The organism is Actinoplanes sp. NPDC051388 (genome assembly GCF_055586225.1).
On sequence record NZ_JBVJIP010000017.1, the window covers coordinates 1 to 56,746 of the forward strand.

General features: G+C 70.9%; 50 protein-coding genes and 3 pseudogenes (1 of these 53 cut by a window edge). 21 read left to right on the plus strand and 32 right to left on the minus strand.

Going from position 1 to position 56,746, the window contains the following annotated elements:
• The 4 genes from ACZ6TI_RS34905 to ACZ6TI_RS34920 all read right to left on the minus strand — a co-directional run.
• A partial coding sequence (locus tag ACZ6TI_RS34905; protein ID WP_465349489.1) for a glycoside hydrolase family 3 protein occupies positions 1 to 1,778 on the minus strand: 1,778 nt, incomplete at its 3' end.
• 32 nt (positions 1,779 to 1,810) lie between these two features.
• Positions 1,811 to 2,668 (minus strand): carbohydrate ABC transporter permease, encoded by an 858-nt coding sequence (locus ACZ6TI_RS34910; protein ID WP_465349490.1) that lies wholly within the window; start codon positions 2,666 to 2,668, stop codon positions 1,811 to 1,813.
• Positions 2,669 to 2,673: 5 nt separating this feature from the next.
• Entirely contained in the window at positions 2,674 to 3,618 is a 945-nt protein-coding gene (locus ACZ6TI_RS34915) for a carbohydrate ABC transporter permease (RefSeq protein ID WP_465349491.1), read from the minus strand.
• A gap of 2 nt (positions 3,619 to 3,620) precedes the next feature.
• On the minus strand, positions 3,621 to 4,901 hold the full coding sequence (locus ACZ6TI_RS34920) for a sugar ABC transporter substrate-binding protein (RefSeq protein WP_465349492.1): 1,281 nt from the start codon (positions 4,899 to 4,901) through the stop codon (positions 3,621 to 3,623).
• 459 nt (positions 4,902 to 5,360) lie between these two features.
• Here ACZ6TI_RS34920 and ACZ6TI_RS34925 point away from each other — a divergent pair, with 459 nt between their 5' ends.
• Together ACZ6TI_RS34925 and ACZ6TI_RS34930 are read left to right on the plus strand one after the other, a co-directional pair.
• The gene (locus ACZ6TI_RS34925) at positions 5,361 to 6,359 is read left to right on the plus strand and encodes an AraC family transcriptional regulator (protein ID WP_465349493.1); all 999 of its coding nucleotides are present in this window, start codon (positions 5,361 to 5,363) and stop codon (positions 6,357 to 6,359) included.
• Between the two features lie 128 nt (positions 6,360 to 6,487).
• Positions 6,488 to 8,083, plus strand: a complete 1,596-nt coding sequence (locus tag ACZ6TI_RS34930) for an FAD-binding oxidoreductase (protein ID WP_465349494.1) — start codon at positions 6,488 to 6,490, stop codon at positions 8,081 to 8,083.
• Between the two features lie 240 nt (positions 8,084 to 8,323).
• Here the strand turns inward: ACZ6TI_RS34930 and ACZ6TI_RS34935 are convergent, their stop codons facing one another.
• The 3 genes and pseudogenes from ACZ6TI_RS34935 to ACZ6TI_RS34945 form a co-directional block, all read right to left on the minus strand.
• On the minus strand, positions 8,324 to 8,827 hold the full coding sequence (locus ACZ6TI_RS34935; protein WP_465349495.1) for an oxidoreductase C-terminal domain-containing protein: 504 nt from the start codon (positions 8,825 to 8,827) through the stop codon (positions 8,324 to 8,326).
• Positions 8,828 to 8,837: 10 nt separating this feature from the next.
• Positions 8,838 to 9,188 (minus strand): annotated as a pseudogene (locus tag ACZ6TI_RS34940) (electron transfer flavoprotein subunit beta/FixA family protein); the annotation flags it as partial.
• Positions 9,189 to 9,226: 38 nt separating this feature from the next.
• Entirely contained in the window at positions 9,227 to 9,892 is a 666-nt protein-coding gene (locus ACZ6TI_RS34945) for a TetR family transcriptional regulator (RefSeq protein WP_465349496.1), read from the minus strand.
• A 43-nt stretch (positions 9,893 to 9,935) separates the two neighbouring features.
• On the opposite strand from ACZ6TI_RS34945, the pseudogene ACZ6TI_RS34950 reads away from it, so the two are divergent.
• The 6 genes and pseudogenes from ACZ6TI_RS34950 to dmpG all read left to right on the plus strand — a co-directional run bounded on the left by ACZ6TI_RS34950 (position 9,936) and on the right by dmpG (position 18,160).
• Positions 9,936 to 11,527, plus strand: a pseudogene (locus ACZ6TI_RS34950) (acyl-CoA mutase large subunit family protein).
• 65 nt (positions 11,528 to 11,592) lie between these two features.
• Positions 11,593 to 13,104 carry an acyl-CoA carboxylase subunit beta gene (locus ACZ6TI_RS34955; protein ID WP_465349733.1) on the plus strand — a complete coding sequence of 504 codons (1,512 nt, stop codon included), beginning with the start codon at positions 11,593 to 11,595 and terminating at the stop codon, positions 13,102 to 13,104.
• A gap of 208 nt (positions 13,105 to 13,312) precedes the next feature.
• Entirely contained in the window at positions 13,313 to 15,064 is a 1,752-nt protein-coding gene (locus ACZ6TI_RS34960) for an acetyl/propionyl/methylcrotonyl-CoA carboxylase subunit alpha (RefSeq protein ID WP_465349734.1), read from the plus strand.
• A gap of 257 nt (positions 15,065 to 15,321) precedes the next feature.
• Positions 15,322 to 16,143: a 2-keto-4-pentenoate hydratase gene (locus ACZ6TI_RS34965; protein ID WP_465349497.1), complete on the plus strand. Its 822-nt coding sequence runs from the start codon at positions 15,322 to 15,324 to the stop codon at positions 16,141 to 16,143.
• A 68-nt stretch (positions 16,144 to 16,211) separates the two neighbouring features.
• Positions 16,212 to 17,102, plus strand: coding sequence for an acetaldehyde dehydrogenase (acetylating) (locus ACZ6TI_RS34970; RefSeq protein WP_465349735.1), 891 nt, complete (start codon positions 16,212 to 16,214; stop codon positions 17,100 to 17,102).
• Complete coding sequence (gene dmpG / locus ACZ6TI_RS34975; protein ID WP_465349498.1) at positions 17,099 to 18,160, plus strand: 4-hydroxy-2-oxovalerate aldolase; 1,062 nt, start codon at positions 17,099 to 17,101, stop codon at positions 18,158 to 18,160. The genes ACZ6TI_RS34970 and dmpG overlap by 4 nt, the downstream gene beginning before the upstream one ends.
• 14 nt (positions 18,161 to 18,174) lie before the next feature.
• Here the strand turns inward: dmpG and ACZ6TI_RS34980 are convergent, their stop codons facing one another.
• The gene (locus tag ACZ6TI_RS34980; RefSeq protein WP_465349499.1) at positions 18,175 to 18,945 is read right to left on the minus strand and encodes an SDR family NAD(P)-dependent oxidoreductase; all 771 of its coding nucleotides are present in this window, start codon (positions 18,943 to 18,945) and stop codon (positions 18,175 to 18,177) included.
• Positions 18,946 to 19,108: 163 nt separating this feature from the next.
• Between ACZ6TI_RS34980 and ACZ6TI_RS34985 the strand changes: the two genes are divergently transcribed.
• The 7 genes from ACZ6TI_RS34985 to ACZ6TI_RS35015 all read left to right on the plus strand — a co-directional run bounded on the left by ACZ6TI_RS34985 (position 19,109) and on the right by ACZ6TI_RS35015 (position 24,509).
• Entirely contained in the window at positions 19,109 to 19,801 is a 693-nt protein-coding gene (locus ACZ6TI_RS34985; RefSeq protein WP_465349500.1) for a nitroreductase, read from the plus strand.
• On the plus strand, positions 19,792 to 20,577 hold the full coding sequence (locus ACZ6TI_RS34990) for an enoyl-CoA hydratase-related protein (RefSeq protein WP_465349501.1): 786 nt from the start codon (positions 19,792 to 19,794) through the stop codon (positions 20,575 to 20,577). Before ACZ6TI_RS34985 ends, ACZ6TI_RS34990 begins: the two co-directional genes overlap by 10 nt.
• A gap of 3 nt (positions 20,578 to 20,580) precedes the next feature.
• On the plus strand, positions 20,581 to 21,792 hold the full coding sequence (locus ACZ6TI_RS34995; RefSeq protein ID WP_465349502.1) for a CoA transferase: 1,212 nt from the start codon (positions 20,581 to 20,583) through the stop codon (positions 21,790 to 21,792).
• Between the two features lie 65 nt (positions 21,793 to 21,857).
• Entirely contained in the window at positions 21,858 to 22,340 is a 483-nt protein-coding gene (locus ACZ6TI_RS35000) for a nuclear transport factor 2 family protein (RefSeq protein ID WP_465349503.1), read from the plus strand.
• Positions 22,340 to 23,179 (plus strand): SDR family NAD(P)-dependent oxidoreductase, encoded by an 840-nt coding sequence (locus tag ACZ6TI_RS35005; RefSeq protein ID WP_465349504.1) that lies wholly within the window; start codon positions 22,340 to 22,342, stop codon positions 23,177 to 23,179. Before ACZ6TI_RS35000 ends, ACZ6TI_RS35005 begins: the two co-directional genes overlap by 1 nt.
• A complete protein-coding gene (locus tag ACZ6TI_RS35010; RefSeq protein WP_465349505.1) occupies positions 23,176 to 24,039 on the plus strand; it encodes a TIGR03619 family F420-dependent LLM class oxidoreductase in 864 nt (287 codons plus the stop codon). Before ACZ6TI_RS35005 ends, ACZ6TI_RS35010 begins: the two co-directional genes overlap by 4 nt.
• A 14-nt stretch (positions 24,040 to 24,053) precedes the next feature.
• Positions 24,054 to 24,509: a nuclear transport factor 2 family protein gene (locus ACZ6TI_RS35015; RefSeq protein WP_465349506.1), complete on the plus strand. Its 456-nt coding sequence runs from the start codon at positions 24,054 to 24,056 to the stop codon at positions 24,507 to 24,509.
• Positions 24,510 to 24,571: 62 nt separating this feature from the next.
• On the opposite strand, the gene ACZ6TI_RS35020 is transcribed toward ACZ6TI_RS35015, so the two are convergent.
• The 6 genes from ACZ6TI_RS35020 to ACZ6TI_RS35045 form a co-directional block, all read right to left on the minus strand.
• A complete protein-coding gene (locus tag ACZ6TI_RS35020; RefSeq protein WP_465349507.1) occupies positions 24,572 to 25,690 on the minus strand; it encodes a Rieske 2Fe-2S domain-containing protein in 1,119 nt (372 codons plus the stop codon).
• 23 nt (positions 25,691 to 25,713) lie between these two features.
• On the minus strand, positions 25,714 to 26,601 hold the full coding sequence (locus ACZ6TI_RS35025) for a VOC family protein (protein WP_465349508.1): 888 nt from the start codon (positions 26,599 to 26,601) through the stop codon (positions 25,714 to 25,716).
• An 18-nt stretch (positions 26,602 to 26,619) separates the two neighbouring features.
• Positions 26,620 to 27,801 (minus strand): acyl-CoA dehydrogenase family protein, encoded by a 1,182-nt coding sequence (locus ACZ6TI_RS35030; RefSeq protein WP_465349509.1) that lies wholly within the window; start codon positions 27,799 to 27,801, stop codon positions 26,620 to 26,622.
• 109 nt (positions 27,802 to 27,910) lie between these two features.
• A complete protein-coding gene (locus tag ACZ6TI_RS35035) occupies positions 27,911 to 28,177 on the minus strand; it encodes a hypothetical protein (protein ID WP_465349510.1) in 267 nt (88 codons plus the stop codon).
• Positions 28,178 to 28,211: 34 nt separating this feature from the next.
• Positions 28,212 to 29,237 carry a 2Fe-2S iron-sulfur cluster-binding protein gene (locus tag ACZ6TI_RS35040; RefSeq protein ID WP_465349511.1) on the minus strand — a complete coding sequence of 342 codons (1,026 nt, stop codon included), beginning with the start codon at positions 29,235 to 29,237 and terminating at the stop codon, positions 28,212 to 28,214.
• A complete protein-coding gene (locus tag ACZ6TI_RS35045; protein WP_465349512.1) occupies positions 29,237 to 30,103 on the minus strand; it encodes an alpha/beta fold hydrolase in 867 nt (288 codons plus the stop codon). Before ACZ6TI_RS35045 ends, ACZ6TI_RS35040 begins: the two co-directional genes overlap by 1 nt.
• A 98-nt stretch (positions 30,104 to 30,201) precedes the next feature.
• Between ACZ6TI_RS35045 and ACZ6TI_RS35050 the strand changes: the two genes are divergently transcribed.
• A complete protein-coding gene (locus tag ACZ6TI_RS35050) occupies positions 30,202 to 30,738 on the plus strand; it encodes a flavin reductase family protein (RefSeq protein WP_465349513.1) in 537 nt (178 codons plus the stop codon).
• Between the two features lie 73 nt (positions 30,739 to 30,811).
• Here ACZ6TI_RS35050 and ACZ6TI_RS35055 read toward each other — a convergent pair whose 3' ends face one another.
• The 3 genes from ACZ6TI_RS35055 to ACZ6TI_RS35065 all read right to left on the minus strand — a co-directional run bounded on the left by ACZ6TI_RS35055 (position 30,812) and on the right by ACZ6TI_RS35065 (position 34,567).
• On the minus strand, positions 30,812 to 31,594 hold the full coding sequence (locus tag ACZ6TI_RS35055; RefSeq protein WP_465349514.1) for an IclR family transcriptional regulator: 783 nt from the start codon (positions 31,592 to 31,594) through the stop codon (positions 30,812 to 30,814).
• Between the two features lie 106 nt (positions 31,595 to 31,700).
• A complete protein-coding gene (locus ACZ6TI_RS35060) occupies positions 31,701 to 32,894 on the minus strand; it encodes an NADH:flavin oxidoreductase (protein WP_465349515.1) in 1,194 nt (397 codons plus the stop codon).
• Complete coding sequence (locus ACZ6TI_RS35065) at positions 32,891 to 34,567, minus strand: FAD-binding protein (RefSeq protein WP_465349516.1); 1,677 nt, start codon at positions 34,565 to 34,567, stop codon at positions 32,891 to 32,893. Before ACZ6TI_RS35065 ends, ACZ6TI_RS35060 begins: the two co-directional genes overlap by 4 nt.
• Before the next feature lie 89 nt (positions 34,568 to 34,656).
• Here ACZ6TI_RS35065 and ACZ6TI_RS35070 point away from each other — a divergent pair, with 89 nt between their 5' ends.
• Positions 34,657 to 35,667, plus strand: coding sequence for a MarR family transcriptional regulator (locus tag ACZ6TI_RS35070; RefSeq protein ID WP_465349517.1), 1,011 nt, complete (start codon positions 34,657 to 34,659; stop codon positions 35,665 to 35,667).
• Here the strand turns inward: ACZ6TI_RS35070 and ACZ6TI_RS35075 are convergent.
• The 12 genes and pseudogenes from ACZ6TI_RS35075 to ACZ6TI_RS35130 all read right to left on the minus strand — a co-directional run bounded on the left by ACZ6TI_RS35075 (position 35,654) and on the right by ACZ6TI_RS35130 (position 49,443).
• Positions 35,654 to 36,925, minus strand: a complete 1,272-nt coding sequence (locus tag ACZ6TI_RS35075; RefSeq protein ID WP_465349518.1) for an NAD(P)/FAD-dependent oxidoreductase — start codon at positions 36,923 to 36,925, stop codon at positions 35,654 to 35,656. The two genes, ACZ6TI_RS35070 and ACZ6TI_RS35075, sit on opposite strands and share 14 nt — an antisense overlap.
• A complete protein-coding gene (locus ACZ6TI_RS35080) occupies positions 36,922 to 37,239 on the minus strand; it encodes a 2Fe-2S iron-sulfur cluster-binding protein (protein WP_465349519.1) in 318 nt (105 codons plus the stop codon). Before ACZ6TI_RS35080 ends, ACZ6TI_RS35075 begins: the two co-directional genes overlap by 4 nt.
• A 4-nt stretch (positions 37,240 to 37,243) precedes the next feature.
• Positions 37,244 to 38,470: a cytochrome P450 gene (locus tag ACZ6TI_RS35085; protein ID WP_465349520.1), complete on the minus strand. Its 1,227-nt coding sequence runs from the start codon at positions 38,468 to 38,470 to the stop codon at positions 37,244 to 37,246.
• Positions 38,471 to 38,480: 10 nt separating this feature from the next.
• On the minus strand, positions 38,481 to 39,386 hold the full coding sequence (locus tag ACZ6TI_RS35090) for an SDR family NAD(P)-dependent oxidoreductase (protein ID WP_465349521.1): 906 nt from the start codon (positions 39,384 to 39,386) through the stop codon (positions 38,481 to 38,483).
• A 29-nt stretch (positions 39,387 to 39,415) separates the two neighbouring features.
• The gene (locus ACZ6TI_RS35095; protein WP_465349522.1) at positions 39,416 to 40,381 is read right to left on the minus strand and encodes an SMP-30/gluconolactonase/LRE family protein; all 966 of its coding nucleotides are present in this window, start codon (positions 40,379 to 40,381) and stop codon (positions 39,416 to 39,418) included.
• A 211-nt stretch (positions 40,382 to 40,592) separates the two neighbouring features.
• On the minus strand, positions 40,593 to 42,098 hold the full coding sequence (locus ACZ6TI_RS35100) for a class I adenylate-forming enzyme family protein (RefSeq protein WP_465349523.1): 1,506 nt from the start codon (positions 42,096 to 42,098) through the stop codon (positions 40,593 to 40,595).
• Between the two features lie 16 nt (positions 42,099 to 42,114).
• Positions 42,115 to 42,405 carry a hypothetical protein gene (locus ACZ6TI_RS35105; protein WP_465349524.1) on the minus strand — a complete coding sequence of 97 codons (291 nt, stop codon included), beginning with the start codon at positions 42,403 to 42,405 and terminating at the stop codon, positions 42,115 to 42,117.
• A gap of 38 nt (positions 42,406 to 42,443) precedes the next feature.
• Positions 42,444 to 43,574, minus strand: a complete 1,131-nt coding sequence (locus ACZ6TI_RS35110) for a MaoC family dehydratase (protein ID WP_465349736.1) — start codon at positions 43,572 to 43,574, stop codon at positions 42,444 to 42,446.
• Between the two features lie 111 nt (positions 43,575 to 43,685).
• A pseudogene (locus ACZ6TI_RS35115) lies at positions 43,686 to 44,858 on the minus strand (CaiB/BaiF CoA transferase family protein); the annotation flags it as partial.
• Entirely contained in the window at positions 44,821 to 47,097 is a 2,277-nt protein-coding gene (locus tag ACZ6TI_RS35120; RefSeq protein ID WP_465349525.1) for a CaiB/BaiF CoA-transferase family protein, read from the minus strand. The pseudogene ACZ6TI_RS35115 and the gene ACZ6TI_RS35120, both read right to left, overlap by 38 nt.
• Before the next feature lie 2 nt (positions 47,098 to 47,099).
• The gene (locus ACZ6TI_RS35125; protein WP_465349526.1) at positions 47,100 to 48,215 is read right to left on the minus strand and encodes an acyl-CoA dehydrogenase family protein; all 1,116 of its coding nucleotides are present in this window, start codon (positions 48,213 to 48,215) and stop codon (positions 47,100 to 47,102) included.
• Between the two features lie 43 nt (positions 48,216 to 48,258).
• Positions 48,259 to 49,443, minus strand: coding sequence for an acyl-CoA dehydrogenase family protein (locus ACZ6TI_RS35130; protein ID WP_465349527.1), 1,185 nt, complete (start codon positions 49,441 to 49,443; stop codon positions 48,259 to 48,261).
• A 129-nt stretch (positions 49,444 to 49,572) separates the two neighbouring features.
• Here ACZ6TI_RS35130 and ACZ6TI_RS35135 point away from each other — a divergent pair, with 129 nt between their 5' ends.
• A complete protein-coding gene (locus tag ACZ6TI_RS35135) occupies positions 49,573 to 50,568 on the plus strand; it encodes an enoyl-CoA hydratase/isomerase family protein (protein ID WP_465349528.1) in 996 nt (331 codons plus the stop codon).
• Positions 50,555 to 51,994 carry an amidohydrolase family protein gene (locus ACZ6TI_RS35140; protein WP_465349529.1) on the plus strand — a complete coding sequence of 480 codons (1,440 nt, stop codon included), beginning with the start codon at positions 50,555 to 50,557 and terminating at the stop codon, positions 51,992 to 51,994. Before ACZ6TI_RS35135 ends, ACZ6TI_RS35140 begins: the two co-directional genes overlap by 14 nt.
• A gap of 6 nt (positions 51,995 to 52,000) precedes the next feature.
• On the opposite strand, the gene ACZ6TI_RS35145 is transcribed toward ACZ6TI_RS35140, so the two are convergent.
• Positions 52,001 to 52,795 (minus strand): MaoC/PaaZ C-terminal domain-containing protein, encoded by a 795-nt coding sequence (locus tag ACZ6TI_RS35145; RefSeq protein ID WP_465349530.1) that lies wholly within the window; start codon positions 52,793 to 52,795, stop codon positions 52,001 to 52,003.
• Positions 52,792 to 53,700 (minus strand): SDR family oxidoreductase, encoded by a 909-nt coding sequence (locus ACZ6TI_RS35150; protein ID WP_465349531.1) that lies wholly within the window; start codon positions 53,698 to 53,700, stop codon positions 52,792 to 52,794. The genes ACZ6TI_RS35145 and ACZ6TI_RS35150 overlap by 4 nt, the downstream gene beginning before the upstream one ends.
• 161 nt (positions 53,701 to 53,861) lie before the next feature.
• Between ACZ6TI_RS35150 and ACZ6TI_RS35155 the strand changes: the two genes are divergently transcribed.
• Entirely contained in the window at positions 53,862 to 54,632 is a 771-nt protein-coding gene (locus tag ACZ6TI_RS35155; protein WP_465349532.1) for an enoyl-CoA hydratase family protein, read from the plus strand.
• 3 nt (positions 54,633 to 54,635) lie between these two features.
• A complete protein-coding gene (locus ACZ6TI_RS35160) occupies positions 54,636 to 55,712 on the plus strand; it encodes an NAD(P)H-dependent flavin oxidoreductase (protein ID WP_465349533.1) in 1,077 nt (358 codons plus the stop codon).
• Between the two features lie 82 nt (positions 55,713 to 55,794).
• Here the strand turns inward: ACZ6TI_RS35160 and ACZ6TI_RS35165 are convergent, their stop codons facing one another.
• Positions 55,795 to 56,746: the 3' portion of an acetyl-CoA C-acetyltransferase gene (locus ACZ6TI_RS35165; RefSeq protein ID WP_465349534.1), read on the minus strand. The gene runs 200 nt beyond the window's last position; only the last 952 of its 1,152 coding nucleotides appear in the window; its start codon lies beyond the right edge, outside the window — the gene reads right to left on this strand; its stop codon occupies positions 55,795 to 55,797.

Sequence of the window (56,746 nt, forward strand, 5' to 3'; positions counted from 1 at the left end):
TCTGGGGGGTGGGGAGGGGGAGGAGGGTGGGGGCCAAACCCTTTGCCTTCGCCCGGGGTGGTGGCGCCGACCGGGAGTACCGCGCCCTCGCCCACCGAGGCCGCGGCGACGGCAGCGGCAATCCGGGCGTCGTCGCGCTCCGCCGATGCCACGGTGCCCAACGCCACCGATGCCGCATCGGCGACATGCCCCCGGCTGGCGAGGTCGTTGGTGATGGTGAGGGAGACTTGGCGCCCCTCCATCACCGCGATCGATTCGCTCAGCCGCGGAGGCGCGAGCAGCCCGGTGCCCATCACATCGTCGGCCGAGGCGAGCCTCCCGCCGACCAGCACCTCACCATCGACCCTGACTTCCACCCGGCCGATCGTCTCGACACCCAGTTCGACGTGGCCAGTGACCGCGGGGGTCCAGATCGTGCTGATCTCGAGCACCGACGCGTTCGCGGGCACGCCACCGGTCCAGACCAGGTGGGCGGCCACGCGGTGCTCGACCAGCGACTCGCGACCTTCGGCGTCGAGGAACCGGACTAGCACGCCGGGCTTCTCGGTGACCGGATCGATCAGGTCGTGAACTGTGAACGGCACCAGCCCACGGGTGACCGCGACTCCCGGGCTGTGGGTGACCCGGCTGTCCGGCAGCGCCTGGACGAGACCGTCGTAGGGATTGACGACCCGGTCGGGCACGACGAAAGCACTGCCGCCGCCCTGCGTCCGCGGGAGGACGGCTGCCTCACCGATCACCGCGACGGTAGCCGGCGGCGGGGACCACGGCAGCTCCCGCTCGTTGCGCAGCAGGACCATCGCGTCGCCGGCCGCCCTCCGCGCGAAGGCCCGGCCACCGCTGGAGGATGCCGGCCGACGCACGCCCGGTGGTAGATCTTTGAGCGCGCCCACCCGCCACGCCAGCCGCAGCAGCCGCAGCACCTTGTCGTCGATGGCTTCCTCGGACACTTCACCATCGCGGACGGCTCGCACGAGTGCGGGGCCCCAGGGACCGCGCGGGCCGGGCATGGCGAGATCCTGCCGGGCGCGGGCGGCGGCGACGGTGCTGCGCACCGCCGTCCAGTCGGAGACGACCACCCCGTCGAACTGCCACTCACCGCTCAGCGGCTCGGCGAGCAGTGGGCTTTCCGACATCGTCGTGCCGTTTACCGAGTTGTAGGCGGACATGACGCCCCACGCGCCGCCGAGCTTGACCGCGAGCTCGAACGGGACCAGATACAGCTCGCGCAGGGTGGTCTCGTCGACCACGACGTTGACGTGGAAGCGTTCGTCCTCGGAGTCGTTGCCGACGTAGTGCTTGGGCACCGCGGCGACCCCGCAGGCCTGTAGGCCCTGGATGTACGCGGCGGCCATCATGCCGGACAGGACGGGGTCCTCGGAGAATGCCTCGAAATGCCGTCCGCCCCGCGGTGAGCGGTGCATGTTGACGGTGGGGCCCAGCACGACGTCCACCCCCTTGCGCCGGGCCTCACCTGCGAGGATCACACCGTATTCCCGAGCGATCACCGGGTCCCAGGTCGCGGCCAGGGCCGTGCCGCTGGGAAGGTTCAGCGACGGGTCGCGTTCGTCCCAGGCGGCCCCGCGGACACCAGCCGGGCCGTCCGAGAGCACCATGCCGCGTAGCCCGATGGCGGGGATCGGTATCGTGCTCCAGAAGTCCGCACCGGTCAGCAGCGCGACCTTCTGATCGAGGTCGAGGCGGGCGAGCTTCGCGCGCAGATCCTCTTCGACATCCGGTTCGGTCCGGCCCGGGGTTACGGCGGCGGCGGGCTTCACGGCGATCCTCCAGGCTGGGGGCGGGACAGGGTTCACTTGATGCCGACCGAGGCGACGCTCTGCAGGAAGAACCGTTGCAGGGCGAGGAAGAAGACGACGACCGGGATGATCGCCAGCACCGACCCGGCCAGGAGGATTCCGTAGTTGGTCGCGTTCTCCCCGTGCGAGTACAGGGCGAGGGCAACCGGCAGCGTGTACTTCTCTTTCGTTTGCGCGGCCACTAGCGGCCACAAGAAGTTGTTCCAGGACATGAGGAACGTGAGGATGCTCAGCGTGGCCAGCGGCGGGCCGCACAGCGGCATGACGACCCGGGCGAAGATCCGGAACTCGCTCGCCCCGTCGATCCGGGCGGCCTCGATGAGGGACGTGGGAATCTCCGCCATGAACTGCCGCATCAGGAATACGCCGATCGGAATGGTCAGGAACGGCAGCACCAACGCGGAGTAGGTATTGATCATGCCGGCTTTGCTCACCAGGACGAACAATGGAACGAACGTCACGACATGGGGCACCATCAGCGTCAGCATGACCAGCAGGTAGAGCACCGACTTGCCCCGGAAATCGATCTTCGCGAGCGCATAGCCGATCATCGAGCAGAAGATGACGTTGCCGGCGACGGTGAACAACGCGACGACCACGCTGTTGACGAAGAACTGGCTGATGCCGTACTGGCTGAACCAGGCGGTGTAGTTCTCCAGCGTCGGCGCGTCGGGGAGAAGCCCGGTCGGGTTACGAAGCAGCTCGCCCTGCGTCTTGAACGAACCCAGCAGCATGTAGACGAACGGAACGAGGGTGAGGACGAATGCGATGGTCACGGCCAGGTAGGCGGCGGAACGACCCGGCCGCCATCGGCGCGGTCGCGGGGTCGAGGAGAGGGAAAGCTCGGTCACGGGAGTCAGGCCTTCCGTCGGAGCGCCCGGAACTGCAGCAAACTGAGTAGGGCGATGGCGACGAACAACACGTAGCTCGCCGCGGAGGCGTAGCCGTACTTGCCAAAGCCGAACTGGTTGTAGGTGAAGTAGGTGATCGACAGGGTGGAGCCGAGCGGGCCGCCCTGGGTCATCACGAACGGCTCGTCGAACAGTTGCAGATACCCGACCGAGAGCAGCACCGCCCCGACGAGAGCAGTGGGGCGAAGGATCGGAAGGGTGATGCGGGTGAATCGCTGCCATGGCCCCGCACCGTCGACCATGCCGGCCTCGAGGACCTCCTCCGGCACACTCTGCAGACCGGCCAGAAAGATGATCATCAGATTTCCGGCGTTGCGCCAGACGGCGAGCAGAATCAGGGACGGCATCGACCAGGTCGTGCTGTTCAGCCAGTCCGGTCCCTCGATGCCGACCAGCCCGAGGGCGGCGTTCAGGAGTCCGTCGTTCTGCAGGATGAACCGCCACACCACGGCCACGGCCACGATGCTCGTCACGACGGGAACGTAGAAGCCGACCCGGAAGACAGTCCGGAATCTCTTGATGGCGTTGTTGAGGGCGACGGCGAGTGCGAGACCGACGGCCATGGTGAGCGGGATGCCGATGACGACGAAGTACGCCGTGTTCCTCATCGACTGCAGGAACTGCGGGTCGTGGAAGAGCGCGGTGTACTGCTTGAGCCCGACGAACTCCACGGCGAACGGAGTGTCGGTGTCCGAACTGCTGAAGTCGGTGAACGACATGACGAACGACGCCACGATGGGCAGCATCACGAAGCAGACGAAGGCGATCACGAACGGTAGTGCCAGCACCCAGCCGGTGAGGTTCTCGCTGCGCCGCCGGCTCCCGGGCCGGCCCGCCGGCCTGGCGTCGCGACGGGCGCCCGGCCGGACGGGAGTGGTCGCGGCCGTCATGATCAGCTCGCCGTGCCGATGCCGGCGGCCTGGCTCTGCAGGGCCTTGGCCGCCTCCGGCGGTCTCGCCACGCCCTTGACAACCCGCTCCAGCTGGGTGTCTCCGGCGGCGCCGACCTGCGTCCAGGTCTTGAGCGCGGGTGGCGACTTCGTGTCCGTCAGCTGCACCTTGAACACGGCAAGCTTACTGTCGTCGGCCAGCTTCGGGCCGCTCCAGGCGCTCTGCACCGCGGGCAGATTGCCGGTCAGCTCGTAGAAGGCGGTTTGGGTTTCCGGCTGCGAGAGCCACTTCTGCAGCTTGCGGGCGGCATCCGGGTTCTTCGCCTTCTTGAACACGACCAGGTCGGAACCGCCAACGAAGGACGTCGAGCTGGACTGCGAGGGGATCCGCATGACGGCGTATTTGTCGGCGAAGCCGTCGCCGCCCGCCTTGTTCAGCAGACCGATCTCCTGCGGCGGCCCGATCAGCATCGGGGTGTCGCCGCTGACGAAGGCCGCCTCGGCGGCCCCGACCGCCGTCGACGCGTTCTTGTCCGCGATGCCCTCGGTGAAGAAGCTCTGGTAGTAGGTGAGCGCGTCGACCATCTGCGGCGAGTCGAGGGTCCAGGCCGATTGCTGCGCGTCCGTCAGGTTCGCGCCGGCCGACCAGGCAAAGGGCAGGAACGCCTGGAAGGAGTCGGTGCCGCCGGTCGGCAGGCGGACTCCCCACTTGGCGCCGGCCTTGTCCTGCATGGCCTTGGCCATGGCCTTGAACTGATCGCGGTTCGTCGGCGGCGTGCTGTATCCGGCGCGCTTGGCCAGATCGGTACGGTAGAAGATGACTCGCGTATCGACATACCACGGGACACCCGCGGCCCTGCCGTCCACAGTGGCCGCCTCCTTGGCCCCGGCGAACATGTCACTGGTGTCGATATCGCTCGCGGGCGTCTCGAACGCGTTCGCGAAGTCGGCCATGTAGGTGGTGCCCATCTGCGCGATGTCGGGCGTGACCCCGCCCGCGATCGCGGTCTGGTACTTCTGGTGAGCTGCGTCCCAGGGGATGCCGGTGACGTTGACCTTGACGCCCGGGTTCTCCGCCTCGAATGCCTTGACCAGCGTCGGCAGCGCGTCACCGGAAGCGCCCTGGGCCCACATCGTGATGGTGCCGCTCGCCTTGCCGGCGCCGACGGTCGCGGCGGCCGAGGAGGAGGTCTGTTCGGAATCCCGGCCGCACCCGCTCAGCAGAAGCGCGGTGACGGCCACGACCGTGGAGACGGCGGATAAGCGTGCATGAAGACGGCGCATGGGTGTCCTCCGGAAAGGGGTCGAATCCGGCGCTGACCTGGAACGAGAGCCGTCAGCGGCGACGAATGTTACGCGCATAGATTACGTGTTGCGCAGAATCTACGCGCGTAACATTGGCGGCGTCAAGCGATGAGTCACGTCGTGTTTCATCCCAGCCGGATCGGGCGCACGCAACGTCGTCCGCATCCCGAGATCCGCACAGTCGCGTACTGAGCCGCTTTGACATTCGGCGTCGTGCCCGCATGGGCCGGAGGCGGACAAGGAGAAACCTGCCACAGTCCCGGCCAGACCGCAGAACTACTGCAATCCGGGCTACAACAGGTCACCGCGGGGATAGCCCGACCAACACTGCCAGCACCGGATGGGCCGCCCGGCCGCCGGTCAGGCACGTTTCGGCGATCGGGGTCACTGGCAACAGGAGCTTGTGCATCCTCGCGGCCGGGGTCATCATCGTGAATCATGAGCACCGTCGCTCGTCAGGGCCTCCCGACGCCGACGCCGGCTCCGGTCGGGATGCGCATCCCCAACATCGACGAGGCCCGAGCCCTGGGCGCGGATCTGTATCACGCCCACGACCTCGATGTGCACGGAGATCGCGCTCGCTTTGCCCTGCGGATCGAAGCGGTACGCACCGGCGCCCTCACGGTGGGCTGGCTGTCGTACGACACCGCGGTCCGGCTCAAAGCGGCCGCCCCCGAGTCGGCGTACCAGGTCAATGTGCCCATCGAGGGCATCCTGCTGGTCAACTCCGGCGATAAGCGGATCGTGGCCTCCCCCCGGCATGCGGCGGTACACCGCGCAGACCAGGGTCACACCCTGCAAGGATGGGACACCCCCTGCCGAAACTTCGCACTCAGGATCGACCGGCGGTACCTGGACCAACACCTGGGGAACCTGCTGGGGCACCCGGTGCGGGCCCCCATCGCCTTCGACCTGCCGCTCGACCTAAGCGCCGGCGCCGGCCGCCATTGGTGGGCCCTCGTCCAGGCCCTCGCAGGCCATCTGCACGACCCCGCCTGCGCGCCACCCCCTGCGCTCCTGACGGCGTCGCTGGAGCAGAGCGTCGTCACGGGTCTGCTCTTCGCGGCCGGGCACGAATACCGTGCCGAGTTGGAGGCGCCGGTGCGACAAGCTCGGCCCGGAGCAGTGCGCAGGGCGGTGGACTTCATCGAGAGCCGGCCAGAACTACCCCTCACCGTCGGTGACATCGCCGGCACCGCCGGGGTGGGCATTCGCGCCCTGCAGGAAGGCTTCCGGCAAGCCATGGGCACCACGCCCATGCACTACCTACGCGACGTCCGGCTCGCCCGGACACGGCAGGAACTACTGGAAGCAGACGGGAAAACGGAGAGCGTCACCGAGATCGCCTACCACTGGGGCTTCGCCCACCTGGGGCGGTTTGCGGCACATTACCGTCAGACGTACGGAGAATCGCCCTCCGACACCCTGCACCGCTGATCGACAGACTCGTTCCCCTCATTTCCGCCACGCTTTCTGCTGCGTGTTGCGGATTGCCGCGTTCCCGCCGCCGGGCCGACGATCACCGCACAGTCACAACGACGTCCGGTCGGTGAGGAGCCCCAGCCATGACCAGCGCATCCATCCCCCGTACCCTTCCGCTCAGTCTCGACGAGAAGCAGTTCGACGAAGCCCTCTCCCGATTCCGGAAAGCGGTGGGCGAGGCACACGTTCTCACTGAAGCCACCGCCCTGGAAGCCTTCCGCGACCCGTACCCGGTCGGCGCGGAACCCACGGACGCGGCCTCCGCGGTCGTCTGTCCCGGTGACACCGCACAGGTGCAGGACATCGTCCGCATCGCCAACGAGTACGGAATCCCGCTGTCGCCCGTATCCACCGGCAAGAACAACGGCTACGGCGGTGCCTCTCCAAGGCTGCCCGGCTCCGTCGTGGTCAACACCGGCGCCCGGATGAACCGCATCTTGGAGGTCAACGAGCGGTTCGGCTGCGCGTTGCTGGAGCCCGGCGTGACCTACTTCGATCTGGCCAAGTATCTCGAGGACACCAACAGCACGCTCATGCTCGACTGTCCGGACCTCGGCTGGGGCAGCGTCGTCGGCAACACCCTGGACCGCGGTGTCGGCTACACGCCCTACGGCGACCACTTCATGTGGCAAAGTGGACTCGAGGTCGTACTGCCCCTGGGCGAGGTCATGCGCACCGGCATGGGCGCCGTGCCCGGCAGCAACACCTGGCAGTTGTTCCCGTACGGCTTCGGCCCGTTCCCGGACGGCATGTTCACCCAATCCAACTTGGGCATCGTCACCAAGATGGGCATCGCACTCATGCAACGTCCACCGGCATCACTCACCTACCTGATCACATTCGAGAACGAAAACGATCTCGAACAGATCGTCGACATCATGCTGCCACTACGCATCAACATGGCGCCGATCCAGAACGTCCCCGTGCTGCGCAACATCATCATGGACGCGGCGGCAGTCTCCAAGCGCACGGACTGGTACGACGGCGACGGACCGCTGCCCGCCGAGGCCATCCAGCGGATGAAGGCCGAACTCAATCTCGGGCACTGGAACTTCTACGGCACCCTGTACGGTCCTCCACCGGTCATCGACGCCTACTACGGAATGATCAAGGTAGCCTTTGGTCAGATCCCCGGAGCGAGGTTCTACACCAACGAAGACCGCAACGATCGCGGCGGCCACGTCCTGCAGGACCGCCACAAAATCAACAACGGCGTGCCCAGTCTCGACGAACTGGCACTGCTCGACTTCATCCCCAACGGCGGACACATCTGCTTCTCCCCCGTCTCGGCCCCCGACGGCAGAGACGCCCTGCGCCAGGCCCAGATGGTCAAGCAGCGCGCCGACGAATACAACAAGGACTACGCCGCCCAGTTCATCGTCGGTCTGCGGGAGATGCATCACATCTGCCTGTTCCCATACAACACCGCCGACCCGACAGCGCGCCAGGAAACCCTGGACATGACGAAGGTTCTCGTCCGAGAAGCCGCCGCCGAAGGATACGGCGAATACCGCACCCACAACGCCCTGATGGACGACGTCATGGCCACCTATAACTGGGGAGACGGCGCGCTGCTGAAATTTCACCAAACCATCAAGGACGCCCTCGACCCCAACGGCATCATCGCCCCCGGAAAGTCAGGTGTATGGCCGGCCAAATACCGCGGCCAAGGCCTGTAGGCCCTTCTTTCGGATGAACCGGGCCACAACATCCGGCTCACGCACGCTTGGCCTTCCCACTTCCGCTGCGGTGCGCCGGTGCGATGGATCGCGGGTTTCCCTAGGCCATACCGGCCGTCCAATCCAGACCGGCGGCGTCGAGGCGCTCGTGTCCTCCAGGTCCATCAAGCCCGGCAGTGATCGGCGAGCCCGATGAAACGGGCTCGTCGGCTTACGTCTGGGCCACAAGCCCTTTCAGCGCTACATCGGTAGCTGCGGCCCTGTCCCGCGGCAGGGTCGCGCCGTCGGCGAGTGCTTCCGGAGGGTCAGGAAGTCCGCGGAGGCGTTGAGGCACTCGGCTGCGACGAGGCGCTCACCGCGGTAGCGCAATGCTATGTGCTGCGCTGGGCGCTTGCCGGGCCGCACCAACACGTCGTCGCCGGCTCGGGCCAGGCCGGCGATCTGCAATTTCAGCGCGCCCTGATGGGACCAGAACCACGGCACGCTGCGGTAGGAGCGGGGCTTGCCGACGAGGGTCGTCGCGGCGGCTTTGGCCTGCTCGACGGCGTTGTCGACGCTTTCGAGGCGAAGCCGCGTGCCGGAGGAGTTCGGAGAGGGGTCGGGCAGGTTGGCGCAGTCGCCGATCGCGACGGTGTGCCCGTCGGAGGCGACCGAGCATTGGTCCACCAGTACTCCGGTGTGGCATTGCAGGCCGGCGGCGCGGGCGAGGTCGTCGCGTGGGCGGGCGCCGATGCCGATCAGCACGAGGTCGGCCGGCGCCGCACAGGATCAGATCGGCGTTCAGGGTGCCCAGGGCGGCGGCGAGAACCTTGGAGGTGGCGACCGCGCAGGAGCCGTGCAACGCCTCGTCGGTGATGTGCACGGCCTTGTCCGGACCCATCGACAATGCCTTACGGATCGACTCGGCGGCACGCTCGGGGCCCATCGTCAGGACGGTCACCTCACCACCGTGCGCCTCCTTGATCTTCAGCGCCTCCTCGATGGCGTACTCGTCCATCTCATTGATCACGTTGCTCGCTGACGCGCGGTCCACCACGGAATCAGATGTCAGGGTGCGCTCGGCGCCCGAGTCGGGCTCCTGCTTCACCAGTACGACGATGTTCATCGCGGTCATTACCTCCAGGTGGTGCGCAGTTGGACAGGTCAGGAGTCGCCGACACGCGCGATCAGCGGTGCCACCAGCTCGGTCACCGTTGCCAGGGCCTCGTCGAGAGCTGGGTGCGCGTCCGTCGCGCCGCCGGATCGCAACCATCGCCGCAGCACCTCGTTGTGCGCGGCGACGAACGATGCGGCTGCCACATGAGCGGCTAGCGCGGCCGCCGAAGTGTCGGGGAGTCGGCTGCGCAGGTAGTCGCTCAATGTCCGTTCGTATCGGGCGACGCTGGCGACCTCACGATCCCGCAGAGCGGCAACGACGCGAGTGAGGCGGTATCTGGCGATGGTGCGTTCCGGTGTTGTCATGAAGGTTTCGAAGATCAGCCGTGTCGCCTCCGCCACCGTGGAGACCGGTTCGGTGGCCGCCGAGGAGCCCAGATACCAATGCACCTTCTCCAACACGGAGTCGTGGTCGGGGAAGATGACGTCCTCTTTGGAGGAGAAGTGCCGAAAGAAGGTCCGGCGACCGACCCCCGCGGACGCTGCGATCTCGTCGATCGTGGTCTTCTCGTATCCCTTTGCCGTGAACAGCCGGAACGCGGCCGCCGCGAGTCGCTCGCGAACGGGTTCGAGGATCGCTGGTGCGGTGATGGAGACGTCCTGTTGCATGGTCCACCATAACACGGTCGCCTCCCAGTGCCATCCCTCTGACATCAAGTGCTTGATCTTTGGCACTCAGTGCCGCTATGTTCGATGCATGGCCACCACCCCACCGGCGCGCACCGAGTCCGGGCTCCCGGTCGCCGCGGTTTACGACGCGGCTTCACTGGACCGTTTCGATCCGCGGGTCCAGATGGGGGAACCGGGTAGCTATCCGTTCACTCGTGGGGTCTATCCCAAGATGTACACGGAACGGCCCTGGACGATGCGCCAGTACGCCGGATTCGGGACGGCCACGCAGTCCAACGAGCGCTCCACCAGCTCGTCAAGGCCGGCACCGGCGGCTTGTCAGTCGCGTTCGACCTGCCGACCCAGATGGGCTACGACTCCGACGAGCCGATCGCCCAGGGCGAGGTCGGCAAGGTCGGCGTCGCCGTCGACTGCCTCGACGACATGCGCGTCCTCTTCCAAGGCCTGCCCCTCGACCGGATCAGCACCTCGATGACGATCAACGCGCCGGCGTCCTCGCTGCTGTTGCTCTATGAGCTGGTGGCAGCCGATCACGGGATCGCCGGTCATCAGCTGACCGGCACGATTCAGAACGACGTGCTCAAGGAGTACATCGCCCGGGGCACGTACATCTATCCGCCGGCCGCCTCGCTCCGGCTGATCAGCGACATCTTCGCCTACTGCCACCGAGAACTCCCGCGCTGGAACACGATCTCCATCTCCGGCTATCACATGGCCGAGGCGGGCGCCACGCCGGTGCAGGAGATCGCGTTCACGCTGGCCAACGCCAATGAATACGTCCGTACGGCCATCGCCGCCGGCCTCGAAGTTGACGAATTCGCACCCCGGTTGTCGTTCTTCTTCGTCGCGCGCACCACTTTGCTGGAGGAAGTGGCGAAGTTTCGGGCCGCCCGCCGGATCTGGGCGCGCATCATGCGGGAAGAGTTCGGCGCCCGGAACCCGAAAAGCCAGATGCTGCGCTTCCACACCCAGACCGCCGGCGTGCAGCTGACTGCCCAGCAGCCCGAGGTCAACCTCGTCCGGGTGGCGATGCAGGGCCTGGCCGCGGTGCTGGGCGGCACGCAGAGCCTGCACACCAATTCGTACGACGAAGCGATCGCGCTGCCCACCCAGAAAGCGGCCCGGCTGGCGTTACGCACCCAGCAGGTCATCGCCTACGAGACGGACGTGACCAGGACGGTCGACCCGTTCGCGGGTTCCTACGCCATCGAGTCGATGACCGACGCCGTGGAGGCCGCCGCGCTGGAGCTCATCCAGGAGGTGGAGGATCGCGGCGGCGCCGTGGCGGCAATCGAAGAGGGCTTCCAGAAGAGCGAGATCGAACGGTCGGCGTACCAGGTCGCTCTCGAGATCGAGCAGCACGACCGGACGGTGGTGGGACTCAACCGGTACGCGCTGGACGAGGAGGAGCCGTGCACGCCATTGCGCGTCGACCCGACGATCGAGGCCGGCCAGCGCGAGCGGCTGACCGTGCTGCGCCGCGAGCGGGACAACCAGGCCGTCTCCCGTGCGCTCGACGAGCTGCGAGTCACGGCTTCCGGCACGGACAACGTGCTGCCGCCGATGCGCGAGGCGCTCGGCCTGCGTGCCACGGTCGGCGAGGTCAGTCACGCGTTGCGGGACGTGTGGGGCGTGCACGTGCCACAGGACCGGTTCTGAGAGGACATCGGGTGACCCTCGATATTCATACGACCGCGGGCAAGCTGGCCGATCTCGAACGGCGCATGGACGAGGCCGCACACGCCGGTTCCGCCCGCGCGGTGGAGAAGCAGCACGCCCGGGGCAAGAAGACCGCCCGGGAGCGGATCGCGATGCTGCTCGACGAGGGCTCGTTCGTCGAGCTGGACGAGCTGGCCCGGCACCGGTCGACCAACTTCGGGCTGGAGAAGAACCGGCCGTACGGCGACGGCGTGGTCACCGGGCACGGCACCGTCGACGGCCGCCAGGTGTGCGTGTTCTCGCAGGACTTCACGGTGTTCGGCGGCTCGCTGGGCGAGGTCTTCGGCGAGAAGATCGTCAAGGTGCTCGACCTGGCCATGAAGATCGGCTGCCCGGTGATCGGCATCAACGACTCCGGCGGCGCGCGCATCCAGGAGGGCGTGGTCGCGCTCGGCCTGTACGCCGACATCTTCTTCCGCAACGTCCGGGCCAGCGGCGTCATCCCGCAGATCTCGCTGATCATGGGACCGTGCGCCGGCGGCGCCGTGTACTCCCCCGCCATCACCGACTTCACCGTGATGGTCGACCAGACCTCACACATGTTCATCACCGGCCCCGACGTCATCCGCACGGTCACCGGCGAGGACGTCGGCATGGAGGAACTGGGCGGCGCCCGCACCCACAACAGCCGCAGCGGCAACGCCCACTACATGGCGTCCGACGAGGACGACGCGATCGACTACGTGTGCGCCCTGCTGTCGTACCTGCCGAGCAACAACCTCGACGAACCCACCACCTTCGACGTGCCCGCCGAGCTCGACCCCAACGAGAACGACCTGGCCCTGGACGCCCTGATCCCGGACTCGGCGAACCAGCCCTACGACATCCACCGGGTAATCGAGGCCGTGGTCGAGGACTTCCTCGAAGTGCAGCCCCTGTACGCCCAGAACATCGTGATCGGCTTCGGTCGCGTCGAGGGCCGGCCGGTCGGCGTCGTCGCGAACCAGCCGATGCACTTCGCCGGCACCCTGGACATCGCGGCCTCCGAGAAGGCCGCCCGGTTCGTGCGCACCTGCGACGCCTTCAACATTCCGGTGCTGACGTTCGTCGACGTGCCCGGCTTCCTGCCCGGCACCGGCCAGGAGTGGGACGGCATCATCCGCCGCGGCGCCAAACTCATCTACGCGTACGCCGAGGCCACCGTGCCCAAGGTCACCGTGATCACCCGCAAGGCCTACGGCGGCGCGTACGACGTCATGGGCTCGAAGCACCTCGGCGCGGACATGAACTTCGCCTGGCCCACCGCGCAGATCGCCGTGATGGGCGCCCAGGGCGCGGTCAACATCCTCTACCGCGGCGAGCTGGCCGCCGCCGACGACCCGGCCGCGCTGCGCACCGAGCTGATCAACGAGTACGAGGACACGCTGGCCAACCCGTACATCGCCGCGGAACGCGGATACGTGGACGCGGTCATCCCGCCGTCCCAGACCCGCGCCCAGGTCACCCGCGCGCTACGGACGCTCCGGACGAAGCGCGAAACCCTGCCGCCGAAGAAGCACGGCAACATCCCGCTGTGAATACCGTCGTCGTGCGCGGCGCTCCCACGCCCGCTGAACTCGCCGCCCTGCTTGTGGTTGTCGCGCGCCTCCCGGGTCGGGAAACGAGCCGTGCCGCGGCACGCCCCGTCTGGGCGGCGCCACGTCGGTGGTCCCGTCAACACCCCAGCTGGCGTACGTCCGCGCTGCCCCGCTGATCCACCGACCGCTGCCCGAGGGAGTCACCGTGCTGAGCAAAGTGCTGATCGCCAACCGTGGTGAGATCGCGGTTCGTATCGCCCGCGCGTGCCGCGACGAGGGCCTCGGCTCGGTCGCCGTCTACGCCGACCCGGACCGCGACGCCATGCACGTCAAGCTGGCCGACGAGGCGTTCGCCCTGCGCGGGAGCACCGCCGCCGAGTCCTACCTCGCGCAGGACAAATTGCTGGACGCCGCCCGCCGGTCGGGGGCTGACGCCGTACACCCGGGTTATGGGTTCCTCGCGGAGAACGCGTCGTTCGCGAAGGCAGTCCTCGACGCCGGGCTTACCTGGATCGGGCCGTCTCCGGAGGCGATCGACGCGCTCGGCGACAAGGTCACGGCTCGGCACATCGCGGCTCGGGCCGGCGCCCCGCTGGTGCCAGGCACGCCGGGCCCGGTGGCGAATGCGGAAGAGGTGATCGCGTTCGCCAAGGAACACGGACTTCCAGTGGCCATCAAGGCGGCATTCGGCGGCGGGGGTCGTGGGCTGAAGGTCGCCCGCACCATGGCCGAGATCGCCGACCTGTTCGAATCCGCGACCCGGGAAGCGGTGGCGGCATTCGGGCGCGGTGAATGTTTCGTGGAGCGCTATCTCGACAAGCCACGCCACGTCGAGACCCAATGCCTCGCAGACATCCACGGCAACGTCGTCGTCGTCTCCACCCGGGACTGCACGTTACAGCGTCGCCATCAGAAGCTGGTCGAAGAGGCTCCCGCGCCCTTCCTCACCGCAGCGCAGAACACGAAGCTCATCCACGCGTCGAAGGCCATCCTCCGCCAGGCCGGCTACCACGGCGCAGGGACATGCGAGTTCCTCATCGGACAGGACGGCACCATCTCGTTCCTCGAGGTCAACACCCGGCTACAGGTCGAGCATCCGGTCAGTGAGGAAGTCACCGGGATCGACCTCGTACGGGAGCAGTTTCGGATCGCCGAAGGCGAGCGGCTCGACTACGACGACCCCGTCCCCACACGGCACTCCCTCGAATTCCGGATCAACGGGGAGGACGCCGGGCGAGGCTTCCTGCCTGCCCCAGGCGTTATCACCGCTTTCCGCGCACCGTCCGGCCCCGGCGTCCGGGTCGACTCCGGCGTCGAAGCCGGCGACGTCATCGGTGGCGCCTTCGACTCGATGCTCGCCAAGCTGATCGTCACCGGCCGCGATCGCATCGAGGCCATGCAACGCGCGCGTCGGGCGCTGTCCGAGTTCACCGTCGAGGGCATGCCGACCGTGCTGCCGTTCCACCGGGCGATAGTCGACGACGAAGCGTTCGCCCCGGCCGACCCCGGCTGCCCATTCACCGTGCACACCGGTTGGATCGAGACCGAGTGGAACAACACCGTCACGCCGTATGCGACGCCGGTCAGCGAGGCACCCGCGGCAGCTGACCGGCAGACCTTCGTGGTGGAGGTCGACGGCCGGCGGCTCAAGGTCGTACTCCCGGAATCGGTCTCCGCCGGGCGCGCCCACGAACCGAAGGCCGCATCGAAGCGCAGCGGCCGCCGGGAACACCGGGCAACCACCTCCGGTGACACCCTCAACGCGCCGATGCAAGGCACCATCGTCAAGATCGCTGTCGTTGAGGGGCAGACCGTGGCGACCGGCGACCTGATTGCCGTTCTCGAGGCCATGAAGATGGAGCAGCCGCTGCACGCCCATCACGCCGGCACGGTCACCGGCATCGCCGTCGCGGTCGGCGACACCGTCGTCAACGGCTCGGTCGTGGCCACCATAGCTTGATCAGAGGCTCTCCAGCGCCGACCAGGTCCAGAGGCCCTGATCGGGACCTGCCGGGACGGCCAGGTGATGTCAGCGTGTGCTCCCGCCCACCGGGAGCCTGCGACGTCCGGCGCGCGGAAGCCGATGGGATCTGCTCCGGCACCCGCGTGTCGCAGGCCGGCTCCTTGTCACCCACGTCAGCACGGAGGATTTCTCATGCCGCACCGTTCCGTCGCTGTGGCGACGCGGGCATCGTCGCCGCTCGGCCAGGTCTCGGCGTGACGGCCTCCGAGACCATCAGCCCTGACGAAGGTGTCGCGGCGGCAGCAACCCGGCTGTGGGACGCGGCCCGCACGCGCACGCCCTGCTCCCCCGTCCGAGATCTGATCGGGGCCGCGGACCTCGACCGCGCATACGCCGTCCAGCAGGAGCTGGTCTCCCGAGCCGTGGCCTCCGGCGACGTCGTGGTGGGTCGCAAGATCGGCGCCACGAGCGCGGCTGTCCGGCAGCAGCTCGGGGTCGATCAGCCGGACTTCGGCGTCCTGCTGGCCGGCATGGACGTCTCGGCGTGCCCGGTTGTTCCGATGGGACGCCTGCTCCAGCCCAAGGCGGAGGCCGAGGTGGCGTTCATCCTCGGGGAGGACCTGACGGACGGGGTCTTCGACACCGGCCGCGTCAGACGTGCCGTCGCCTCGGTGCTCGCGGCGGTCGAGATCGTCGACTCGCGCATCGCCGGCTGGGATATCAGCTTCGCCGACACCGTCGCGGACAACGCGTCGAGCGGCCTGTTCGTCCTCGGCCGCGAGCGGCGTCCGCTCAGCGAGGTCGAGCCGGTCGCGATCGAGATGACGATGCGGGTCAACGGCGCCGAGGTCTCCACCGGCAACGGGGCCGCCTGTCTCGGCGACCCGCTCAACGCCCTCGCCTGGCTCGCGGAGCAGACCCACCGCTACGGCGCTCCGCTGCTCGCGGGGCAGCTCGTGCTGTCCGGTGCTCTCGGCCCCATGTGCACCGTGAATTCCGGCGACCGGGTCGAGGTTGCGCTGTCCGGGTTCGACCCGCTCACCGTCGTGTTCGGCCAAGAGGAGGAAGGCGAGTGACGCCTGTGGACGAGACTTCCCGTGTCCCGGTAGCCATCATCGGCTCGGGCAACATCGGCACCGACCTGATGATCAAGGTGCTCCGGCACTCCTCGCACCTGTCGATGGGGGCAATGGTCGGCATCGACCCTGGCTCCGACGGACTGGCCCGCGCCGCCCGTCTCGGCGTGCCCACCACTCACGAGGGTGTCGCCGGGCTGCTGGCGATGGAAGGGTTCGACGAGATCGGCATCGTCTTCGACGCCACTTCGGCCAAGGCACACGTCCTGAACGACGACGCCCTGCGCGCTCGCGGCAAGCGGATGATCGATCTGACCCCGGCGGCGATCGGCCCGTTCGTCGTCCCCGCCGTGAACCTCGACGAGCACCTCGACGAGCCCAACGTCAACATGGTCACCTGCGGCGGGCAGGCGACCATTCCGATCGTGGCGGCCGTCTCACGCGTCGTCCCCGTGGCGTACGCCGAGATCGTCGCGTCGATCTCCTCACGGTCGGCCGGACCCGGAACCCGGGCGAACATCGATGAGTTCACCGAGACGACCTCCCACGCCATCCGGACCGTCGGCGGTGCCGAGCGTGGCAAGGCGGTCATCATCCTGAACCCGGCCGAACCCCCGCTCATCATGCGCGACACCGTTTTCTGCCTGGTCGACGGTGCCGCGGGCCGGGAGGCCGAGATCGCCGCGTCGGTGGAGAAGATGGTGGGCGACGTCGCGGCCTATGTGCCGGGCTACCGCCTCAAGCAGCGGATCCTGGTGACTCCGATCCTCCCCGACCAGCCGGTCGAGACGCTCCTGGCCGAACCTGGCCGCACCAGACCGACCCACCAGGTGTCGGTGTTCCTGGAGGTCGAGGGCGCCGCGCACTACCTCCCCGCTTATGCCGGCAACCTCGACATCATGACCTCGGCCGCGCTGCGGGTCGCCGAGCGGATCGCCACCGAAGGGACGACGGCGTGAGCACACAGATCTTCATCCAGGACGTCACCTTGCGCGACGGGATGCACGCCGTGCGGCACCGGATCCGGCCCACGGACGTCGGACGGATCGTCGCCGCGCTCGATGCCGCGGGTGTGGATGCGATCGAGGTGGCGCACGGCGACGGGCTGGCGGGCGGATCGGTGAACTACGGCCCCGGATCGCACAGCGACTGGGACTGGATCGAGGCGGCCGCCCAGAACATCGGTCGCGCTCGGCTCACGACGTTGCTGCTGCCCGGCGTCGGCACGGTCGCGGACCTGCGCCGCGCCTACGACCTCGGAGTCCGCTCGGTACGGGTCGCCACGCACTGCACCGAGGCCGACGTCTCCGCGCAGCACATCCAGACCGCGCGTGAGATGGGGATGGACGTCGCCGGTTTTCTCATGATGAGCCACATGGCACCGGCGGCCGAGCTCGCCCGGCAGGCGGCACTCATGGAGTCCTACGGAGCCCACTGCGTCTACGTGACCGACTCCGGGGGGCGGCTCACCATGGCGGGAGTCAGGGAGCGGGTCCGGGCCTACCGCGACGTGCTGGACCCCGTGACGGAGATCGGGATCCACGCGCACGAGAACCTCTCACTCTCGGTCGCCAACTCCGTGGTGGCGGTCGAAGCCGGGACCACGCGCGTCGATGCCTCCCTGGCCAGTCACGGTGCCGGAGCCGGGAACTGCCCTATCGAGCCGTTCGTCGCGGTGGCGAACCTGCACGGCTGGCAGCACGGATGTGACGTCTTCGCCCTGCAGGACGCCGCCGACGATCTCGTGAGGCCGCTGCAGGACCGGCCGGTCCGAGTGGACCGCGAGACCTTGACGCTCGGGTACGCCGGGGTCTACTCCAGCTTCCTGCGCCACGCGGAGGCGGCCTCCGAGCGGTACGGCGTGGACGTCCGCACCATCCTGATGGAGGCGGGCCGACGCCGGCTCGTCGGAGGCCAGGAAGACATGATCGTCGACATCGCGCTCGACCTCAGCGCGCCGGCGGGTGCCCGCGCGGGGGCAGCCCGCCTGACCACCGTGAGCCGACGCGGGTCGTGACGCCGGCCCCGCCGTCAGCCACCGAAGACGTGGGTGGCGGTGGCGCCGCCGTCCACCGCGATCTCGGCCCCGGTGACGTAGCTGGACTCGTCACTCGCCAGGTAGACGTAGGTGGGAGCGACGTCGACCGGCAGCCCGACCCTGCCCAGAGCGACCTTCGCGCCGCCGCGCGCCATCGCCTCGTCCCCTCCATGGGCACGCGTCATGGGCGTGTCGATCATGCCGGGGTGGACCGAGTTCACCCGGATGCCGCGGCGGCCGAGCTCGTGCGCCGCCGCCTTCGTCATGCCCCGGATCGCCCACTTGGAACCGCAGTACGCCACCACGTGACCCATGCCGGCCAGACCCTCGATGGAGCTGGCGTTGATGATCGACCCACCGCCGTTACGCTTCATGGTCGGCACCACTGCCTGCATCCCGAGGAAGCATCCGGTGATGTTGACCGACCACACCTGCTGGGCCTCGGCCAGGGGCATCCTGTCCAGTGCGCCGAAGCGCAGGATGCCGGCGTTGTTGGCCAGCACGCCGACGGGGCCGAACCTGTCGTCGACCGCGGGCACCAGCTCGGACCATGACGTCTCGTCGGACACGTCGTGGCGGGTGAAGTGCACCCGGTCGGCGCCGTGGACGCCGGCGAGCTCCTCGGCCAGGGCCGCCCCGCGATCGACGTCGACGTCGGCGATCTCCACCCGCGCCCCCTCGGCGAGGAAGGCTCGCGCGATCGCGTCCCCCTGCCCCTGCGCGCCCCCGGTGACGATCGCAACCTTCCCCGCCAACCTCGACATGCCCACTCCCCTGCTCGGCGGGCGCCCGTGCGCCCGATCGACGCAGCCAACCGGCCCACGTGCCGTGCGACGGCGGCATACCCGCTGACCGGGAACGCGACCGGTCCGTCGTGCCGGGCGCGCCACGGTAGGGGTCCCGCAGTCGAACCCAGGGAGCCCGTTCGTGACCCTGTCGCCCACCCGCTCGGTCGCCGAGGCGGCCGCCGCCCGGCACAGCTGCCGGGCGTTCATCGACCGCCCAGTGGCCGACTCCCTGGTCCGCGGACTGCTGCAGACCGCCCAGCTCGCTCCGTCGTGGTGCAACGTGCAGCCGTGGAAGGTCCACGTGACCGCCGCCGGCGAGACCGATGCCCTGCGCTCGTTCCTGACCGAGCGGATCCCGGACGCCACCGCGTCCTACGACGTGCCCCCGCCCGGTCCCTACACCGGCGTGCACGCCCATCGCCGCCGCGAATCGGGGCTTGCACTGTACGAGAGCGTGGGCATCAGCCGGGACGACCGGGCGGCTCGGGTCCGGCAGGCCTGGCGCAACTTCACCTTCTTCGACGCACCACACGTCGCCGTGCTGACCGTCGACCGCGACCTCGGGCCCTACGCGCTGGTCGACGCCGGCGCCTGGCTGTCGCACTTCGTCCTGGCTGCCACGGACGCCGGCGTCGCCACCATCGCCCAGGCGGCGATCGCGTCGTACTCGCCCCTGGTCCGGGAGTTCTTCGACCTCCCCGAGGAGCGGCACGTGGTCTGCGCCGTCAGCTTCGGCTACGCCGACGACACGAACCCCGTGAACGCCTTCCGGACCACCCGCGCCGACCTGGCCGACGTCGTCGACGCGAGGGGATTCGCTTCATGGGGGTGACCACGGAGTCGCGCGGGCACACGCTGCTGGTGACCATCGACCGGCCAGAGGCCCGCAACGCGATCGACCAGGACACCTGGGACACGCTCGGGGACGCCTGGTGCCGGGCGGAGCACGATCCCGGCGTCCGGGCCGTGGTCGTCACCGGCGCCGGTGACCGGGCGTTCAGCGCGGGTGCGGACCTGCGGGCCGTGGCCGAGGGCGGCTACCGGACCGTTCCGGACCCGATCCGTGACCCGTGGGGCTTCGCCGGCGTGGCCAGTCACGAAATCTCGGTGCCGGTCATCGCGGCCGTCAACGGGCTCGCGCTCGGCGGCGGCTGGGAGATCGTCCTGGCCTGCGACCTCGTCGTAGCGGCGGCACACGCCGAGTTCGGGCTGCCCGAGGTGCGGCGGGGCCTGATCGCGGGCGGCGGCGGGGCGTTCCGGATCGCCGAGCAGCTGCCCCGCCCGGTCGCCATGGAGCTCCTCCTCACCGGTGAGCGGATCTCCGCCACCCGGGCACGGGAGCTCGGGCTGGTCAACCAGGTCTTCGCGAGCGACCGGCTGCTCCCCGAGGCGCTCGCACTCGCGGACCGGATCGGCCGCAATGCCCCACTGGCGGTCCAGGCGACCAAGCGGATCGCCCGCTCCGTCACGCACGGCGTCGCCACCACGGACACCGAGCACTGGATGCGCTCACAGGCGGAGATCGCCCGGGTGATGCGGAGCGAGGACGCCCGCGAGGGTGCGCGCGCCTTCGTGGAGAAGCGGGAACCCGTCTGGCAGGCTCGCTGAACGATGGACGAGCTCGCCCTGTGGGCCGCCTCGGGGGCCATGGCCCTGACCGGCCGACGAGACGGTCCGCCCGTGGCGGCGCCGGGGCGCCCCGCGAGCACGGTGGCCGCCGCCCTGGCCCGGATCGCCGCTGTTCACCCCGAGGCGGACCTGCCCGACGTGCGCCTGCTCGGGGAGCGCGCGGCAGCAGCCGGTCTCGGCCGCCACGCACCCGGCTCATGCGGCGGCGCCTTCCGCACGGTGCCGACCGTCGACGGGATGCTCGGGCTCACCCTCGCCCGCGACTCCGATCTGGCCCTGCTGCCCGCCCTCGTCGAAGGCCCGGTCGATGGCGGGGACCCGTGGCGAGCTGTCGGCGCGTGGGCGGCCAGCCGCGCGTCGGTCGATGTGGAGACCCGGCTGCGGCTGCTGGGCCTGCCGGGACAGGTTCGGCATCCGGCGAGCGACGGTACGGACGCCCGCGCCGGCGTGCTCCGCTCCCCCGGTGTGACCCGGCAGTACGATCCGCGCCCCCTCGTCGTCGACTTCAGCAGCCTCTGGGCCGGACCGCTCTGCGTCCACCTGCTCGGCCGATGCGGGGCTGACGTGGTCAAGGTGGAGTCCCGCGGCCGACCCGACGGAGCCCGCTCGGGGCCCCGTGGCTTCTACGACCTGCTTCACGCCGGCCATCGCTCGATCAGCATCGACTTCGACGACGACGTCGAACTCGGGGTCCTGCGCAGGCTCGTCGGGGCGGCCGACCTGGTCATCGAGTCGTCCCGGCACCGGGCGCTGGCCCGACTCGGCATGGACGCCGCCGAACTCGTGGCCGCCGGCGTCTCGTGGCTCTCGATCACGGCCCGCGGCCGGGCCTGCGACGCCGTCGGTTTCGGCGACGACGTGGCGTTCGGCGCGGGACTCCACACCTCACGACATTGGCCGGTCGGGGACGCCGTGGCCGACCCGCTCACCGGTGTCAGCGCCGCGGCAGCTGCCGTCGAGCTGCTTGCCGGGGACACCAGCGCCCTGCTGGACGTCTCGATGCACCACGTCTGCCGGGAGGCCGCGGCCGGGGACGTCGCGCCGCACGCCGTGGAGCGCGACGGCGACACGTGGGTGGTCGTGACCGACTCGGGCAGGCATGCCATTGCCGCGCCGCACTGCCGCCCGGCCGGCGGGGCCGCTGCCGCCGGTGGGGCGGACAACGCGGCCTTCGGCCTTCCCGGTCCGGGTTGATTCCGGTGCTCCCGGTCACCGGTAGCCCGACACCGGAGCCGGAGCCCGGTTGCCAGCATGCGGCCATGACGCTCACCGAGCTTCTCGTCCGGACGGAGATCACCGACCTCGTCCTCGGCCGCCTCCACTGCCTGGACACCAAGGACTGGGACCGGTACGGCGGCTTCCACACCGCCGACGTGGTCAGCCGCACCTGGTCGGACTTCCCCGGCACCAGCCCTGGCGGCGCCGGTGCGGTCGTCGGGCGCGACGCGCTGGTCGCGGCGGTGCGCGTCGCCCTCGGCGGCCCGGTCAACGTCACTACCGTGCACCGCGCCCAGCTTGCCCGGCTCCGGCTGACCTCGCCGACCACGGCCGAGGGGATCTGGTCGATGGAGGATCGGCTCTGGTGGCAGGACGGCGCGACGCTTCAGCACCTGCACGGGTGGGGTCACTACGTCGAGACGTACCGCCTGGAGGACGAGTGGCTCGTCGCATCCCGGATCCTTCAGCGCACCCGCGTCGAGCACACCGACCGCTACTTCACCTACCTGGAGACGACCAGCTGATGTCCGCGACGCCGTACGTCCCGGCCCCGCTTCCCGACGCCCTGCCCGACCTGGCCGGCTACGGGCCCTGGGCCGTCATCGCCGGCGGCTCCGAGGGCGTCGGCGCCGAGTTCGCTCGCCTCCTCGCCGGCGCCGGCATCGATCTCGTCCTGCTGGCCCGGAAGCCGGGGCCGCTCGAGGAGACCGCCCAGCGGTGCCGTGACCTCGGTGCCGAGGTGCGGACCCTGGCCGTGGACCTGACCGCTGCGGACACCGTGGACCGGATCGCCGCCGCGACCGCCGACCTGGAGGTCGGCCTGCTCGTCTACAACGCGGGCGCGGACTCCGCGGCCGCGCCGTATCTGGACTCCGAACCCGGCCACGTGGAGCGCCTGATCGCACTGAACATCACCATGCCGCTCGCTCTGGTGCGGATGCTGGGCGGCCCGATGCGGGACCGCGGCCGGGGCGGCATCCTGCTGACCGGGTCGCTCTCCGGCGACGCCGGCCAGGCCAATCACGCAGTCTACGGCGCCACCAAGGCCTTCAGCAGGGTCTTCGCCGAGGGCCTGTGGGCCGAGCTGGCCGGACGGGGGGTCGACGTCCTCGAGCTGGTGCTGGGACTCACCCGCACACCGGCGATGGAGCGTCTCGGCGTCCCCTTCGACGTCCCCCACGTCCCGGTCAGCGAGCCCGCCGACGTCGCGTACGAGGGGCTGGCGATGCTCGCCTCCGGTCCGGTCCGCTACGCCGGCGACAACCTCGCCGGCCTCGGCTTCCGCTGGCACCCCGACCGGGCCAAGGTCGTCTCGAGGATGAACCGCGCCCTGGCCGACACCTTCGGAGGTACCGCCGGATGAGCCTGCCGATCGGGCTCTCGACACCAGTGGTGGTCCGGATGCCCGGCACCTGCTCATCCTGGGAGTCGAGCGCCACCCCCGACGACCTCGCCGCGGTGGCCGACGCGGCCGACCGCCTGGGCTACCACCATTTGACCTGCTCCGAGCACGTCGCGGTCCCCACGCCGGTGGCGGCCGAGCGTGGCGGCGTCTACTACGACCCGCTGGCCACGCTGTCCTGGCTCGCCGCCGGCACCCGGCGGATCCGGCTGGCCACCTCGGTGCTGGTGCTGGGCTATCACCACCCGCTCGCCCTGGCCAAGCGATACGGCACCCTCGACCTGCTCAGCGGCGGCCGGGTGGTCCTCGGAGTGGGTGTCGGGTCGCTGGCCGGCGAGTTCGACCTGCTCGGTGCCCAGTTCGAGCAGCGCGGCGCGATCGCCGACGACCAGCTCGCCGCCCTGCGCACCGCACTCGGGACGCCGACCCCCACCCACCACGGCCCGCACGTCAGCTACGCGGACGTCGTCGTCGAGCCGCACGCCGTTCAGCCCCGGGTCCCGATCTGGGTGGGAGGGCGGACCGCCCGCTCGCTGCGTCGCGCCGTTGCCCTGGGCGACGGCTGGGTGCCGTTCGGGTTGGCGCCGGCGATGCTGCGCCACATGCTCGACGCCGCCGACCTGCCGGACGACTTCGAGGTCGTCCTCGGCCCGCCCCGGCCCCTGGACCCTCTCGGTGACCCCGGGCGCGCGACCGAGACGTTCGACCAGCTGCGCCGGGCCGGCGCCACGGTCGTCCAGGTCAAGCTCGCCGCCGACAGCCTCGGCCACTACCTCGAGCAGCTCCAGGCTGCCCGGGCCATCGCCGACACCCTCGGCTGACCAAGGAGGAGCAGATGGACACCTCAGAACTGGCGGAGCGCCTGCAACGACTGGAGGACGTCGTCGCGATCACCCAGCTGATCGCCCGCTACGGCCCGCTGGCCGATGCCGGCGCGGCCGACGAGGTCGCCGAGCTGTGGACCGAGGACGGCAGCTACGACGTCGAGGGCTGGCTGATGGCAGACCGCGAGGCGGTCCGGTCGATGGTGCTCTCGCGCCCGCACCAGCGCTTCATCGGCTCGGGCAGCCTGCACTTCATGGGCACCCCCCACGTCACGGTCGCCGGGGACACGGCGGTCGCCGTATGCGAGTCCCTTCTGGTGCTGCGCGCCGATGACGGCTTCGTCATCTCCCGCGGTGGCGCCAACCGGATCGAGCTGGCGCGGATGCCGGAGGGCTGGCGGTTCACCCGCCGAGTGGCGCGGACCCTCGACGGGTCCGCCGAGGCCCGCGCGCTGCTGCACTCCTGACCGCAGACGAAGCGACGCCCCTGCCGTGCACCGGCGGGGGCGTCGCTTCGTCGGGTCAGGACTCAGGCGCGGACCACCCGGCCCGATCGGATGTTCTCCTCGACCTCCGAGCGCCAGTACTGGTTGGCGCGCTCGGTGTCGATCTCGAACTCGAAGCGCGCGGTCATCTCCTCGGTGACCTGGGCGCGATCGACGTAGAACTGGTCGTACCAGCGGCGCAGCTGGTAGACCGGGCCGTCCTCCTCGCAGAGCAGCGGGTTGTCGATCCTGGCCTTGTTCTTCCAAATCTCGATGTCCTGCAGGAAGCCGGTCTCGACGCCCTTGGTGTAGCTGTCGGCGACCTTCGCGACGATCTCATCGCTCATGCCCTCGGGCTTCTTCACGATGACGCCCCACTGCAGCACGAACGAGGTCGGGGTGACCGGGTAGTGGCAGTTGATCAGGACGATCTCCATCGTGCGGCCTTTGGTGGTCTGCCACAGATAGTTCACCATGTACGACGGTCCGTAGTAGGCGGCCTCGGAGCGGCCCTCGGACTCACCGGAGTAGTTCGTCCCGAGGTGAACATCGGGACGGCTGGTGCTCGTCATGTACTGCGCCGCGGTGTCGCCCTCGAAGACGTTCTTGAAGTACGTCGGGAAGGCGAAGTGGACGTAGAAGAAGTGGGCCATGTCGACCACGTTGTCCACGATCTCGCGGCAGTTGGAGTCCTCGATGAGGATCTGGTTCCAGGTCCAGTCCGACCAGCCCGGGTCCCCGGCACCGGGAATCACCGGGACCTCCTGGTCCGGTGCCTGGCCCTCGTGGTCGTGCCACACGAAGAGCTGCCCGTTGACCTCGCGAAGGTGCCAGGTGCGGGTCCGGGCACGCATCGGGACCCGCTTGGCGTACGGAATGGACGTGCACCGGCCGTTGCCGCCCCAGCGCCAGTCGTGAAAGGGGCACGCGACGTCGTCGCCCTTGACCGTGCCCCGGCTCAGGTCGCCGCCCATGTGCCGGCAGTAGGCGTCGACGGCCCTCAGCTCGCCCTGACTGTCGGACCAGACGACGATCTTGGTGCCGAACGCCTCGACGGCGTGCGGCGTGCCGTCCCGGAAGCTGTCGGCCAGGCCCACGCAGTGCCAGCCGCGCGCGAAGCGCCGCGGCAAACCGGCGTTCTCGATGGTGCGGACGTCGCTCATGTCTCCTCGGTTCCGGTCGTGGCTCAGCCGAAGTCCCATTGGTGGCCCCAGTAGGAGTCGGCGGTGATCTCCTCCGCGGAGTAGCTCCCCTCGTCGACGAGCAGGCCCTCGCAGCCGACCTCCAGGTCCCACCCCCCGGGCGTGCGGACGTAGAAGGAGATCATCTTGTCGTTGGTGTGACGCCCCAGCGTCGACGACAGGTGGTAGCCCGCCGCCGTGACCCGGTCGAGCGCGCGCCCGACCTCGTCGAGCGTCTCGCACTCCACCATGATGTGGACCAGCGCCGGGGCGCGCAGCTTCGGCGAGGGCATGATCGCCAGGCTGTGGTGGCGGGCGTTGACCCCCATGAAGCGGATCCGCGCCTTCGGCACGCCGGGCGGTGTCGGGAACGCGAAGGCGCCGCGGGAGCGGAAGCCCAGGACCTCGGAGTAGAAGGTTTGCGCCGCGTCGGGATCGTCGACGGGGACCACGACGTGGCCGAGGCCCAGGCCGCCGGTGACGAAGCGGTTGCCGTACGGCGTGACGACCGGACTGTGGTCGAGCCTGGACCCGTGGAACACCTCGACGGGCGTGTTGCCCGGTGCGGTGAACCCGAAGCCGGCCTCGACCCGGCGGACGTCGACCGTATCTGTGTCGAGGTCGGCGACCTCCAGACCGGCCGCGACCACCTGCTCCCGCACCCGGCGCAGTGCCAGGTGGTCGCCGACCTCCCAGCCGACCACGTCCACCCGGTCCTCCTCGCCGGGGACGATGACGAGCCGGGCGTGGCGCTCGTCAGTGCGGAGGTGGAGGGCGTCGGCCTCGGGTCCGGTCCCCGCGGCGAACCCGATGGACTCGAAGGCGAACGCCCGCCACGCCGCCAGATCGGTGGCGCGGATCCGGACATAGCCGAGGGCGCGGATCTCAGACATCAACATCTCCTGGTGCGGTCAGATCATGGCGCGGAGCGGGCCCTCGGGCTCGACTCCCATTTCGACCAGGGCGGCGGCGTCGAATGCCGTGCCCTTGGCATGGATGGCGTGCTGCAGGCCGACGTGGGCGTCGCGCCAGAAGCGCTGCAGCGTCGTGTCGCGCCGCACGGCGTTGCCGCCGGAGCGCGCGAAGATCTCATCGACGGCGTCGACGGCGCGCCAGGCGGCACGGATCTGGTTGCGTCGCTGGATCGCCCGGTCGGCGAAGGTGACCACCTCACCGGCCTCGACCTTGTCGTAGATCCGGCTCATGCCGTCGAGCAGCTGGAGGCGGGAGGCCGCGATCTCGGTGGAGGACTCGGCGATCACCTTCAGGGTCGCGGTGTCCTCCCGGACCTTGCCGCCGTACGCCGAGACCCGGTCGCGCTGGTAGTCGAGGTGGGCCTGCAGCGCCCCCTCGGCGATCCCGATCACCGCAGCGGTGATGCCGAGCGGGAACATCGTCCAGAACGGCAGCTTGTAGACGGTCTCGGTCCGGTCCGCGCGGGCCGCGGCGAGCTCGCCCTCGGTCACCTCCTCGGTGCCGATGGTGCGGTAGGCCGGGATGAAGGCTCCGTCGACGACGATGTCCTTGGAGCCCGTGCCTCGCAGGCCGATGACGTCCCACGAGTCCTCGACGATGGTGTAGTCGGCGCGGGGCAGGACGACGTGCATGGCGCGGAACGGCTTGACCGGCCGGCCCGACCGGTCGCCGACGACGGCGCCCAGGAAGATCCAGTCGCAGTGGTCGGTGCCGGAGGAGAACTGCCAGTGGCCGTTGAGCACGAACCCGCCGTCGACCTCCGTCGCGACTCCGGAGGGCATGTACGGCGAGGCGATCCACGTGTTCTGGTCGGTGCCCCAGACCTCGTCCTGGAGCTTGCGGTCCATCAGGGCCATCTCCCAGGGGTGGACGCCACCGACGCCGCAGACCCAGCCCGACGAGCCGCACCCGTGGGCGATCTCCATCACCGCCTCCGCGAAGTCCACCGGATGCGCCGCCAGGCCTCCGTGCTCCTTGGGTTGCAGCATCCGCATCACCCCGGCCTTCCTGATCAGGGCGACCGACGCATCCGGGAGCCGGCCGAGGGTCTCGGCCTCGGCGGCGTGCTGCGCGAGCTGCGGCGCGATCGCCTTCGCTCTACTGACGACCTCGTGCATCGTGGCGCCTCCTGGGATGGGACCGGTGCGGCCACAGTGCTCCAGCCGGAGCGGGGACACCCGAGGGCTCCCGGTCATCGGGACCCTCGGGACGTCGAGCTCGGCTCGCTCAGTCGGTGGTCGTGAGCGGGCCGCGGTCGAGGTCGGGCACCTCCAGCACCCGCCGTCGTACGGCCTCGGTGATGCTGTCGCGCAGGGCGTGGCAGCCCAGTCGCAGACCGGTAGTCTCGGCCACGGTGGCTCCGGTGCACGGGCTCTGGTCGGCCGGCCACTGGACCATCGTGTGGGCCAGGCTCTGCTTGCGGACCAGCACCTCCAGGCCGCACCGGTCGCAGGGCACCGGGTGGTCGGGGCCGGGGCGTTCGTCGTGCTGCACGGGTCCTCCTGAGCGGTGTCCTCGGCGGGGCCGGTCAGGCGTCGTAGGTGGCGCGGACGTGACCCGAGAGGGCCCGGGCCTGGCAGCTGAGCACGAGACCCTCGGCGAGGTCGTCCTCGGAGAGCACCTCGTTGCGATCCATCTCCACCTCGCCGAGCTCCACCAGGCAGGCGCACGCACTGCAGGCGCCCTCGCGGCACGAGTACGGCGCCGGCAGCCCCGCGTCCAGCGCGACGTCGAGCAGCCGCTTTCCGGGCGGCCAGCTCAGCTTGTGCTTCTCACCGTCGAGCGTCAGCTCCAGCACCGCCGCCGGAGCGTCGTCGGTTGCCGCCACGGAACCAGGCCCGTCGCTGAACGGGTCCGAGGTCAGCGACCGGAACCGCTCGACGTTCAACCGGGCCGGGTCCGCTCCCGCGGAGCGCAGCTCGGACTCGAGCAGTTCCATGAACGGCGCGGGTCCGCAGATCCAGGTCTCGCGGTCCAGGTACGGCCGCAGCAGCCCGGTGACGGCGGCATCCGGGCGGCCCTGGACCGACTCGAGCCAGTGCAGCACCGTGAGCCGCGACGGGTGGGCGCGCTGTAGCGAGCGGAGCTCGTCGGCGAAGATCACCGACGACTCGTCCCGGCTCGCGTAGAACAGCACGAGGTGACCGCTGCCCCGCCCCAGCGCCTCCTTGAGGATCGACAGCACCGGCGTGATGCCGCTGCCACCGCCGATGAGGAGCAGGTCGACGGCGAGGTCGGCGGGGGTGAACACGCCCCCCGGGACCAGTGACTCGATCTCGTCGCCGGGCTTCAGGGAGTCGCACAGCCAATTCGAGGCATACCCCTCCACCGTTCGCCGGACCGTGATCCGAGGCGGCTCGCCGGTGGCCGGGGCGCTGCTGAAGGAGTAGCTGCGGGCCACGTGACCGGTGCGGTCCGAGGGCACCTTCAGCGTCAGGAACTGTCCGGCGCGGTACGCCACCGGCGAGTCGTCGAGCGGCTCCAGCACGAAGGAGTGCGTGTCAGGCGTCTCCACCACGACGTCGGCGACCCGCCACCTCAGCCGAGCGGCCATCACCCGGCCCCGGGCCGCTGCAGGAACTCCAGGACCGCGTTCTCCCACGCCACGCGCGCCTCGATCATCGTCCAGTGCCCACAGTTCGGGAACACGTGGAGTTCCGCCCGGGGGATCGTGCGGAGCGGCAGCAGCGCCATGTCAAGCGGGCTGACCCGGTCCTCGCGTCCCCAGGTGAGCAGCACCTCGGAGGTGATCTTGTGCAGCATCGCCCAGTACGGCGGCTCCGGTGAGGCCTCGGCGTGAGCCGTGGCGGCCGTCATCGCGGCCCGCCCGTACATGGCCCGCGCCGAGGTCAGGTTGGCCGGCTCGGTGGCGTGCTGCCAGCGTTCCTCGATGAGCTCGTTGGTGACGATCGAGCGGTCGTGGACCATCGAGTACAGCCACCGCACCAGGGCGTCGCGGTCGGGGTCGTCGGTGAAGTCCATCAGCAGGTTCAGCCCTTCGGCGGGGAACGAGCTGGTGAGGTTCTTGCCGACGCCGCCGACGGTGACGATGCGGCGGAAAAGCTCAGGCCTGCGGATCGCGAGCTGGAGCGCGACGACCCCGCCCATCGAATTGCCGATCACGTCGACCCGGTCCAGGCCGAGCGCCCGCAGGAAGGTCACGACGGAGCCGTGCGCGGTGGCCATCGGATGCCGGCCGGTGGCGTCGGAGACCCCGAACCCGGGGAACTCCAGGATCAAGCAGCGCCGGTGTCGCGCGAGGGTCGGGAGGCTCTGGTGGAAGTTGCGCCACCCGGTGACGCCCGGCCCGGAGCCGTGGAGGAGGAGCAGCGGCTCGCCCTGGCCGGCGTCGTGGTACCGCAGCACCCCGGACCCGGTCTCCAGCTCGCGCAGCGTCTGCTCCCGGTTGAACTCGACCATGGCACCGAACGTAGGTCGGCGACCCGTCCGTGCCCGGCACACTCCCGGCCATCGGGAGACCGCGGCCGGCGGCGGCGCTCCGCTTCTAGCGTCGGCCCATGCAGTCCCAAGCCGCGAACGCCGCTGTGGCGGCCGAGTTTCGACGCACCCTCGCCGAGTTCGCCAGCGGTGTCACCGTGATCGCCGCCGTCGACGGCGGCGAGCCGGTCGGGTTCGCGTGCCAGTCGTTCGCGTCGGTCTCCCTCGACCCGCCGCTCGTGCTCTTCTGCGTCACCGCGCAGAGCCGGACCTGGCCACGGATCCGCAGTGCCGGAAGGTTCTCGGTCAACTTCCTCGCCGAGCACCAGGACGACCTCTGCACCCGGTTCGGCACCCGGTTCGGCACCCGGTTCGAGGGCCTCGACTGGGAACGCAGCGTCTGGGACACGCCCTCGCTGCCCGGGGTGCTCGCCCGCCTGCACTGCGAGCTGCACGCCGTGCATCCGGGCGGTGACCACGACATCGTGGTCGGCCGGGTCCGCGACCTGGAGCGCAGTGACTCTCCCGAGCCACCCATGGTGTTCTTCCGGGGCCGGTTCGGCCTCGGGGAGGACGAGCCGCTGCCCGCCCAGCTGTGGAGCGACGGCTGGCTCTGAGCCGGGTCGTCTCCCCGCCACGCACGGAGGCGGCCCCCGTCCGGGGGCCGCCTCCCGTCACGTGCTGCGCCGGTCAGGTCCAGCGGCGGTTGCCGAACAGGCTCCGGGTGATCCGCTGGGCGGTGTCGCGGACCAGCGGGGCGAACTGGGCCAGCGACATGTCGGATGACCCGACCAGCGAGATCGCCCCCACCGGCCGTTCCGGTCCCCGGATCGCGACCCCGACGCAGGCGACGCCGCGGACGCACTCGTCGCTCTCCTGGGCGACGCCGGCTGACCGCCGGATCCGGGCCAGCTCCTGATGCAGCTCGAGCAGGGTCGCCGGCCCCTTCCCCGAGGGTCGCGGGAACCCGTCGACATACAGCGCGTCGACCTCCTCCGGCGGAATCCAGGCCAGGATCGCCTTGCCGAGTGCGGTGCGGTGGATCGGAGCCCGGCCTCCGACCCGAGAGGCGACCGCGTTCACCCGGCGCCCGCCGACCTTGTCGAGGTACTCGACCTCCGGGCCGTTCGCCACGGCCAGGTGGACCACGAGCTCCGTGCTGATGGCCAGCTCGTGGAGCCAGGTGGAAGCGGCCGCCCGCAGGTCGGAGTGGGCGTGCTCGCGGGCTCCCCACTCCTGGATCCGACGGCCGAGCCGGTACCCCGCCCGATCGTGATCCACCCACTGGAGCCGGATGAGCTGCTCCAGGATCCGGTGCGCCGTCGACCTCGGGAGCCCGGTCCGGCTGGAGATCTCCTCGAGGAGCAGCCGGGAGTTGGAGCCCTCGAAGGCGTCCATGATCAGGGTCATCCGCTCGACCATCGACGGCGGGCGGACCGCGGCCACCGAGGCCGGCTCCAGCAGAACGGTCATCCGAGGTACCTCCAACGCGACGCTGAGTTGCCTCGATCCTAGGAAAGTGACCGCCGTCACGGTAGGCAATTACATGACTTTTCTCAACTAATTTTGGCTAGCGTCGTCACCGCGCCACCCGCGGCTCCGCCAGGACGCACCGCGTCCCGCCGTAGATCGTGGCTATGCAGCGGTTGCAGTGGATGCAGAGCGAGCGCGTCGAGGCGTCGGCCGCCATCTTCGCCACCAGGTCGGGCTCGCGTAGCAAAGCACGCCCCATGGCCACGAACTCGAACCCGTTGTCGACCGCCGTCCGCACGCCGGCAACGCTGGTGACCCCGCCGAGCAGCACCATCGGCAGCCGAACGGCGGCGCGCACCTGGCGGGCATGCTCCAGCAGGTACAGGTCCCGATAGGGGTACTCGCGCAGGAACCGCTTGCCGACGATGCGCACGGCCGTCCCCACCGGCTCCCCCACCGCCTTGGCGAACTCGGCGATCGGCGCCTCACCGCGGAAGAGGTACATGGGATTGAGTAACGAACTGCCCTCGGTCATCTCGAAGGCGTCGACGCTGCCGTCCTGCTCGATCCAGGTCGCGACTCGGATCGCCTCGTCGAGCCAGAACCCGCCCGGGACACCGTCGGTCATGTTCATCTTCGCGATGATCGCGATCCGGTCGCCGACCGCGTCGCGGACCGCCCGCAGCGAGTCCCGGGCCACCCGCGCCCGGTTCTCCAGCGAACCGCCGTACTCGTCCTTGCGCTTGTTCAGCTTCGGCGACAGGAATGAGCTGGCCAGGTAGTTATGTCCGATGTGCACCTCGACCGCGTCGAAACCGGCCTGCACCGCCATGGCCGCCGCCGCGCCGTGCTGGGCGACGATGCGTTCGAGGTCGGCCTTGGTGGCCTGCCTGGTGCGGGTGAACGCCTGCGGGTTGATGTACGGGCTCGGCGAGAGCGCCTTCATCTTCGTGGCGCGCGGGTCGCCGACCGGGCCGGAGTGACCGATCTGAGCGGAGATCGCCGCCCCCTCCGCGTGCACCGCGTCGGTGAGCCGGACCAGCCCGGGCATGGCTTCGTCCCGCCAGACGATCTGGTGGCCGTCGGTGCGCCCTTCGGGCGCCACCGCGCAGTAGGCGACGGTGGTCATGCCGACGCCGCCCCGGGCATGGCGGACGTGGAAGTCGACCAGCCGGTCGGTGACCTCGCCGCGACGGGCCGCGTTCTCGTACGTGGCCGCCTTGATCACCCGGTTGCGCAGGGTGATCGGCCCGAGCCGCACCGGCCCGAACAGGTCTGTGCTCGTCGGCATGGCGCTCATCGGTTCTCCCTCCCGGCGGCCGCGTGCTCCATGGCCAGGTAGCTGAAGACCATGGCGGGGCCGATGGTCGCGCCGGCCCCGGCGTACTCGTTGCCCATCACCGCCGCCGAGACGTTGCCCGTGGCGTAGAGGCCCTCGATCGGCGAGCCGTCCGGGCGGAGCGCCCGGCCCTGGGCGTCGGTGACGATGCCGCCCTTGGTGCCCAGGTCCCCGGCCTCCAGGCGGATCGCGTAGTAGGGACCCTCCTCGATGGTGTCGAGGTTCGGGTTGGGCAGCGAGTGGTCGCCGTAGTAGTTGTCGTACGGGCTCTCGCCGCGGTGGAACTCCTCGTCCCGGCCGTTGCGGGCATAGCCGTTGAACCTCCTGACGGTCTCGAGGAGGTTGTTGCCGTCGATCCCGACGAGCCGGGCCAGCTCGGCGAGGGTGTCCGCCTTGTGGACGAGGCCCGACCTGTAGAAGGAGCGCGGGAAGTCCCTGCCGGGCAGGCAGCCGGCGAACTGGTAGCGGTTGCGTGCCTTCTGATCGAACACCTCGTAGATCGGCACATGGCCGCCGTCGAGCTGGTCGTGGACGAAGTTCACATAAGGCGACGCCTCGTTGGTGAAGCGGCGTCCGTCCCGGTTCACGATGACCATGCCGGGGATGCAGCGCTCGGAGACCAGCGGGAAGACACCGCCGCGGGGCAGCGCGATGGACGGCATCCACCAGGCGTCGTCCATCAGGTCGAGGTCAGCGCCCAGTGCCTTACCCAGGCGGTGGCCGTCACCGGTGTTGGAGGGCGCGCCGGCACTGTGGTCGGTCTGTCCCAGCTCCGGCAGGTGCTGCTTGCGCATCGCCTCGTCGTGCTCGAACCCACCGGTCGCCAGCAGCACGCCGTGGCGCGCGCGGATCCGGTACGGCTTGCCGTCCTTCTCGACGACGGCGCCGACGACGCACCCGTTCTCGACGACCAGGTCGATCAGCGGCGTGCTGGTCCACAGTTCCAGGCCCAGGTCGCGCATGGTGAGCCGGAACCGGGCGACCAGCGCGGCGCCCAAGGTCTTCATGCGCCGGCGCAGGAAGAGATTGGAGACCACCCGCCAGCCGGCCACCGGGAGCATCCAGCGTGTGCGCCACTCGCGCTTCATCATCATCAGGTTGCGTGCCTCGTACCCGGTGAACCACAGTCCCAGCGGGGTCGGCACCGAGAGGCCGAGGAGCTGCCCCTCCTCGGCCCCGAGCTTGCGGCCGTCGATCGGCCGGGGCTCGATGGTGCGACCCGCGGCCCGCCCACCGGGCAGCTGCGGGTGGTAGTCGGAGTAGCCTGGGCAATGTGAGAATGCCATCCACCGGCTGACCCGGTCCAGCATCTCCATCACCTCGGGGCCGCGCTCGAGGAAAGCGTCGATGCGGTCGGCCGGGACCCGGCCACCGACGACCGCGTGCAGGTAGGCCCGCACGTCCTCGACGTCGTCGGCCAGCCCCTTCCTTCGCAGCGTGGGGTTGTTCGGGATCCAGATGCCGCCGCCCGACATCGCCGTGGAGCCACCGAAGCCGTGCGCCTTCTCGACCACCAGGGCGGACAGGCCCCGATCGTGCGCGGCGATGGCGCCGACCATGCCGCCGGCGCCGCTTCCGGCGATCAGGACATCGATCGAGTGATCCCACTCACCGGTATCGACAGGGGCTTCCATGGGCACCTCTCCAAGGATTTGTGCGGAACAATAAAGTTGACAGACGTCAGGCATCGTCTGCGTGACCGACCGCCGAAAGGAGTGCCGTCTTGAGCACGTCCCAGGACCCGACCCTGGAGGCGGCGACCCTGCGCCTGGTCAACGCAATCGCGTTGACCGCGGGCACGCGTAGCCACTCCCGGCGACTGAGAGCTGTCACCGGGATAGACCTGCCGCCGTCGGACCTGCGTTTCCTGGAGCTGCTCAGCGGACGGGAGCCCGCGGCGACCAGCGTGGTGGCCCGTGAGCTGGGGATCGACATCACCCAGGCCTCCCGGCAGGCGACCCAGCTGCACCGGGCCGGACACCTGGCCCGCACCACCGACCCGGCCGACCGGCGCCGCACGCTGCTGTCCCTGAGCGACGAGACGGCCGCGATGATGGACGCCTGGCTGGCCGCCTGGAGCAGGGACTACCTGTCCGTGATCTCGACCTGGAGCCCCGAGCAGGTCGAGCTGCTCGGCAACTGGTTCGCGCTGGTCCTGGACCGGTTCACCGAGGCGCTCCCAGAAAGCCCGCGGCCGGCGGTGGCCGACCGCTGGCTGGAGCTCACCGGCAAGGACTACGACTCGGCGACGAGGTTCTTCCTGCACACCATGATCGGCATCGTCACCTGGGTGGCGCTCTCGAACGGTTTCAAGGCGCTGCTGGACATCACGTCCGCGCCGGTGAGCGAGGCCGGCTTCCTGGCGCTGCATGTGATCTCCACCAGCGGTCCGCTCTCGATAACCGAGGTGGCCGAACGGCTGGCGGTCGACCCGTCCCAGGCCAGCAAGCGGATCACCGAACTCGTCAACGGCGGACTCCTGAACCGCGCGGTCGACGAGTTCGACCGCCGCAGCACCCGGGTGCGCGTCTCGCGCAAGGGCAAGCAGCTGATGGACGGCGTCTTCGAGTTCCAGATGACCGGCTTCGGGTTGCTGACCACCGACCTGGGCCGCGCCGAGCGCGAGCTGTGGACGCCGTACGTGGTGGCGTACGTCGACGGAATGCTGAACCGCCGCGTCGACTCGGACGGGTTGATCCGGCCCAACGGCGTGGCGAGACTCAGCGCGCGGTGACGGATCCACCGCGGACCTCCTTGGCCAGCTGTCGCAGGGCCAGGTCGCCGTCGGCGAAGAGCTCCACAGGCACCGGATGGCCCGCACTCAACAGGGTGCGGAGTGCCACGAAGTCAGCCGGCGCGCTGACCACCTCGGCCGCGACCAGCCGTCCGCCGCGGTGGAAGCCGACCACGTGCCGGCCCTGGTCCGAGGGACGTACGGTCATGTCGTCGCCGGGACGGCGCAGGCCGACGATCTGCAGCTTGGCCGTGCCCTGGTCGGACCAGAACCATGGCACCGCCGAGTACGGCACCGGGTCGCCGAGGAGGGTGCGGACGGCCGTGCCGGCCTGCGCGACGGCGTGATCGACGCTCTCCAGCCGGACCCGCGCGTCCTGGCCGCTCCACGGTGTCGGGTCCGCGAGAACCGTGCAGTCTCCGACGGCGACGGTGCTGCCGTCGGAGGTGACGGCGTGCTGGTCCACGACGATGCCGCCGTCCGTCTCCAGACCGAGGGCGACGGCCAGCTCGGTCCGCGGCTCCGCGCCGACACCGACCACCACCAGCGGGGCGGGAAACGTCCCGTCGTTGGTCACCACCGCGGTCACGGCGGTGCCGTCGGTGGCGAGCTCGGTGACCTTCACCCTGGTGCGGATCTCGATGCCGGCGGCGCGGTGGTGCTCGGTCAGGTACCGCGCGGTCGACTCGCTCACGGCGCGGCCCAGGATCCGGGGTCCGGCCTCGAGGACCGTGACCCGGGCGCCGAGGGCCGCCGCGGTCGCGGCCACCTCGAGACCGATGAAGCCACCGCCGACGACGGCCACGTCGCGCGCCGTCGCCAGGCGGCCGCGCAGTCGCTCGGCGTCGGCGAGGGTGCGCAGCGCCATCACCCCGTCCGCGAGGCCGCCCGGGACGTCCAACCGGCGTGCGGTCGCACCCGTGGCGAGCACCAGCCGGTCGAAGCGCAGCGTGCGGCCGGCAGCGGTGATCACCCGGCCCGAGCCACCCGCGCCGCGGACGACCTCGGTGACCGTCTCGCCGAGCACCAGGTCGATGCCGTGGTCTCGCCAGAAGGCCGGGGCCCGGAACGCCAGGGCGGCGACGTCGACGGCCCCGGTCAGGAAGGCCTTGGAGAGCGGGGGCCGCTGGTACGGCGGGATCGGCTCGTCCCCCACCAGCGTGACGGCACCCAGGTGCCCCGCGTCGCGAAGGGAGCAGGCGACTTGGACGGCCGCCTGTCCCGCCCCGACCACCACGACGTCGTCGGTACGACTCACAGCTGCTCCGGGGGGACCGTGACGTGCACGTCACGCCCGGCGATGACGAGCTGGCAGGAGAGGCGGGAGCTGCCCGTCCGGTCACTCGCGGTGCAGTCCAGCATCTCGTCCTCGTCGTCGCCGACCTCGCCGAACTCGTCCGCGTGGCGTTCGTCGAGGTACACGTGGCAGGTGGCGCACGACAGCGAGCCGCCGCACTGACCGATCACCCCCAGAACACCGTTGCGGACCGCCGTGACCATCACCGAGTCGCCGGTGCTGCCCTCGACCTCGACCACGATCCCGTCGGGTTGGGTGTAGAAGACTTTCGGCATCGCCCTACGCCCGTCTCCAAGTCGCGTCGAGCCGCGTGATCGGCTGGCTGAGGTGGTCGTAGTTGATGACGGGCTCGCTCGTCAGGCGGATCTGCGGGAGCCGCTTGAACAGCTCCGCCAGGGCCACCTGCATCTCCATCCGGGCCAGGGGCGCACCCAGGCAGTGGTGCAGTCCGTAGCTGAGGGTCAGCTGCGGGTTGTTCTGGCGGGTGATGTCGAACTTCTCGGCGTTGGCGAGCGCGATGCCGTCGTGGGCCGTCGCAGCGGGGTCGATCATGATCGCCTCGCCCTTGGCGACGAGCTGTCCGTCGATCTCGACGTCCTCGGTCGCGACGAAGGGCACCAGCGCCCCGCCGCCGGCCACCGGGATCCCGAGAGAGAAGCGGCCGTGCCGCAGGGTCTCCTCGGTCGCCGTCGGCGCCAGCCCGTCCGGGTCGGTCAGGAAGAGCTCGAGCTGGGCGGGATGCTGCAGCAGGCCGGCGATGCCGGTGGCGATGAAGTTGGCCGTGTTGTCGAAGCCGGCGACCACAAGCAGCATCGCGATCGGCAGGATCTCCTCGTCGGTGAGGGTGTCGTCCTTGTCGCGGGCGTTGGCCAGGCTGGAGATCAGGTCCTCCAGCGGCTCCGCGCGGCGGAGCTGGATCAGGTTGACCACGTACATGTAGAGCTCGGCCATGTTCGCGGCGATCTCGTTCTCGGACATGCCGGCCACGGCGAGCGTCGACGATGCCCACTTCTCGAACTTCTCGTGGTCTTCAGCCGGGATTCCGAGCAGGTTGCAGAGCATCTGGATCGGCAGCGGCAAAGCGTAGTCGTGCACGAGGTTGGCTGAGTCCCCGCGAGCGACCATGTCGTCGATCAGCGTGTTGGCGTACTCGACGGCGGAGTCGCGCATCCCCTTGATCTGCTTGGGCGAGATGGCCTTCTGCACCAGCCGGCGCAGCTTGGTGTGGTGGGGCGGGTCCTCGAACTGCAGGGTCTGGCGCAGGAACTCGGGGAACTCGACGAAGTACGGCACCACCCGCTCGCCGGTGCGGAACGGCTCGCGCACGAAGCGCGGGTCGCCGAGCATGGCGCGAGCCGCCTCGGTGCGGTGGATCACCCAGGCGTCGCCGCCGAAGGGCATCGTCACCCTGGACATCGGCCGGTCCGCAGCGATGGCCCGGTAGCGCTCCGCGGCGTCGGCCGCCGACACGGGCGGGAAGGGGTAGACGGTGGCGATCTGGTTCATCCTGTGCTCCTCACGCACCGGGCATGACCGGGACGGCCACGACCTGCGGCTGCGCCGCCTCGTTGATGGTCATGATCTGGTCGAACGAGTCCGCGATCTTCTCGACGGTGAGCTCCGGGTCGTGGATCCCCTGGGTGTTGACCACGGCCATCCGGTTCACCATGCCGCCGGCGACGTTGAACGCCTCGCCGGTCACCTCGCAGGCGGGGTGCGCCAGGTACACCCCGAGGGGCGCGACCAACTCAGGGGTGAGCACGGTGCGCATGTACTCCATGATCTCGGGGCTCAGCGAGTCCGCGGCGGCCTCGGCCATCCGGGTGCCGGCCCCGGGCGAGACAGCGTTCACCTTGATCCCGTGGCTCAGTCCCTCCAGAGCCAGGTTGCGGGTTAGGGCGTAGACCGCTCCCTTGGATCCGCCATAGTGGACCATCATCGGGTTCCCGAGCATGGCCGGCGAGATCGTGTTCACGATGCGCCCGGATCCGGACCTCTTCAGGTGCGGCCAGGCCGCCTTGGCGAGCCCTAGCGAGCCGAGGTAGTGCACGTCGACGTGACGCTGGAACTCCTCGGCCGGCACCTCCAGCCAGTCAGCCACGCGCACGATGCCGGCGTTGTTGATCACGGCGTCGACGCCCCCGTAGGCGGCCACGGCCGCGTCGACGATCGCCTGCGCACCCTCGGGTGTCGAGACGTCGGACCGGACGCCGACCGCGTGGCCGCCGGCGGCCTCGATCTCGGCCACCACGGCGGCGGCCGGGTCGTCACCCTCGACGCCCATCCCGTCCGTGCGGGAGCCCAGGTCGGCGACGACGACCTGCGCGCCACGCGAGGCGAGCAGCAGGGCGTACGCGCGCCCGATGCCCCGGCCGCCGCCCGTCACGATCACGGTGCGACCGTTGAAGTCCAGTTCTTCCATGGCGGTATCTCCTTCGTCGTCAGTGCCGTTCAGGGGCGGGCGGTGCCGGCACCGTGCGGGGCGGGAGCGGTCCAGATCGAGCCGAGGCCCTCCGCACGGGACTTCGCCCAGTCGAAGACCTCCATGCCGCAGGCGATGAAGAGGGTCGAGCGGTCCTCGCCGCCCAGGGCGACCGCCGTCCCCATGGCCCGGTCCATCGGGAGCTGCACCGCGTGGGTGGCGGTGCCGCCCTCCTCGAAGCGGCCGACCCAGCCGCTGCCCGGGAGTCCGGCCCAAACCCCGCCGGCCGCGTCGACGGCGATGCCGTCCGGCATCCAGGGGGTCTCGGCCCAGACCCGCCGGCCGGACAGGGTGCCGTCGGCCGCGCGGTCCAGCGCACTGATGCGGCAGCCATAGTTCTCGGCGGTGAGCAGGGTCGCGCCGTCGGCCGACAGCGCGATGCCGTTGGCGCCGCGGAAGGTGCCGGCCCCGGCGTCGTGGACGGTGCCGTCCGGCTCGACCACGATCAGCCCGGCCTCACGGGGATCCTCGCCGGCGAACAGGTCGTAGCCCAACTGCGTGACGTAGGCCCGGCCGTCGGCGTCGACGACCATGTCGTTGCAGGACGAGACGGCGACGTCGCGCAGATCGGCGTACTGCTGAAGTTGCGCACCGTCCCAGACCAGCAGCAGGCGCTCGTGCATCGAGACGACGATCGCGCGGCCGTCCGGGAGCCAGCCCAGACCGCCCAGGACGACCTCGGTCGTACCGGTCGCCGTGCTGCCCGGCTCGGGGGCGAGCGGCCTGCGCTCGGAGGCGTCGATGTACGTGCTCGCGGCGCCCGTCTCGTCGAGGCGGAGGACCCGATGGTTGTACATGTCGCTGAAGTGGAAGACACCGTCGTGCCAGCGGGGGATCTCCGACCAGGAGTAGCCCACCGAGAGCTGGGTCGCGGTGACCGGCGTTGCCTTGGCGACCGCCTCGGCGGACGCCGCAGTGAGCGCAGCGAAGTCCATGGTTCCCTCTTTTGTGTGTCAGAAGTCGAGTAATGCTGGGTCGGTCCTGCCGCCCTCAGCCGAGCATCGGCCATGGGCAAGTGCGAAGAATTCCGCCGTATCGAAGAGAACGCTGTAGGTGGTGTGCCGTTCGCGCTGTCGTCATCAGCTGGTTCGCATGGTGTGAGGGGAGTCACTCTGACGAAATATATGTGTCTCGTCAACTAAAGTTTCAGTGCGCCGCAACGGTGGTGTCCTCGTTCGCTCGCAGCACCCGCCGCAGTACCTTGCCCATGTCGTTGCGGGGTATCTCCGGCACGAACCGGATGCGCGCCGGGACTCGGCTGGACCGCAGGCGCGACCCGACCCACTCCCGTAGCTCTCCGGCGTCGACGTGATGTCCCGCCGCTGTCACCACGGCGGCGACCACGACCTCTCCCCACATCTGGTCCGGAGCGCCGTAGACGACCGCGTCGGTGACGCCGGGATGCTGCAGCAGGACGTTCTCGATCTCCCCGGGCGAGAGGTTCTCGCCGCCCCGGATGATCACGTCGTCCAGCCGGCCCTCGACGAAGACGAAGCCGTCCGCGTCGATCCAGCCGGCGTCGTTGGTGCGGAACCAGCCGCTCTCCTCGATGCGGGACGCGGCGGCGTACTCGCCCGAGACCTGGGCGCCGCGCACCCACAGCTCCCCGCGCACGCCGGCATCGAGCGTCTCCCCGAACGGCCCGCGGCAGATGATCTCGACGCTAGGCAGGGGACGACCGACGGACTCCAGCCGGGCCTGCACGACCGGGTCGTCGGAGCAGGTCGCGGCGCGGTGCTCCGCCGGCCCCAGGACGGCGATCGACGACGTGGTCTCGGTGAGTCCGTAGGCGTTGACGAACCCGACGTGCGGCAACAGCTCGAGAGCACGCTCGATCACCGGTCGCGGCATCCGGCCGCCGCCGTACGACAGGTGACGCAGTCCGGGCAGCCTCTCTCCGGTCCGCTCCAGCACCTCGACGATCCTGGCCAGCATGGTCGGCACCACCATCGCGTGGGTGATGTCCTGCGCGGCGGCGATCGCGACCCACTCCTCCGCCGTGAAGTTCGGCAGCTGGACGATCCGGCGACCTGAGTAGAGACCGGTCAGCAGGCCCGCGACGCCCGCGATGTGGTAAGGCGGGACGCTCACCAGGGCCGCCTCGTCGGCGCCGGCCCCCAGCATCTCGGTGCCGTTGAGCACGTAGGACGTGAGGTGACGGTGGCGCAGCACAGCCACCTTCGGCTTGCCCGTCGTGCCGCTGGTGTGCAGCAGCACCGCCGCCGCATCGGGGTCGTGGTCCGGCTCGGCTCCGGAAGGATCGGCGCCTCGGACTGCGTCGGTGAACGCGTCCGGCGTCCAGACGCTGAGATCCGCGCCGAACGACAGTCCGGCGGAGCTGCGGGGCACGGCGAGCAGCGTGGCCGGCAGCTGGTCGGCGACCAGCTCGGCGAAGGGTCGCGCAGCCAGCCGGTAGCTCACCGGCGCGAAGGCGCGCCCGGCGACGGCGGCGCCGAAGAGGGCGATCGGGAACGCCTCCGAAGCGGTGCCGGAGAAGAGCAGCGGCCGGCCCGGGTGGTCGGCGAGCACCCCTGCGGCCCGGTCCGCGAGGCCGCGGAGCGTGCCCAGGGAGATGCCCCGTCCCTGGTCACCGAGGATGACCCGGTCCGGGTCGACGCTGGCCACCATGTCCAGCAGGGTCACGATGTTCATCTCGAATCCTCGGCGCTCAGTCCGAGGACGGCAGCGCCTTGGCCGCCATGACGACCAGCGTCTCGCCGTTCAGGGCCAGCGGTCCGGCGCCGGTCGCCGAGCACAGCAGCTCGACGGTGCCGGAGGCGTCGCAGTAGCGCTTGCCGATCAGTACCTCTCCGTCGGCGACGCCGGCGTCGCCCGCGCCGTCCGGCGACATCGGCGCACCCCCGCAGGTCAGCGTGGCGTCGCCGGCCGCCGCTTGGATCACGATGACCTCCGTGGTGGTGCCGGGCGCCTTGAGTTTGAGTCCTGGCTTGAGCTGCATGGGTATCTCCTGGTGCGTGGCTGGACGGGTTGGGTGGGTCACCCGTAGATGGACGGGTTTCCGGTAGTCGCCTCGGCCCAGAGCATCGGCACCTCACGGGGCTCGCCGGCGTCGCGGCGTGGCAGCCGCACGGTCAGCTCGGCGGTGGCGGTCTCGACGTCGGCCTGGTTGACCACGGCGACGCGCACGTCGACGAGGCCCCGCCCTTCGACCTCCCGCGTGCCGGTCACCCGGCCGCGGACCGTGTTGGTGTCGCCGACCAGGTTGGGGCGGCGTAGCTGGGCGCTCATCGAGACCATGTCGCCCCAGTCGCCGGCCCAGTCGGAGACGACCTGGCTGAGCCAGGTGATCCGCTGCGGACCGTAGTCGAACTGCGCCGCCTGAGCCCGGTTCCTCCGGGCGTACTCCGGATCGGCACGGCCGCCCGCACCCATGTCGATGGTGCCTTCGTCGACCTCGGCGGAGCGACCGATCGTCAGGGTCCCATGGCTGAACAGGTAGAGCTCCGTGGTCGTGTAGGTGCCCTTGGGGAGCTCGGGCAGCTCCTCACCCACCTCGACGTCCTCGAAGTGCCGGACCTCGCCGCCGCGACGCGTTCGCCGCCAGACCAGCGGGTCCGGGGCGACCTGCGGCCGGTCCGGGTCCGGTGGCGAGGCCTTGACGCCTGCGCCCGGGTTGGCGAAGCGCAGCATGTGGTTGGTCAGGGCGGCGACCTTCTCGCCGCGGTGGTTGTAGTAGTCGGTGCGGCCCGAGCAGACCAGCGCCTCGCCCAGCTGCGGCATCGCGCGCCGCTTGACACCGACCGGCGTCTCGACGGACCGGACCCGGTCGCCCAGCCACACCGGGCGGTACCACTCGATGTCGGCCCCGAGGTAGAGGATGCTGAGGTCCTTCATCGCCACGTCGGCCTTCGACAGATGCCCCCAGATCGAGGCGTTCGCGCCGAAGTCGATGGAGAACAGGAACGAAGGCGACCCGGTCAGCGAGTGGAAGCGCGCCCCGTCGGCGTAGCAGCGGTCGCGGTACAGCGGGTTGTAGTCGCCCGACCCCTCGCTGTGCCGGCGCAACCACTCCTCGGTCACCGCTCGCCAGGGGCGCGGCGGCATCGGCAGGTCGATGCCCCGGCGGTACTCCTCCGCGAACTGGTCGAGGGTCGTGATCCGGCTCATCGGCGATCTCCTCCCGGAGGACTGGTGGGTGCGGGCCGAAACAGGGCTGGACAACCCTGAGTCGACCGGCCGGGCGATCCGGCCGGTGCCTGGCTCCCGCTCAGCGGGTACGGCTACGATGCCGGCCGCGTGCAGCGCCGCGATCTGCTCCGGCGTCCGCCCCAGCTCGGCGAGCACCGTCGCGGTGCTGCCGCCCAGCGACTCCGCGGGGGGCGGCAGCCGTGCCGGCGTCCGGCTCAGGCGCGGTGCGGGGGCGGGGTACGGGATCCCGTCGATCTCGGCGAAGCCGGCCCGGGCGCTCAGCTGCGGATGCCGCGGAGCCTCCGCCAGCTCCAGGACGACCTGCACGCAGGCGTCGGTGCCGGCGAAGGCCCGGTCCCACTGCTCGCGGGTCCGGCTGGCCACCACGTCGGCGATCCGCGCCGTCGCGGCCGGCCACGCCGCCCGGTCCATTTGGTCACCGAGGGTGGCCGGGTCGAGGCCCAGCACGTCGAGGAACGACCGGTAGAAGCGGGGCTCGATCGCGCCGACGGAGAGCCAGCGGTCGTCGGCGGTCCGGTAGACGCGGTAGAACGGAGCCCCGCCGTCGAGCAGGTTGGTCCCCCGCTGCCGCCACTGTCCGCGGGCGGCCATCGCGTGGAACGGCGCCAGCATCAGGCCCACCCCGTCCACCATCGCCGCGTCGACGACCTGCCCTCGTCCCGAGTCCGCGCGCTCGTGGAGCGCCGCCAGGATGCCCAGGGCCAGCAGCATCGCTCCGCCGCCGTAGTCGGCCACCAGGTTGAGCGGCGGCACCGGTGCACGCCCGGGCTCGCCGATCGCCGCGAGCGCCCCCGTGAGCGCGAGGTAGTTGATGTCGTGGCCGGCGGTCTGCGCCAGCGGCCCGTCCTGGCCCCAGCCGGTCATCCGTCCGTAGACCAGCGCGGGGTTGACGGCGTGGCAGGTGTCGGGACCGATGCCTAACCGCTCGGTGACGCCCGGCCGGAACCCCTCGACCAGCACGTCGACGTCCCGGACCAGGTCGAGGACCACGTCGCGGCCCTCCGGCCGCTTCAGGTCGAGCGCCACGGATCTGCGTCCGCGGGAGTGGGCGTCGGGGGCGTAGCGCTGCGTGCCGGGCCGCTCGACGCCGATCACCTCGGCACCCAGGTCGGCGAGCAGCATGCAGGCGAAGGGCGCCGGGCCCTGGGCCACGAGCTCCAGGACCCGCACTCCGGCGAGGGGTCCGCTCACCACGTCGCCCGCGTCACTGGCCGGCCGGGCGGGTGCCGATGACCCGCTGATCGATCAGCGCCCCGTAGGCGTCCTCGGACAGGCCGAGCTCGCCGCGCAGGACTTCCTCGTTGTGCTCGCCGAGCAGCGGCGGACGCCGGGTGATCCAGCTGGGCGCGCCGACCCGCTGGTACGGCAGCCCCGGCAGCGGGATCTTCCCTCCGTAGGGGTGCTCGACCACGGTGTAGGTGCCGCGACCGGCCAGTTGGGGGTGCTCGTGCACCCACCTCCAGTCGGTCCGCCGCCCTGCCGGGACGCCGGCGGCGAGCAGCTTCTCGACCGCCTCGTCCGGCTGCTGATCGGCGAGCCACCCGGCCAGCTTCGCCTCGAGGCGGTCGGCGGCGGCCTGCCGGCCGGCCCGGTCCGCGAGAGCCGGGTCGGTCAGCCACTGCGTGAATCCGGTGGCCGCGACGAGCCCGTGCCACTGCTCCTCGTCGAGGACCGAGAGGCCGACCCACTCGTCGGTGCCCCGGACGGCGAAGACACCCTGGACGTCGGCGAGGGTAGAGCGGTTACCGCAGCGCCCGAGGAGCTCGCCGCGACCGGTCCAGGCGAGGACCTGCTCGGAGGCCATCACCATGGCGCCCTCGGCCAGCGTCGCCTCGACCAGCATCCCGCGACCGCTGCGGCGGGTCTCCACCAGCGCGGCGGACAGCGCGAAGAAGGCGCCGGCTGCGCCCATCGGGTCGGCCGGCCCGGACGGGTTCGTCGGGTAGCCGCCGGGGTAGCCGGTGCGCCAGCACAGGCCCGAGAACTGCTCGACGGTCTGGGCGTAGCCGACCATCTCGCGACGCGGACCGGTGAGGCCGAAGGCAGGCATCCGCAGCATCACCAGACCAGGGTTGACGGCGTGCACGGCGTCCCAGTCGAGCCCGATCGACTCCAGCACTCGCGGGGCGTAGTTCTCGATCAGCACGTCTGCCTCGCCGATCAGCCGCACCAGCAGGTCACGGCCCTCGGGCGAGGTGAGGTCGAGAGTGACGTCCCGCTTGTTGAAGTTCACCCCCAGGTAGATGTTGCCCAGGTCCCACCAGTGGTCGCGTTCGGTGGGGACGAAGCCCATCGTGCGCGAGCCGTCGATCCGGCCGGCGCTCTCCACCTTGACCACGTCCGCGCCGCCGGCGCCGAGCGCGGCACCGACGTACGCGCCGACCCACCAGGTGCCGAGGTCGACGACCCGCAGGCCCGCGAACGGCAGCCCGTCGGTGACGACCGGCGGGCGGTGCTCTGACTCGATCGGCGCGGTGCCGCGCTCGGGACGCACGCCGTCGAACAGGAAGGGCGGCCGCGGCATCCGGAACCGGCCGGACGGATGGGTCCCGTAGAAGTCACGCGCCACCACCTGCGCGTCGTCGAGGATCGTGGAACCGCTGTGCACCGGCGCGGCGGGGATCCGGAACAGCCCGGCTGCCTCGACGCACTCGGCGACGGTGTGCCGGCTCGTCCACGCACGGACCGCCTCGACCCACTCGGCATAGCGGGCGTAGCGGCCGAGGAAGGTGCTCATCTGCTCGTCGGCGAGCCAGTCGGTGCGTTCGATCAGCACCAGGAAGTCCTGATGGTTGGCGGCCGAGGCAAGGTTGAACCCCACCCAGCCGTCCGAGGCCGGCTCAACGCCGGGGGTAAGCCGCATCCGCGGCATCGGGGCTCGCGGCGTCCCGGCGATGGTGGCCGAGACATCCTGGAACATGTTGTTGGCGTAGGTCGTGACGTCGAGCAGCGAGATGTCGATGCGCTGGCCGGCCCGCTCCCCCTGGAGCGCCGTGACCACCGCGCCGGCGGCCATCGAGCCCGCGACCCACAGCGCCTCCGACGAGCCGGTCATCACCGGGTAGGAGTCCATCGAGCCCCGCGCGCTCATCGCGCCACCTTCGAGCTGGAGGGTGAACTCGCTCCACGGACGTCCGGTGCCGGCCCACGGGCCGGTGAGGCCCCATGGCGTGATCACGACGACTGCCGCGTCGCCGAATCGGTCCAGCAGACCCGCCTCGGGGGCGTCCGCGAGCTCCAGCACGACGAGCTGGGCGTCCGCCGCGGCGTCGACCAGGTCATCGAGGTCGTCGTCGCGGCGGGCCTTCCCGAGATGCAGATAGCCGTCGAGCTCGGCGCCACGGGCCAGCGACTCGGCGCCGCCGAGCCGGGTGACGGTGGCACCGGCGTCGGCCAGCAGCCGCCCGGCGTACGCGCCGGCGATCGAGGTCGACCACTCGAGGGCCTGCAGACCGGCAAGGGGAAGAGTCGGGTTCGTCATGGTCACGCCACCGCAATCAGGTCGCCGAGGTCGAGCAGGGTCTGTCCGGGTCCGCCCAGCGCCAGGGAGCCCTGACGGCCGGCGAGGAAGTAGCGGTGCAGCGGGTAGCCGAGGTCGACCGAGAGACCGCCGTGGACCTGCATCGCGGTCTCAAGAATCCGGACCGGGGCGTCCGCGGCCCACCAGGCGGCGATCGCCGCGGCCTCCTCGTCGACCTCTCCGCGGGCGAGCGGCCACAGCGCGCACCAGCTGGTCAGGCGGATCCCCTGCACGTCGATGTAGGCGTCCGCCACCGCATGCGAGACCGCCTGGAAGGTACCGATCGGGCGCCCGAACTGCTCCCGGGTCCGGACGTGGTCGGCGGTCAGCGCCAGCGCTCCCTGCGCGGTGCCCAGCTGTTGGACGGCCCGGAATGAGGTGACGAGGACGTCGAACCAGGACATCGCGCTGTTGCTCGCGGCGCCCGGAGCGACGAGCACGTCCGCGTCGGCGACGCGGACCCCGTCGGCGGCGACCCGCCACCGGCGCTGCCGGTCGACCGAGGGGTGCTCCAGCAGCGAGACGCCGTCGGCCTCGGGCGGGACGAGCACCAGCCCGCGGTTGCCCTCCGCGTCGGTGACGGGGAGCAGGATCCCCTCCGCCACGGCGGCCAGCGGCACATGGGCGGCGGCGCCGCTGACCAGGAGGTCGTCGCCGGCCCGGCGCACCACGGTGAACCCGGGCGAGCTGGGGGTGCGCCGGGCGACGGCCGCGGTGAGCACGCTATGTCCCGCGGCGAAGCCCGGGAGCAGGCGGGCCCGCTGGGCCTCGCTGCCGTAGTGGGCGACCGCACCGGCGGCCGCGACCGCGGTCTCCACCAGGAAGAGGAAGGCGTTGACCCGCCCGGCGTGCTCGACGACGAGGCCGAGCTCGACCAGTCCGGCGCCGCCGCCGCCGTGCTCGTCGGGCAGGGCGATGCCGAGCAGCCCCGCCCGGGCGAGCTCACGCCAGGTGCGTTCGTCGTACACCGCCCCGGCCGTCTCCAGACCCGCGAGGTGGTCCGGCGTCACGATGTCGTCGAGGATGGTCGCGGCGAGACCGGCGACCTCCTGCTCCTGCTCGTCGTGGCTGTAGTCCACCGGTACGCTCCTCGGTGCTGCTCGTCGGGTCGGGTCGGCTGGGTCAGCGGGGGCTGCGCGGCAGGCCCAGGCCGAGCTGGGCGATCAGGTCGCGCTGGATCTCGTTGGCACCGCCGATGAAGGTCATGACGTTGGAGTGGCCGGCGGCCTGGGCCAGCGCGCCGTGGGCGACCGCACCCGGCACGTCCGCCGGGAGCGCCGCGTCGAGACCGAGCACCTCGATGAGCAGCCGCCGGCCGCGGCCGGCGAGCTCGGAGCCGAACACCTTCGCCGCGGACGCCTCGGCGGGCTCCAGCTCCCCGCGGTCGACGGCGGTCGCCAGGCGGGCGTTGAGCAGCCGCTGGAACTCGACCTCGGCGCGCACCCGGGCGAGGGTCTGGCGCACGGTCGGGTCGTCGATCACCCGGCTGCCGTCGGGACGCTCCGTGACCCGGGCCCACTCCCGGACGGCGCTCAGGGCCTGCTCCACGGGTGCGGTGGTGACCAGCGCGACCCGCTCGGAGTTGAGCTGTCCGGTGATCATCGACCAGCCGTTGTTTTCGCCGCCGATGCAGTTCTCGACCGGCACCCGGACGCCGTCGAACGAGACCGCCGCCACCGAGTGGTTGCCGAGCGTGCGGATCCGGGTGGACGTGATGCCCGGCGCATGGCGCGGCACGATCAGCACCGAGACACCGCGGTGGCGCGGTCGGTCGGGATCGGTCCGGACGGCGAGCCAGATGTAGTCGGCGGCCTCCATCATGCCCGTCCAGAGCTTCTGACCGGTAATGACGTATTCGTCGCCGTCGCGGACGGCGCGGGTGGTGAGGCTGGCCAGGTCCGTGCCGGCGGACGGCTCGGAGTAGCCGATGGCGAAGTGGATCTCGCCGTTGAGGATGCCGGGGACCAGTTCGGCCCGCTGCCGCTCGGTGCCGTGGGCCGCGATGGCCGGGCCGACGGAGTTGATGGTGAGCAGCGGCAGCGGCACTCCGGCCTGGGTGGCCTCGTCGCTGAAGATCGCCTGCTCGACCATGGTCAGTCCCTGACCGCCGATGTCCCGCGGCCAGCCGATGCCGAGCCAGCCGTCCTTGCCCAAGGTGCGGACGACCTCCCGGTAGACCGCGGTGGCGCCCTCGGAGTAGTAGCCGTCGCGCAGGGCATGACGCACCCGCGGAGTCATCAGCCCGGCGAAGTACTCGCGCAGCTCGGTACGCATCCGGGTCTGCGACTCGGTCTCCGCAAGGTGCATCGATGGGCTCCCGTTGCTCGCGAGCGCCGACCGCGCTCCAGTGCGCCGAGTTATATGCTTGCGGTCAACTTATGTGACCCAGGCCTCCCGTTGAGCGGGATCGGCACACCCGCTGAGTTCGGAGATCCGGTGCCCGACGTCGACCCGCTGCAGGTGCTGGACCTCGACTCCTGTGCGGTGGACTGGCACGACGCCGTCGCGGTCGACCGGTTCGCGGCCGAGCTGCGCCACCGGCGCCGAGCGGGGACGCCGGGTGCCGCTCTGGTCGGTCTGTCGGCGAGACCGTTGCCTCCGATCGCCGGTCCGGTGCTCAAGCAGCTGGTGGTGACGCTGGCCGACGGCCCTGCCCCGTGGTGCGCCGGCTCCCCCGCCGACCTGCCGCGCGTGCTGGACACCGCGGCCCGGGCCCCGGGCGCGGTCCGGGTGCTGGCGGAGCTGCTCCAGGCGGGCACGCAGCATGACGTCGCGGACGGGGTCCTGCTCGAGTCCCTGGCGTACTCGATGCTGTTGGCCGGGCCGGAGTTCCGGCGCTGGCGCGACAGCACGCCGGCCGCACCGCCCGAGGAGGCCGATGAGCCGGTGCTCCTGTCCCGACGGGGACGACGGCTCGACATCACCCTGAACCGCCCCGAACGTCACAACGCCTGGGGCCGGCAGGTGCGGGACGGCTTCCTGTCCGGTCTGGACCTCGCGCGGCTGGACGAGGCCGTCACCGAGGTGGTAGTCCGCGGCTCCGGGCCGTCGTTCTGCAGCGGCGGCGACCTCGACGAGTTCGGCACCGCGCCGGACGTGGTGAGCGCCCACCGGATCCGGATCGCCCGTTCCGGGGCGCTGGCCGTCACGGCGCTGCGCGACCGGCTCGGCACCGGCCTGCGCTTCGAGCTGCACGGGTTCTGCATTGGGGCCGGCATCGAGGTGCCGGCCGCCGCCGCTCGGGTCGTCGCCGATCCGCAGACCCGCTTCCGGCTCCCCGAACTGGGCCTGGGTCTGGTGCCCGGCGCGGGCGGCACGGTCACCCTGCCGCGGCGGATCGGCCGGTGGCGGACCGCCTGGATGGCACTCACCGACGCGTACGTCGACGCCGACACCGCCTTGACCTGGGGTCTCGTCGATGAGATCCGCTGACACCGTCGACCTGGTTCTGCGCGGCGTCACGCTGCCGGACCTCCGGCCCGACCGCCTGGCCGCAGCCGGGCCGCGGGTCGACGTCGCGGTGCACGACGGCCACGTGCTCGCGGTCGCGCCGCGGGCCCCGCTGACGGGAGCGCAGGAGTTCGACGCCGGCGGGGCCGCCCTGCTCCCCGGGCTGCACGACCACCACCTCCACCTGCTCGCGACCGCCGCCTTGGCCGGCTCCCTCGACTGCTCGGACATGGGCACGATCGACGAGCTCGGTGACCGGTTGCGGACGGCTGCCCCGCGTGCCGGCTGGCTGCGCGCGGTGGGGCACCACGAGGGGCGGGCCGGCCGGCTCACCCGGGACGTCCTCGATGACCTGCTGGGCCCGGAGCGGGCGGCGACGCCGGTCCGGGTGCGCGACCATACAGGCGCCCTGTGGGTGCTCAACAGCGCCGGCCTCGACCTGGTCGGCGACCTGCCCCGCTCCGCCGACGTGGAGTGGGAGCCGGGCGGCCGGCCCACGGGACGGCTCCGGCGCTTCGACGCGGAGCTCGGTGCGCGACTCGGCCGTGTCTCCCCCGACCTCGCCGCTCTGGGCATCGAGCTGGCGGCGCTCGGTCTCACGGGGGTCACCGACGCGACCCCGGACCTGCCCGTGGAGACGGTGGCCCTGCTGGACGAGGCCCGTCGCACCGGCCGCCTGCCGCAGCGCGTGCTGCTGCTCGGCGCGGCGGACGGCTGCGACCTGCCACTGACGCTGGCGGCCGGACCGGCCAAGATCCACCTACGCGACCACGATCTCCCCGCCGTCGAGACTCTGGCCGCGGCGGTCGCCGCCCACCACCTGACGGGTCGGCCGGTAGCCGTCCACTGCCTCGGTGCCGACGCCCTGGTGCTGACGCTGGCCGCGCTCGCCGACGCCGGCTCGCTGCCGCGCGACAGGATCGAGCACGCCAGCGTGGTGCCACCCGCACTGCTTCCCCGGCTGCGGCAGGCCGGTGTCCGCGTGGTCACCCAGCCGGCGTTCCTCACCGTCCGCGGCGACGATTACCTGCGCGATCTCGACGGCGCAGAGCGGCAGTGGCTGTGGCCCTGGGCCGGCCTCGCCGCGGCCGGCGTCCCGGTCTGCGGGGCCTCGGACGCCCCACACGGGCCGCTGAGCCCGTGGCAGGTCGTCGCGGCCGCGGCGACCCGTCGAACCCGGTCGGGCCGGGTCGTCGGGGCCCACGAGCGGGTCTCACCGGCCGAGGCGCTGCGGGGCTACCTCACCCCGCCGGAGCTGCCGGGCGGTCCCGTGCGGCGGGTCGAGCCCGGCGCACCGGCCGACCTGGTCCTGCTCCGCACCGCACTGGACGACGCCTTGGCGAGGGTCCCGGACAACCCCGTGCGGCTCACCGTCGTGGCCGGCCGCACGGTCCACTGCGCCGACTGAGGGCGATCAGCCGAAGCGGACCAGGCCGCCGCCGACCGCGACTCCCTGCGGCCCGGTGCAGGTGAACCGGCCGTCCTCCCAGATCTCCAGCTCGAGTTCGTCCCCGGGGAAGACCACCGAAGCGAACCGGCCCTCGAGCCGGCGGAGGTCGGCGGGGTGGGCCTCGACAGCGCGGGCGGCGGCCAGCACCGAGGTGGCCAGGGTGGCCAGGCCGTGCAGGATCGGGCGCGGCTGGCCGATGCCCGCCGCTGCCTCGGGATCGACGTGGATGAGGTGCCGGTCGCCGAGCAACCGGTAGAGGACGGCCTGGTTCTCCGCGGTCCGCATCGAGGTCCGGGCCACCGGGCCGGCCGCGGGACCGGCCGCCCGGGCCGGCCCACGCTCGCCGCCGAAGCCGCCGGCCCCCGGAGCGAAGACGCCCCAGGTCGCCGTGAACGCCTTGCTGGTGACCTCGACCTCGAAGACCGCCGCCGTGGTCTTGTCCCAGACCCGCGCCACCCGCGCCGTCAGCTCCAACTCACCCGCCGTCGGCAACGGCCGGTGCACCTCGAGGGTCTGCGAGCCGTGCACCGCGCGGCCGACCTCGAACGCGCCGGCCCCGCCCAGCAGATCCGGCGCCCATTGCGCGAGGGTCAGCCCGAAGGTGGGCAGCACCCGCAGATCACGCTCGAAGACCAGGTCGAGCTGGTCGGCGCGGGCACCGACCGCCAGCGCGTACAGCGCGACGTCGCGCTCGGTCCAGCTGACCGTGCGGGTGCCCAGCTCGCGACCGGCCCAGTCGCCGGCGTTCCCGGCTGTCACCGGGCTCCGTAGACCAGCTCGGGCGCCTCGGTGCGGGCGATCAGGTCACGCACCGCGGCACCGACCTCGGCGGCCGGCCAGCGCGTGTCCCGGCTCGCGACGGCCGCGTGCCGCCAGCCGTCCTCCAGGCAGATCCGGCCCCCCTCGACCTCGAGCACCCGGCCGGTCACGTCGGCCGCTTCCTCGCTGGCCAGCCAGGCCACGACCGGCGAGACGTTGGCCGGGTCCATCGCGTCGAACCCCCCGGCCGGGACCGCCATCTTCGCCGCGAAGGCCCCCTCGGTCATCCGCGTGCGCGCCGACGGGGCGAGGGCGTTGACCGTGACGCCGTAGCCGCGCAGCTCCTCCGCCGCGACGAGGGTCAGGGCGGCGATGCCGGCCTTGGCGGCGGAGTAGGTCGCCTGCCCGACCGAGCCCTGGAGTCCGGCGCCGGAGGAGGTGTTGACGACCCGGGCGGCGCGGGCGCGACCTGCCTTGGCCTCGGCGCGCCAGTAACGCGCAGCGTGCCGCAGCGGGGCGAAGTGACCCTTGAGATGCACCCGGATGACGGTGTCCCACTCCTCCTCGGTGGTGTTCACCAGCATCCGGTCGCGCACGAACCCGGCGTTGTTGACCAGCACGTCGAGACCGCCGAAAGTGTCGATCGCCTGCCGCACCATCGCAGCGGCCTGCTCGAAGTCCGCCACGTCCGCGGCATTCGCCACCGCTTCGCCGCCCTGGGCACGGATCAGCGCCGCGACCTCCTCGGCAGGGGTGTCTCCGCTGCCCTCGCCCGCCAGGCTCACGCCGTAGTCGTTGACGACGACCCGCGCCCCCTGCCGGGCCAGTTCCAGGGCGTGCTCCCGTCCCAGGCCTCGGCCGGCTCCGGTCACCACGGCCACGCGGCCCTCGAGGATCCTGCTCACTCGGCTCTCCTGACTCCCACTCAGCGGTTGTGCCGACATGAGACCGCGGGGCCCGTTCCTAGGCTGCGCCGACACCATTCAGTGGGAGCTGGTGCGTGCCCTAGGTCAATATTCGTCCGCCGACGCTCGCCCCGCTGACCGCGCATGTGAAAAGGATCGTCATGAGCGTCTCCACCGAGGTGGTCGACGGGCACGTCGCCGTCGTCACCATGTCCGCCCCGCCGGTCAACGCCCTGACGGTCGACGACTGGTTCGGCGTCGCCACCGCGATGGACGCCGCCGGAGCGGACCCGGCGGTCCGCGTCGTGGTGCTGCGCGCCGAGGGCCGCGGCTTCAATGCCGGCGTCGACATCAAGGAGATGCAGACGACCAGCGGATTCGACGCCATCCTCGGCGCGAACCGCGGGTGCTACGCCGCCTTCAAGGCCATCTACGAGTGCGCCGTCCCCGTCATCGCAGCCGTCGACGGCCACTGCATCGGAGGCGGTGTCGGTCTCGTCGGCAACTGCGACATAGTCGTCGCGTCCGACCGGGCGTACTTCAGCGTCCCCGAGGTCAACCAGGGCGCTCTCGGCGCGGCCACCCACATGGCGCGGCTGGTCCCGCAGCACCTGATGCGCACCCTGTACTTCACCGCGGGCCGGATCCCCGCAGCGGAGCTGGTGCAGCACGGGTCGGTCTACCGGGTCGTCGCTCCCGACGAGCTCGACGCCGCCGCTCTCGAGATCGCGGCCGTGATCGCCGGCAAGGACACGCGGGTCATCCGGGCCGCCAAGGCCGCGCTCAACGGCATCGATCCCGTCGACGTCAACAAGAGCTACCGCTTCGAGCAGGGCTTCACCTTCGAGCTCAACCTGATGGGCGTGGCCGACGAGCTGCGCGACGACTTCGCCGGCACCGACAAGTCCGGCCCGCAGAAGAAGGGGGACTGACCCTTGGTCACCTCGACGACCTTCCGCACCGCGCTGACCGAGCTGACCGGCGTCCGGCACCCGATCGTCCAGACCGGCATGGGCTGGGTGGCCGGTCCACGCCTGGTCGCGGCCACCGCCAACGCCGGGGCGCTGGGCCTGCTGGCCTCCGCGACGATGAGCTACGACGAGCTTGAGCAGGCGATCGACGAGGTCCGATCGCGCACCGAGGCGCCGTTCGGCGTCAACCTGCGAGCCGACGCCGAGGACGCCGCGAAGCGGGTCGACCTGCTGGTCCGCCGAGGCGTGAAGGTCGCCTCGTTCGCGCTGGCGCCCAAGGAGGCGCTGATCAAGAAGCTCAAGGATGCCGGCCTGGTGGTGATGCCGTCCGTCGGCGCACCGCGCCACGCGGAGAAGGTAGCCGCCTGGGGTGCCGACATCGTCATGGTGCAGGGCGGCGAGGGCGGCGGGCACACCGGCGCCACACCGACCACGCTGCTGCTGCCGTCGGTGATCGACGCGGTGGATATCCCCGTCGTGGCGGCCGGCGGCTTCTTCGACGGTCGCGGCCTGGTGGCGGCGTTCTCGTACGGCGCGGTCGGCATCGGCATGGGCACCCGGTTCCTGCTGACCTCCGACAGCGCGGTCCCCCGGCCGGTGAAGAAGCACTACCTGACCTACGGAACCAACGGCACCGTGGTGACGGCGAAGGCCGACGGCATGCCGCACCGCCTGCTGCGCACCGAGTTCGTGAACGGTCTCGAGTCGCAGAACGCCGCGGTCCGGCTGGCCCGCACCGTCCGGCGCACCGCCCAGTTCAAGCGGCTGTCCGGCATCGGCTGGGTCCAGCTGCTGCGCGAGGGCAGGACGATGAAGGCCGACAGCGGACGGACCTGGGGACAGATGGTGCAGGCCGCCAACACCCCGATGCTGCTGCGCGCCGGGCTGGTCGAGGGCGATCTCCGGGCGGGGATGCTGGCCTCCGGCCAGGTGGTGGGCGTCATCGACGACCTGCCCTCGTGCGAGCAGCTGGTCGACCGGATCATCGCGCAGGCGGCGGCCAGGATGCGGGAGATCCAGGGGATCGCCATCACCGTCTGACAGAGAGCCCTGCGGCGGAGCCGGCGTCGGTGCTCACCTGCGCCGGCCCCGGTGCGGCTCCCGCTCTTCGAGAACGCCGGCGTCACAGCCGCTCGAGGATCGTGACGTTGGCCTGGCCGCCACCCTCGCACATCACCTGCAGGCCGTAGCGGCCGCCGGTGCGCTCGAGCTCGTGCAGCAACGTGGTCATCAGCCGCGTGCCGGTGGCACCGATCGGGTGCCCCAGCGCGATCGCACCGCCGTTGACGTTCATCTTCTCCGGGTCGACGCCCAGCTCCGTCTGCCAGGCGAGCACCACGGGCGCGAAGGCCTCGTTGATCTCGAACAGGTCGATGTCGTCCAGGCCCATGCCGGAGCGCTGCAGGGCACGGCGGGTGGCCGGGATGGGCCCGGTTAGCATCCACACCGGGTCGTCCGCCAGCACGCTCAGGTGGTGCACCCGGGCGCGCGCGGACAGTCCATACTGCTCGACCGCCCGCGCGGAGGCGACCAGCACGGCCGAGGCGGCGTCGCTGATGGAGGAGGAGACCGCTGCGGTGATCCGGCCGCCGGGCCGCAAGGTCTGCAGGCCCGCCATCCGCTCCAGGGACGTGTCGCGCCGCGGGCTCTCGTCCGCGGCGAAGTCGCCGACGGCGACGATCTCCCGGTCGAAGCGTCCCTCGTCGGCGGCCAGTACCGCTCGCCGGTGGCTGCGCAGCGCGAACCGCTCCATGTCGTCGCGGTCGATCCCCCACTTCTCGGCGATCATCTCGGCGGCCCGGAACTGGGAGATCTCCTGGTCGCCGTAGCGACGCTGCCAGCCCGGCGACTCGGCGAACGGTGTGGTGAAGCCGAACTGCTCGCCCACCACCATGGAGGTGGAGATGGGAATGGCGGACATGTTCTGCACGCCACCGGCGACCACCAGGTCCTGGGTCCCGGACATCACGGCCTGGGCCGCGAAGTGGACCGCCTGTTGCGAGGAGCCGCACTGCCGGTCGATGGTGACGCCGGGGACGTGGTCGGGCAGCCCCGCCACCAGCCAGGCGGTCCGG

Bases quoted from the DNA above. Each gene is read 5' to 3' on its own strand.
- ACZ6TI_RS35055 (WP_465349514.1), bottom strand. From the start codon at position 31,594: ATGACCGTTCTGCTGGAGCCGGCCTCGGTGGCCGCGGTCCGCCCGCCG.
- ACZ6TI_RS34995 (WP_465349502.1), top strand. From the start codon at position 20,581: ATGGACGAGCTCGCCCTGTGGGCCGCCTCGGGGGCCATGGCCCTGACC.
- ACZ6TI_RS35085 (WP_465349520.1), bottom strand. From the start codon at position 38,470: ATGAACCAGATCGCCACCGTCTACCCCTTCCCGCCCGTGTCGGCGGCC.
- ACZ6TI_RS34930 (WP_465349494.1), top strand. From the start codon at position 6,488: ATGACCAGCGCATCCATCCCCCGTACCCTTCCGCTCAGTCTCGACGAG.
- ACZ6TI_RS34925 (WP_465349493.1), top strand. From the start codon at position 5,361: ATGAGCACCGTCGCTCGTCAGGGCCTCCCGACGCCGACGCCGGCTCCG.
- ACZ6TI_RS35065 (WP_465349516.1), bottom strand. From the start codon at position 34,567: ATGGAAGCCCCTGTCGATACCGGTGAGTGGGATCACTCGATCGATGTC.
- ACZ6TI_RS35130 (WP_465349527.1), bottom strand. From the start codon at position 49,443: ATGCACCTTGCGGAGACCGAGTCGCAGACCCGGATGCGTACCGAGCTG.
- ACZ6TI_RS35090 (WP_465349521.1), bottom strand. From the start codon at position 39,386: ATGGAAGAACTGGACTTCAACGGTCGCACCGTGATCGTGACGGGCGGC.
- ACZ6TI_RS35140 (WP_465349529.1), top strand. From the start codon at position 50,555: ATGAGATCCGCTGACACCGTCGACCTGGTTCTGCGCGGCGTCACGCTG.
- ACZ6TI_RS35105 (WP_465349524.1), bottom strand. From the start codon at position 42,405: ATGCAGCTCAAGCCAGGACTCAAACTCAAGGCGCCCGGCACCACCACG.
- ACZ6TI_RS34980 (WP_465349499.1), bottom strand. From the start codon at position 18,945: ATGTCGAGGTTGGCGGGGAAGGTTGCGATCGTCACCGGGGGCGCGCAG.
- ACZ6TI_RS35040 (WP_465349511.1), bottom strand. From the start codon at position 29,237: ATGGCCGCTCGGCTGAGGTGGCGGGTCGCCGACGTCGTGGTGGAGACG.
- ACZ6TI_RS35080 (WP_465349519.1), bottom strand. From the start codon at position 37,239: ATGCCGAAAGTCTTCTACACCCAACCCGACGGGATCGTGGTCGAGGTC.
- ACZ6TI_RS35155 (WP_465349532.1), top strand. From the start codon at position 53,862: ATGAGCGTCTCCACCGAGGTGGTCGACGGGCACGTCGCCGTCGTCACC.
- ACZ6TI_RS35100 (WP_465349523.1), bottom strand. From the start codon at position 42,098: ATGAACATCGTGACCCTGCTGGACATGGTGGCCAGCGTCGACCCGGAC.
- ACZ6TI_RS35050 (WP_465349513.1), top strand. From the start codon at position 30,202: ATGCAGTCCCAAGCCGCGAACGCCGCTGTGGCGGCCGAGTTTCGACGC.
- ACZ6TI_RS35015 (WP_465349506.1), top strand. From the start codon at position 24,054: ATGGACACCTCAGAACTGGCGGAGCGCCTGCAACGACTGGAGGACGTC.
- ACZ6TI_RS35095 (WP_465349522.1), bottom strand. From the start codon at position 40,381: ATGGACTTCGCTGCGCTCACTGCGGCGTCCGCCGAGGCGGTCGCCAAG.
- ACZ6TI_RS34970 (WP_465349735.1), top strand. From the start codon at position 16,212: ATGATCAAGGTGCTCCGGCACTCCTCGCACCTGTCGATGGGGGCAATG.
- ACZ6TI_RS35045 (WP_465349512.1), bottom strand. From the start codon at position 30,103: ATGGTCGAGTTCAACCGGGAGCAGACGCTGCGCGAGCTGGAGACCGGG.
- ACZ6TI_RS35025 (WP_465349508.1), bottom strand. From the start codon at position 26,601: ATGTCTGAGATCCGCGCCCTCGGCTATGTCCGGATCCGCGCCACCGAT.
- ACZ6TI_RS35020 (WP_465349507.1), bottom strand. From the start codon at position 25,690: ATGAGCGACGTCCGCACCATCGAGAACGCCGGTTTGCCGCGGCGCTTC.
- ACZ6TI_RS34955 (WP_465349733.1), top strand. From the start codon at position 11,593: ATGGACGAGGCCGCACACGCCGGTTCCGCCCGCGCGGTGGAGAAGCAG.
- ACZ6TI_RS34920 (WP_465349492.1), bottom strand. From the start codon at position 4,901: ATGCGCCGTCTTCATGCACGCTTATCCGCCGTCTCCACGGTCGTGGCC.
- ACZ6TI_RS35120 (WP_465349525.1), bottom strand. From the start codon at position 47,097: ATGACGAACCCGACTCTTCCCCTTGCCGGTCTGCAGGCCCTCGAGTGG.
- ACZ6TI_RS34945 (WP_465349496.1), bottom strand. From the start codon at position 9,892: ATGTCAGAGGGATGGCACTGGGAGGCGACCGTGTTATGGTGGACCATG.
- ACZ6TI_RS34990 (WP_465349501.1), top strand. From the start codon at position 19,792: ATGGGGGTGACCACGGAGTCGCGCGGGCACACGCTGCTGGTGACCATC.
- ACZ6TI_RS35000 (WP_465349503.1), top strand. From the start codon at position 21,858: ATGACGCTCACCGAGCTTCTCGTCCGGACGGAGATCACCGACCTCGTC.
- ACZ6TI_RS35060 (WP_465349515.1), bottom strand. From the start codon at position 32,894: ATGAGCGCCATGCCGACGAGCACAGACCTGTTCGGGCCGGTGCGGCTC.
- ACZ6TI_RS35005 (WP_465349504.1), top strand. From the start codon at position 22,340: ATGTCCGCGACGCCGTACGTCCCGGCCCCGCTTCCCGACGCCCTGCCC.
- ACZ6TI_RS35110 (WP_465349736.1), bottom strand. From the start codon at position 43,574: ATGAGCCGGATCACGACCCTCGACCAGTTCGCGGAGGAGTACCGCCGG.
- ACZ6TI_RS35010 (WP_465349505.1), top strand. From the start codon at position 23,176: ATGAGCCTGCCGATCGGGCTCTCGACACCAGTGGTGGTCCGGATGCCC.
- ACZ6TI_RS34915 (WP_465349491.1), bottom strand. From the start codon at position 3,618: ATGACGGCCGCGACCACTCCCGTCCGGCCGGGCGCCCGTCGCGACGCC.
- ACZ6TI_RS35030 (WP_465349509.1), bottom strand. From the start codon at position 27,801: ATGCACGAGGTCGTCAGTAGAGCGAAGGCGATCGCGCCGCAGCTCGCG.